At 52.9% G+C, this 57,671-nt stretch carries 50 protein-coding genes and 3 tRNA genes (2 of these 53 cut by a window edge); 10 read left to right on the top strand and 43 right to left on the bottom strand.

Annotated elements, in window-relative coordinates:
- On the bottom strand, positions 1 to 555 hold the 5' portion of the coding sequence (locus AEST_RS04250) for a DEAD/DEAH box helicase (RefSeq protein ID WP_008607309.1). Its footprint begins 720 nt before the window's first position; 555 of the gene's 1,275 nt are visible here — the first part of the coding sequence; the start codon lies at positions 553 to 555; its stop codon lies beyond the left edge, outside the window.
- Positions 556 to 635: 80 nt separating this feature from the next.
- Here AEST_RS04250 and AEST_RS04245 point away from each other — a divergent pair, with 80 nt between their 5' ends.
- Positions 636 to 911 (top strand): GIY-YIG nuclease family protein, encoded by a 276-nt coding sequence (locus tag AEST_RS04245; RefSeq protein ID WP_008607308.1) that lies wholly within the window; start codon positions 636 to 638, stop codon positions 909 to 911.
- A 3-nt stretch (positions 912 to 914) separates the two neighbouring features.
- Positions 915 to 1,817, top strand: a complete 903-nt coding sequence (locus AEST_RS04240; RefSeq protein ID WP_008607307.1) for an AEC family transporter — start codon at positions 915 to 917, stop codon at positions 1,815 to 1,817.
- Positions 1,818 to 1,841: 24 nt separating this feature from the next.
- On the opposite strand, the gene AEST_RS04235 is transcribed toward AEST_RS04240, so the two are convergent.
- The 4 genes from AEST_RS04235 to tyrS form a co-directional block, all read right to left on the bottom strand.
- Positions 1,842 to 2,057, bottom strand: a complete 216-nt coding sequence (locus AEST_RS04235) for a hypothetical protein (RefSeq protein WP_008951333.1) — start codon at positions 2,055 to 2,057, stop codon at positions 1,842 to 1,844.
- Positions 1,996 to 3,711 (bottom strand): potassium/proton antiporter, encoded by a 1,716-nt coding sequence (locus AEST_RS04230; RefSeq protein ID WP_008607306.1) that lies wholly within the window; start codon positions 3,709 to 3,711, stop codon positions 1,996 to 1,998. The genes AEST_RS04235 and AEST_RS04230 overlap by 62 nt, the downstream gene beginning before the upstream one ends.
- 11 nt (positions 3,712 to 3,722) lie before the next feature.
- Positions 3,723 to 5,336, bottom strand: coding sequence for a penicillin binding protein PBP4B (gene pbp4b, locus AEST_RS04225; protein WP_008607305.1), 1,614 nt, complete (start codon positions 5,334 to 5,336; stop codon positions 3,723 to 3,725).
- A gap of 128 nt (positions 5,337 to 5,464) precedes the next feature.
- Complete coding sequence (gene tyrS / locus AEST_RS04220) at positions 5,465 to 6,667, bottom strand: tyrosine--tRNA ligase (protein ID WP_008607304.1); 1,203 nt, start codon at positions 6,665 to 6,667, stop codon at positions 5,465 to 5,467.
- A gap of 149 nt (positions 6,668 to 6,816) precedes the next feature.
- Here tyrS and AEST_RS04215 point away from each other — a divergent pair, with 149 nt between their 5' ends.
- Positions 6,817 to 8,187, top strand: a complete 1,371-nt coding sequence (locus AEST_RS04215; RefSeq protein WP_008607303.1) for a peptidoglycan DD-metalloendopeptidase family protein — start codon at positions 6,817 to 6,819, stop codon at positions 8,185 to 8,187.
- A 171-nt stretch (positions 8,188 to 8,358) separates the two neighbouring features.
- Here AEST_RS04215 and AEST_RS04210 read toward each other — a convergent pair whose 3' ends face one another.
- The 13 genes from AEST_RS04210 to AEST_RS04150 all read right to left on the bottom strand — a co-directional run bounded on the left by AEST_RS04210 (position 8,359) and on the right by AEST_RS04150 (position 20,727).
- Positions 8,359 to 9,489, bottom strand: a complete 1,131-nt coding sequence (locus tag AEST_RS04210; RefSeq protein ID WP_008607302.1) for a sodium ion-translocating decarboxylase subunit beta — start codon at positions 9,487 to 9,489, stop codon at positions 8,359 to 8,361.
- Between the two features lie 24 nt (positions 9,490 to 9,513).
- A complete protein-coding gene (oadA, locus tag AEST_RS04205) occupies positions 9,514 to 11,301 on the bottom strand; it encodes a sodium-extruding oxaloacetate decarboxylase subunit alpha (protein ID WP_008607301.1) in 1,788 nt (595 codons plus the stop codon).
- Positions 11,302 to 11,321: 20 nt separating this feature from the next.
- Positions 11,322 to 11,564 (bottom strand): oxaloacetate decarboxylase subunit gamma, encoded by a 243-nt coding sequence (locus tag AEST_RS04200; protein ID WP_008607300.1) that lies wholly within the window; start codon positions 11,562 to 11,564, stop codon positions 11,322 to 11,324.
- A 234-nt stretch (positions 11,565 to 11,798) separates the two neighbouring features.
- Entirely contained in the window at positions 11,799 to 12,350 is a 552-nt protein-coding gene (locus tag AEST_RS04195) for a PqiC family protein (protein WP_008607299.1), read from the bottom strand.
- A complete protein-coding gene (gene pqiB, locus AEST_RS04190; protein WP_008607298.1) occupies positions 12,347 to 14,017 on the bottom strand; it encodes an intermembrane transport protein PqiB in 1,671 nt (556 codons plus the stop codon). Before pqiB ends, AEST_RS04195 begins: the two co-directional genes overlap by 4 nt.
- Positions 14,014 to 15,306, bottom strand: coding sequence for a PqiA/YebS family transporter subunit (locus AEST_RS04185; protein ID WP_008607297.1), 1,293 nt, complete (start codon positions 15,304 to 15,306; stop codon positions 14,014 to 14,016). The genes pqiB and AEST_RS04185 overlap by 4 nt, the downstream gene beginning before the upstream one ends.
- A gap of 803 nt (positions 15,307 to 16,109) precedes the next feature.
- Positions 16,110 to 16,186, bottom strand: a tRNA-Arg gene (locus tag AEST_RS04180).
- Positions 16,187 to 16,228: 42 nt separating this feature from the next.
- Positions 16,229 to 16,305, bottom strand: a tRNA-Arg gene (locus AEST_RS04175).
- A gap of 11 nt (positions 16,306 to 16,316) precedes the next feature.
- Positions 16,317 to 16,406 (bottom strand) — tRNA-Ser (locus AEST_RS04170).
- A 160-nt stretch (positions 16,407 to 16,566) separates the two neighbouring features.
- Entirely contained in the window at positions 16,567 to 16,767 is a 201-nt protein-coding gene (gene csrA, locus AEST_RS04165) for a carbon storage regulator CsrA (protein ID WP_008607295.1), read from the bottom strand.
- Positions 16,768 to 16,892: 125 nt separating this feature from the next.
- A complete protein-coding gene (alaS, locus tag AEST_RS04160; protein WP_008607293.1) occupies positions 16,893 to 19,514 on the bottom strand; it encodes an alanine--tRNA ligase in 2,622 nt (873 codons plus the stop codon).
- A gap of 20 nt (positions 19,515 to 19,534) precedes the next feature.
- A complete protein-coding gene (locus tag AEST_RS04155) occupies positions 19,535 to 19,981 on the bottom strand; it encodes a regulatory protein RecX (RefSeq protein WP_008607292.1) in 447 nt (148 codons plus the stop codon).
- 2 nt (positions 19,982 to 19,983) lie between these two features.
- Positions 19,984 to 20,727 (bottom strand): hypothetical protein, encoded by a 744-nt coding sequence (locus AEST_RS04150; RefSeq protein ID WP_039925065.1) that lies wholly within the window; start codon positions 20,725 to 20,727, stop codon positions 19,984 to 19,986.
- A 191-nt stretch (positions 20,728 to 20,918) separates the two neighbouring features.
- Here AEST_RS04150 and AEST_RS04145 point away from each other — a divergent pair, with 191 nt between their 5' ends.
- Positions 20,919 to 24,488, top strand: coding sequence for a hybrid sensor histidine kinase/response regulator (locus AEST_RS04145; RefSeq protein WP_008607289.1), 3,570 nt, complete (start codon positions 20,919 to 20,921; stop codon positions 24,486 to 24,488).
- On the opposite strand, the gene metH is transcribed toward AEST_RS04145, so the two are convergent.
- From metH to AEST_RS04120, 5 genes are all read right to left on the bottom strand, one after another.
- On the bottom strand, positions 24,485 to 27,106 hold the full coding sequence (metH, locus tag AEST_RS04140; protein ID WP_008607288.1) for a methionine synthase: 2,622 nt from the start codon (positions 27,104 to 27,106) through the stop codon (positions 24,485 to 24,487). The genes AEST_RS04145 and metH overlap by 4 nt on opposite strands.
- Entirely contained in the window at positions 27,106 to 28,173 is a 1,068-nt protein-coding gene (locus tag AEST_RS17130; protein WP_008607287.1) for a homocysteine S-methyltransferase family protein, read from the bottom strand. The genes metH and AEST_RS17130 overlap by 1 nt, the downstream gene beginning before the upstream one ends.
- Positions 28,173 to 29,096 carry a homoserine O-succinyltransferase gene (locus tag AEST_RS04130; RefSeq protein ID WP_008607286.1) on the bottom strand — a complete coding sequence of 308 codons (924 nt, stop codon included), beginning with the start codon at positions 29,094 to 29,096 and terminating at the stop codon, positions 28,173 to 28,175. Before AEST_RS04130 ends, AEST_RS17130 begins: the two co-directional genes overlap by 1 nt.
- Positions 29,097 to 29,343: 247 nt before the next feature.
- A complete protein-coding gene (gene recA / locus AEST_RS04125; protein ID WP_008607285.1) occupies positions 29,344 to 30,390 on the bottom strand; it encodes a recombinase RecA in 1,047 nt (348 codons plus the stop codon).
- Positions 30,391 to 30,447: 57 nt separating this feature from the next.
- Positions 30,448 to 30,948, bottom strand: coding sequence for a CinA family protein (locus AEST_RS04120; protein ID WP_008607284.1), 501 nt, complete (start codon positions 30,946 to 30,948; stop codon positions 30,448 to 30,450).
- 31 nt (positions 30,949 to 30,979) lie between these two features.
- On the opposite strand from AEST_RS04120, the gene mutS reads away from it, so the two are divergent.
- The 3 genes from mutS to AEST_RS04105 all read left to right on the top strand — a co-directional run bounded on the left by mutS (position 30,980) and on the right by AEST_RS04105 (position 36,040).
- Positions 30,980 to 33,541: a DNA mismatch repair protein MutS gene (gene mutS / locus AEST_RS04115; RefSeq protein ID WP_008607283.1), complete on the top strand. Its 2,562-nt coding sequence runs from the start codon at positions 30,980 to 30,982 to the stop codon at positions 33,539 to 33,541.
- Positions 33,542 to 33,552: 11 nt separating this feature from the next.
- Positions 33,553 to 34,728: a benzoate/H(+) symporter BenE family transporter gene (locus AEST_RS04110; protein ID WP_176714581.1), complete on the top strand. Its 1,176-nt coding sequence runs from the start codon at positions 33,553 to 33,555 to the stop codon at positions 34,726 to 34,728.
- A 76-nt stretch (positions 34,729 to 34,804) separates the two neighbouring features.
- Positions 34,805 to 36,040: a dipeptidase gene (locus tag AEST_RS04105; RefSeq protein ID WP_008607275.1), complete on the top strand. Its 1,236-nt coding sequence runs from the start codon at positions 34,805 to 34,807 to the stop codon at positions 36,038 to 36,040.
- 77 nt (positions 36,041 to 36,117) lie between these two features.
- Here the strand turns inward: AEST_RS04105 and rpoS are convergent, their stop codons facing one another.
- From rpoS to AEST_RS04055, 10 genes are all read right to left on the bottom strand, one after another.
- Positions 36,118 to 37,107 carry an RNA polymerase sigma factor RpoS gene (rpoS, locus tag AEST_RS04100; RefSeq protein ID WP_039925064.1) on the bottom strand — a complete coding sequence of 330 codons (990 nt, stop codon included), beginning with the start codon at positions 37,105 to 37,107 and terminating at the stop codon, positions 36,118 to 36,120.
- Between the two features lie 91 nt (positions 37,108 to 37,198).
- The gene (locus tag AEST_RS04095; RefSeq protein ID WP_008607273.1) at positions 37,199 to 38,020 is read right to left on the bottom strand and encodes a peptidoglycan DD-metalloendopeptidase family protein; all 822 of its coding nucleotides are present in this window, start codon (positions 38,018 to 38,020) and stop codon (positions 37,199 to 37,201) included.
- Between the two features lie 30 nt (positions 38,021 to 38,050).
- Complete coding sequence (locus AEST_RS04090) at positions 38,051 to 38,965, bottom strand: DUF368 domain-containing protein (protein ID WP_008607272.1); 915 nt, start codon at positions 38,963 to 38,965, stop codon at positions 38,051 to 38,053.
- An 18-nt stretch (positions 38,966 to 38,983) separates the two neighbouring features.
- Positions 38,984 to 39,622: a protein-L-isoaspartate(D-aspartate) O-methyltransferase gene (locus tag AEST_RS04085; RefSeq protein ID WP_008607271.1), complete on the bottom strand. Its 639-nt coding sequence runs from the start codon at positions 39,620 to 39,622 to the stop codon at positions 38,984 to 38,986.
- 1 nt (position 39,623) lies between these two features.
- Positions 39,624 to 40,376: a 5'/3'-nucleotidase SurE gene (surE, locus tag AEST_RS04080; RefSeq protein WP_008607270.1), complete on the bottom strand. Its 753-nt coding sequence runs from the start codon at positions 40,374 to 40,376 to the stop codon at positions 39,624 to 39,626.
- Positions 40,377 to 41,435, bottom strand: a complete 1,059-nt coding sequence (truD, locus tag AEST_RS04075; RefSeq protein ID WP_238534556.1) for a tRNA pseudouridine(13) synthase TruD — start codon at positions 41,433 to 41,435, stop codon at positions 40,377 to 40,379.
- Positions 41,423 to 41,902 carry a 2-C-methyl-D-erythritol 2,4-cyclodiphosphate synthase gene (gene ispF, locus AEST_RS04070; RefSeq protein WP_008607268.1) on the bottom strand — a complete coding sequence of 160 codons (480 nt, stop codon included), beginning with the start codon at positions 41,900 to 41,902 and terminating at the stop codon, positions 41,423 to 41,425. Before ispF ends, truD begins: the two co-directional genes overlap by 13 nt.
- Positions 41,902 to 42,594: a 2-C-methyl-D-erythritol 4-phosphate cytidylyltransferase gene (gene ispD, locus AEST_RS04065; RefSeq protein ID WP_008607267.1), complete on the bottom strand. Its 693-nt coding sequence runs from the start codon at positions 42,592 to 42,594 to the stop codon at positions 41,902 to 41,904. Before ispD ends, ispF begins: the two co-directional genes overlap by 1 nt.
- On the bottom strand, positions 42,594 to 42,872 hold the full coding sequence (gene ftsB / locus AEST_RS04060) for a cell division protein FtsB (RefSeq protein WP_008607266.1): 279 nt from the start codon (positions 42,870 to 42,872) through the stop codon (positions 42,594 to 42,596). Before ftsB ends, ispD begins: the two co-directional genes overlap by 1 nt.
- 65 nt (positions 42,873 to 42,937) lie before the next feature.
- Positions 42,938 to 43,591, bottom strand: coding sequence for a hypothetical protein (locus AEST_RS04055; RefSeq protein WP_008607265.1), 654 nt, complete (start codon positions 43,589 to 43,591; stop codon positions 42,938 to 42,940).
- A gap of 327 nt (positions 43,592 to 43,918) precedes the next feature.
- Here AEST_RS04055 and AEST_RS04050 point away from each other — a divergent pair, with 327 nt between their 5' ends.
- Positions 43,919 to 44,431 (top strand): DUF1569 domain-containing protein, encoded by a 513-nt coding sequence (locus AEST_RS04050; RefSeq protein ID WP_008951308.1) that lies wholly within the window; start codon positions 43,919 to 43,921, stop codon positions 44,429 to 44,431.
- A gap of 102 nt (positions 44,432 to 44,533) precedes the next feature.
- Positions 44,534 to 44,848 (top strand): DMT family transporter, encoded by a 315-nt coding sequence (locus tag AEST_RS04045; protein ID WP_008607263.1) that lies wholly within the window; start codon positions 44,534 to 44,536, stop codon positions 44,846 to 44,848.
- A gap of 1 nt (position 44,849) precedes the next feature.
- On the opposite strand, the gene AEST_RS04040 is transcribed toward AEST_RS04045, so the two are convergent.
- The 7 genes from AEST_RS04040 to AEST_RS17355 form a co-directional block, all read right to left on the bottom strand.
- Complete coding sequence (locus AEST_RS04040; RefSeq protein ID WP_008607262.1) at positions 44,850 to 45,425, bottom strand: hypothetical protein; 576 nt, start codon at positions 45,423 to 45,425, stop codon at positions 44,850 to 44,852.
- Between the two features lie 107 nt (positions 45,426 to 45,532).
- Entirely contained in the window at positions 45,533 to 46,825 is a 1,293-nt protein-coding gene (gene eno, locus AEST_RS04035; RefSeq protein WP_008607261.1) for a phosphopyruvate hydratase, read from the bottom strand.
- Positions 46,826 to 46,885: 60 nt separating this feature from the next.
- The gene (locus AEST_RS04030) at positions 46,886 to 48,523 is read right to left on the bottom strand and encodes a CTP synthase (protein WP_008951307.1); all 1,638 of its coding nucleotides are present in this window, start codon (positions 48,521 to 48,523) and stop codon (positions 46,886 to 46,888) included.
- 199 nt (positions 48,524 to 48,722) lie between these two features.
- Positions 48,723 to 49,511 carry a nucleoside triphosphate pyrophosphohydrolase gene (gene mazG / locus AEST_RS04025; protein ID WP_008607259.1) on the bottom strand — a complete coding sequence of 263 codons (789 nt, stop codon included), beginning with the start codon at positions 49,509 to 49,511 and terminating at the stop codon, positions 48,723 to 48,725.
- Positions 49,512 to 49,519: 8 nt separating this feature from the next.
- Positions 49,520 to 51,715, bottom strand: a complete 2,196-nt coding sequence (gene relA, locus AEST_RS04020; RefSeq protein WP_008607258.1) for a GTP diphosphokinase — start codon at positions 51,713 to 51,715, stop codon at positions 49,520 to 49,522.
- 36 nt (positions 51,716 to 51,751) lie between these two features.
- Positions 51,752 to 52,543 carry a 23S rRNA (uracil(1939)-C(5))-methyltransferase RlmD gene (rlmD, locus tag AEST_RS17360; RefSeq protein ID WP_238534557.1) on the bottom strand — a complete coding sequence of 264 codons (792 nt, stop codon included), beginning with the start codon at positions 52,541 to 52,543 and terminating at the stop codon, positions 51,752 to 51,754.
- 35 nt (positions 52,544 to 52,578) lie between these two features.
- Positions 52,579 to 53,109, bottom strand: a complete 531-nt coding sequence (locus tag AEST_RS17355) for a TRAM domain-containing protein (RefSeq protein WP_008607255.1) — start codon at positions 53,107 to 53,109, stop codon at positions 52,579 to 52,581.
- Between the two features lie 82 nt (positions 53,110 to 53,191).
- On the opposite strand from AEST_RS17355, the gene AEST_RS04005 reads away from it, so the two are divergent.
- Positions 53,192 to 55,936, top strand: a complete 2,745-nt coding sequence (locus AEST_RS04005; protein WP_008607253.1) for a response regulator — start codon at positions 53,192 to 53,194, stop codon at positions 55,934 to 55,936.
- Here AEST_RS04005 and acpS read toward each other — a convergent pair.
- The 3 genes in view from acpS to recO are tightly spaced (at most 14 nt apart) and all read right to left on the bottom strand, a layout consistent with a single transcriptional unit that may run on beyond the window.
- Positions 55,903 to 56,280 (bottom strand): holo-ACP synthase, encoded by a 378-nt coding sequence (gene acpS / locus AEST_RS04000; RefSeq protein ID WP_008607248.1) that lies wholly within the window; start codon positions 56,278 to 56,280, stop codon positions 55,903 to 55,905. The two genes, AEST_RS04005 and acpS, sit on opposite strands and share 34 nt — an antisense overlap.
- Complete coding sequence (pdxJ, locus tag AEST_RS03995) at positions 56,280 to 57,008, bottom strand: pyridoxine 5'-phosphate synthase (protein WP_008607247.1); 729 nt, start codon at positions 57,006 to 57,008, stop codon at positions 56,280 to 56,282. Before pdxJ ends, acpS begins: the two co-directional genes overlap by 1 nt.
- A 14-nt stretch (positions 57,009 to 57,022) precedes the next feature.
- Positions 57,023 to 57,671 carry the 3' portion of a DNA repair protein RecO gene (gene recO, locus AEST_RS03990; protein WP_238534555.1) on the bottom strand. 95 nt of this gene lie beyond the right edge of the window, so 649 of the gene's 744 nt are visible here — the last part of the coding sequence; the start codon falls outside the window, past its right edge; its stop codon occupies positions 57,023 to 57,025.

Below are 57,671 nucleotides of genomic sequence, written 5' to 3'. Positions count from 1 at the left end.
AAACAGCAGGGTCTGCCGCTGTGCCGGCAACTTGGCCATAATGCGTTTAATATCAACAATAAACCCCATATCCAGCATGCGGTCTGCTTCATCCAGCACCAGCACTTCCAGCTGACTTAAATCAATGGTCTGTTGATGTAGATGATCAATTAAACGCCCCGGCGTGGCGACCAGAATATCCAGCCCTTGCTCAGCCTCATCATATTGCGGCCGGATTGACACCCCGCCATAAAATACGGCACACCGCACTGACAAATAGCGGCTATAGGTTTGCACACTTTCAAATACCTGTTGCGCCAGCTCGCGGGTGGGCGTTAATACCAATACTCTAACTTGGGCTGGTTGTAAGACTTTCGGCGCATTGAGCAGTTGTTGCAGCAATGGTAAGGTGAATGCCGCCGTTTTGCCGGTACCGGTTTGGGCGCCAGCCAGCACATCTTTGCCACTCAGGATCGGCGGGATAGCTTGCTGCTGCACTGGCGTAGCAGCCTGATAGCCCTGCTCAGCTAAAACACGTAGAATAGGCTCTGCCAGAGCCAGGGTTTGAAATTGCATGCGATGTTCCGAACTAGTTTTTCGTCAAGCTGTGTCAGCCGGCTATTATAGCAGGGCGACGGCGCCGGAGATATGATGCCGTGTCCGACTGGTATCTTTATCTGATCCGTACCGCACAAGGGCAACTCTATACCGGCATTAGTACCGATCCTGTGCGGCGCCTGCGCCAACATCGGGGCGAATTAGCCGGTGGCGCTAAGTCGCTGCGCGGTAAGGGCCCGCTGACCCTGGTTTATCAACAGCCTTACCCCTGTCGCGCCAGCGCCAGTAAAGCTGAGTATCAGGTTAAGCAACTCAGTAAAGCCGCTAAGGAACAGTTAATTTCGCGTTCTGCCCCTTTAACCAACAGCGAGTAGAAGATGGAAAATTTTTACCTGGTATTGGCCTATTTGCTTATTGGCATGCTGTTACGCCGTTTACCCGCCATGCCGGACAACAGTGGTTTAGTGCTGAATATCTATGTGCTCTATGTGGCATTACCGGCGCTGATCCTGAAAAATATCAAGTTGCTGGAGTTCTCCTTTGCCCTGTTGATCCCGGCTGTCACCCCCTGGTTGCTGCTGTTGGTGGTGGTGGCCACAGTATTGCTACTCAGCCGGTTATTTGGCTGGTCCCGCGAAGTCACCGGGGCTTTGCTGGTGATCCTGCCGCTGGGCAATACCTCTTTTCTTGGCTTTCCGATGACCGAAGCGCTGTTTGGTCAAACCGCCATGCCTTATGCCGTGGTGTATGACCAGATTGGTTCCTTTATTGCGCTGGCAACCTATGTCACTATCGTGGCGGCGATCTATAGCCCAACAATGACTAAGCCAACCCCCAAGGCGATTTTGCTGAAGATTATTGGTTTTCCGTCTTTTATTGCGTTGATCGTTGGCTTGCTGATCCGGGATTTTAGTCTGCCGCCACTGGCAGTATCACTGGTGGATAATCTGGCCGCGACCCTGGTGCCGGTGGTGATGATTGCGGTTGGCTTTCAGCTCAGTTTCCGCTTTAGTAAAGCTGAAGTGTCACCTTTGATTAGCGCACTCTGCATCAAACTGGCTTTGATGCCAATCAGTGCCTGGCTAATTTGGCGCGCGCTGGGACAGGAAGGTCTGGCGGTACAAATCAGTATCTTTCAGGCGGCGATGCCGCCGATGATTTCGGCCGGCGCTATCGCCATTATGGCAGGTCTGGCGCCACGCTTAGTCAGCGGCGTGATCGGTTTTGGTATTCTGGCTGGCTTAGTGACCCTGCCGGTGGTGTATTGGTTGCTTAGTTAGCGTACGGCCGCTAACGGCTGCTTATCAGGCGTCCAGCGGCTTTTGCTGTTCCAGCTTTTTGATATGTTCGGTCAGGCCAAGCGCCTTTTCTACATCCAGCATAATGGCAATGCCAGTATCCAGCTTTTCGTCCAGGCCGCCGACGCGTACCAGTTCGCCGCTATGCGTTATCGGGCGTTTAATCGCTTTCCAGCCGGGTATCCAGTCGTATTGTGGTAATGCGGTTACCGACAATTTCATCCACAGTTAATTTTATCGCGCCGATAATTACCTCAGCTCCAGCCACAACCTCAGTGCTCAGTTTTTCCCGGCAATACTCATCCAATGTTAGCTCAGCATCCTGCCCCGTAAAATCCAGGTTATAACACCAAGCCAGATCACTAAACCGACTCGCCCCTTTTAACCTTAGCGTAGTGGGTAATTCAGGGTTAATAAAACCTGGCTCAGAAAAAATTTGCTCCAGCATCGGTTTATAATCTTTTTTCAGCACCACAAACAGATGATCACCAGCCTCTAGCACCGTTGAACCTCGCGGCGGAATAATTTGCTCCTGCCGGGTAATCATGGCAACCACCACCCCCTCAGGTAAGGCCATCCGGGACAAGCGGCGATTGATCGCTCTCGATCCTGCTGCCAGGGTGTACTCGACAATTTCGGCGTCAACATCCCCTAAGGCGGTAATTTCCAGTGTTGCCGCTGGCTTGGCTGTTACCGGTTCAATCAAATCCAACTTTTTAGCAACCCAAGCCAGAGTGGAGCCTTGTAAGGTTGCGGAAATTAACACCACGAAAAACACCGCGTTGAAAATAAGTTCCGCACCCGGCAAGCCATACATTAGTGGAAAAATCGCCAGGATAATCGGTACTGAGCCACGCAGCCCAACCCAGGACACCAGAGTCATCTGCCGTAGTGAAAAGCCAAACCATTTCAGCACCGGCAATACCGCCAATGGTCGGGCGACAAAAATTAGCACTGCGGCGATCAGTAACCCTTGCCACCAAACATCCAGCAGTGAGCTGGGGTTAATCAGTAACCCTAACATCACGAACATCATAATCTGGCTTAGCCAGGCCAAACCATCATGGAACAGAAAGGTCGTTTTCTGAAACGCAAATTTGTTATTACCAATCATCACACCACAGATAAAGATGGCCAGGAAGCCACTACCACCGAGATTAGCCGCCAGACCAAAGGATAGTAAACCGGCAGCCGCTACTAACACCGGATATAAGCCGGTTGCCTGCAGTTGGATCCGGTCCAGCAGTTGCAGCGTTAGATAACCAATCAATAAGCCGACCAGGGCGCCACCACCCATCTGTAAAAAGAATAGCTGCAATACGCCAACACCGGGTTTTAAGCCATTTACCAGCACTTCCAGTAGTGTGACAGTCAGGAAAATTGCCATCGGATCGTTCGAGGCACTCTCAATTTCCAGAGTCGACTTCAATCGCTCGTTCAGATTAATGCCGGCATTACGTAATAGTGAGAATACCGCTGCTGCATCAGTTGAACCGACGATAGCGCCGATCAGCAAACCTTCCATTAAGCTGATTGGCAGAATATAACTGGCCGCGACACCGGTGATCAGCGCCGTTACCATAACCCCCAAGGTTGCCAGAATTGATGCTGGCTTCCAGACTTTTTTCACAGCACTTAGCGGCGTCTGCAAGCCCCCATCAAACAAGATAAAGGCTAACGCAATGGTGCCGACCGCGTGCGCGAACTGCGGATTGTTAAAGGCTAAACGGCCAAACCCTTCCTCTCCGGCTAACATCCCGACTAATAAAAACAGCACCAGCATCGGTAAACCCAACCGGGCCGACAGCTTACTGGACAGAATACCCAGTAGAATCAGCACAGAGGCAACGAGAATAAGCTGGTCAATCAAAAACATAGTCGGTCCTTTTACGGCAAAGCCTGATAAATAAGGGTTAATATGGAGCCATAACGTCCGGTTTCAAAGCTATCTCCGCTAAAACGGTAGCTGTCACCCTCGGCAACGATTGGGCTGTGCTTTTTATTGGTAAGTAGTACCACCAATAATCGCTGTTCCGGATCGATTACTGTCGCAGTGCCGGTCCAACCGGTATGACCATAGGCACTGTCGCTGGCATAGGCACCAAAGTGCCAGTCTAAGTCGCCCTGCACCGCGGTGCGCCAGCCCAGTCCAAAGCGATGGTCATAGGGTGACGGCGCCACAAACTGCGCCAGGGTTGCCGGTGTAAAAAACTGCTGCCAGCCATAACCACCACCTTGTATACTTAACGCCATCAACACGGCCAGTTCTTCAGCGGTGCTAAACAAACCGGCATGGCCTGCCACGCCCTGAAATGAATAGAAGGCTTTTTCATCATGCACTTCGCCAACGATAACGCCCTGACGATTTGCCGGAAAACTCACCCGACCGCCGCGGCTGTTACCATCGAGCTCTGTTGCGGCAATCTGCTCGCGGCTAAAGCCATGTTGCAGCGGATTAAACAGGGTGTGGGATAACCCCAGCGGTAAATAAAACTGCTGACGCAGATACTGATCCAGTGACAGGCCACTGAGTCGCTCAATTAGCATCCCCAGCAGCATATAGTCGACATCACTGTAGACTGCGGCCGTGCCACGCTCAGTCGCAAACGGGACCTGAGTCAGAATAAGCTGCTCCGTATCGGCTTTATTTAACGAATAGAACTGCGGGCCATGCCGGTTATCCGGGCGAAAAAAATGCACCTCGGGCGCATAGCCGGCTGTGTGGTACAGCAGGTCACTGACCGTGCGCTGCTCGCGGCCATCGCCCTGATACTCAGGCAGATAATACTGTACCGGCTTAGTCACATCCAGCTTACCCTCACTGACTAAGCGCATCAGCGCATAGTTAGTGGCATACATTTTACTGTTAGAGGCGATATCAAACAGCGTATCGGTTTGCATCAGCCGCGGCTGGCTCAGCAGTGTTCCGTCCGCCTGGTAGCGCTCGGCATAGCCATAGGCACTGTGTTTAATAATGACGCCATCTTTTACCACCACTAGCACGGCACCGGGAAAGCCTTGCCTGATCTCCTGCTCTATTAACTGGTCAACGGCACTAAAGGCGGTGGCATAAGAGGTCAGATCGCTGCGTAATGTCGGATAAGGGATGCTAATTTGTACCTGTGCATTGGCCGGCTTGATACTGACCAACTCCAGCCGGTTCTCGCCATTACGGGTTAGCTTCGAAATATCAATCCGTTGCTGTTGCGCTGTGGCTGTAAGCGTCAGCAGCTGTTGATTCAGCCTGAGTTGTAACTCCTGTGCCTGTTGCAGATCGATCAATAACTCGCCCTGACCGGCATAAGCCAGAAAACGCCGTTTATTATTTACCGCAACACGCTCACTGCGCTGCTCCGGCCAATGCAACACCAACTGGCCACGCTGCTCGGCCAGTACCAGTTGTTCGGCTGCGCTAACCATGCGACTGGGAGCTTGCGGCGACAAACTACACGCCACCAGACTAAGCAACAGGCAACCGCTAAATACTAAACGTCCTAACATACCGTTCCACCGCTTCTTTTTTCAGATTTCGCCAATGCTGCCGCCAAAAATGACACAGCCGGCGTTAAACAACCGGCTGTGTTGAAAAGACTACATTTGGCAGCAGGCATTCGCTGCCAGGCCGGTCATTACTGCAAGGTGACTTTGGCAAATTTACGTTTACCGACCTGATAAATTTGGCTGCTGCCTTTCGCGACATCCAGCTTGCTATCTTCAATCTTTTGCTCACCGTTTAATTTCACCGCGCCTTGCTTAATCATCCGGATCGCCTCTGACGTGCTGTCGACCAGGCCGGCTTCTTTTAACAGATTGGCGATCGGCATACTGGCAGTGTCAGTGCTGACCACCACCTCTGGAATATCATCCGGTAACGCATTTTTACTAAAGCGCTGGATAAAATCCTGATGCGCCGCTTCGGCTGCCGCCTCATCATGGAAACGGGCAATAATCTCTTTCGCCAGCAAAATCTTCACATCGCGCGGGTTGGCACCGGCTAACACGTCCTGCTTTAACTGCTGGATTTCCGCTAACGGCCGGAAGCTTAACAAATCATAGTAGCGCCACATCAGATCGTCAGAAATCGACATAATTTTGCCAAACATCTCGGTCGGGGCATCGGTAATGCCGACATAGTTGCCCAGCGACTTGGACATCTTCTGCACACCGTCCAGACCTTCCAGTAATGGCACCATCATTACGGTTTGCGGCCGCATACCTTCTTCTTTTTGTAGCTCACGACCCATTAGCAGGTTAAAGCGCTGATCGGTGCCGCCCATCTCGACATCGGCTTCTAATGCTACGGAGTCCCAGCCCTGTACCAGCGGATAGAGGAACTCGTGGATCGAGATTGATTGGTTGTTGGCAAAACGCTTTTTAAAATCGTCGCGCTCCAGCATCCGCGCTACCGTCTGGCGTGACGCCAGCTTAATCATACCGGCTGCACCCAACTCACCCATCCACTGCGAGTTAAAGGCAACCCGGGTTTTCGCCGGATCCAGAATTTTAAACACTTGTTCTTTGTAAGTTTCGGCGTTTGCCAGCACATCCTCGCGGCTTAGCGGCTTGCGGGTCACGTTTTTACCGCTTGGATCACCAATCATGCCGGTAAAGTCACCGATCAGGAAAATCACCTCATGGCCCAGCTGCTGGAAAGTCCGCAATTTATTAATCAGTACCGTATGGCCTAAATGCAAATCAGGAGCGGTGGGATCAAAGCCGGCCTTGATCTTTAGCGGCTTGCCTTCTTTTAATTTGGCAATTAGCTCTTCTTCCAGCAGAATTTCTTCGCAACCGCGTTTCAGCTCTGCTAATGCCTGTGCCCAATCGGCCATTTTATACTCCTGCAATCTTGCTTTTTCGCTCATAGAACAGCCATTCTAGCTGATGTTCCGCCATGACGAAACGTAGAAAAGTCTGGTATCACCGAAAAAAAGGGTTTATGCTCGGTTTTTGTGCATTTTCAGCAAGCGGGGGTTTTCCGATGCAACAACTGGTCTCACAACTTCCGTCCCGCCATCGTCTGTTGATCCTAGTGGTTTCTGTCTTACTGGCCCTGATCTTGTTGATCCCGTCAGAGCAGGCATCGGCATCACGCAATAGTGATACGCCGGATGCGGTGATTAAATTACAGTGGGATAGTGTGCAGCGCGCCCAGGCACCAACCGCGGCTAATACGACTACAGCCAGTAATGCAACAGCTATCTCTGAGCCCAACGAGCCCGAAAACACTGCACCAGCGTTAAACTGGCAAACCGTAACAGTACAATCCGGTGATATTTTATCGGCCTTGTTCCGTAAAGCCGGTGCCAGCCAGCAAAGCATGCAACAAATTCTCGATCTGGGCCGGCAAACCCGTACCCTGACCCGCTTATTTCCGGGCGAGCAACTGGAATTCGGCCTGGATCAGGCCGGTGAGTTACAGCAACTACGCTATGCCATCAACCGGCTGCAAAGCCTGGAGATCAGTCGCCAACCCGATGGCAGCTTTGTTGCCAACGAAGTCAGTAAACCGGTCGAACGGCAGCAACAGTTTCTGGCCGGTGAAATTCGTCACAGTTTCTGGCAGGCCGGATTAGCGGCGGGTTTATCAGAAGGCCAGATTATGCAACTGGCCGGGATCTTTGGCTGGGACATTGACTTTGCGCTGGATCTGCGCGCCGGCGATCATTTTGCCGTGTTGTTAAAAGCAGAATTCCTCGACGGCGAACCGCTGGGGAGCGGCACCATCCTGGCCGCGGAATTTACCAATCAGGGACAGCATTATCAGGCCGTACTGCATACCGATGGTAACTACTACAAACCGGATGGCCAGAGTATGCGCCAGGCGTTTTTACGCGCACCGGTCAGTTTCCAGTATGTCAGCTCCAACTTTAATCCACGCCGTTTACATCCGGTATTAGGTACAGTGCGGGCCCATAATGGTACTGACTATGTGGCGCCTGTCGGCACGCCCATTATGGCGGCCGGCGATGGCCGGGTTACGCACTCGGCCTATAATGAGCTTAACGGCCACTATGTGTTTATTCAGCACTCGAATAATATCGTGACCAAGTATCTGCATTTGTCACGCCGTGACGTGAAAAGCGGACAACGGGTGCGCCAGGGCCAAACCATTGGCCGTTTAGGTGCCACCGGCCGGGTTACCGGTGCCCACCTGCATTATGAGTTTATTGTTGATGGGGTGCACCGCAACCCGCGTACCGTAAAGTTACCTCAGGCCACACCGTTAACCGGCCAGGCGAAGCAGCAATTTAGCCAGAATGCGACCCGACTGCTAAGCCAGTTAGCCGAGCAGCAGCAACAATATCTGGCAGCCCGCCAGACAGCGGACAGCATACAAACAGCACCCTGATTATCACCTGACAGCAGTATACATTTGATAATGTCAGGCTGTCAGGACATCGCAGCCAGGTAAGGCTTGGCGCAATAGAAAACCTAAAATGCTCACCAGGTAAAAAACCAACAGCCCCGGAACGGGGCTGTTGGTTTGATGCGAGATGACTCAGCAATGAGACTGGGCGGATTAACCTACCAGCGCCAGCAAAATACCGGCGGCGACCGCAGAGCCTATGACGCCGGCCACATTGGGTCCCATGGCGTGCATTAACAGGAAGTTATGCGGGTCGGCTTCCAGCCCCAGTTTATTCGATACCCTGGCCGCCATCGGCACAGCTGACACGCCGGCAGAACCAATCAGCGGATTAATCGGCTGTTTGGAAACCTTATTCATCAGCTTGGCCATCAATACGCCAGCGGCAGTACCGATAGCAAAGGCCACCATGCCCAGCACCAGGATCCCCAGAGTTTGCGTGGTCAGGAACTTGTCCGCACTTAAGCGTGAGCCAACTGCCAGACCAAGGAAGATGGTGACAATATTAATCAGCTCGTTTTGCGCCGTTTTGCTGAGCCGGTCGACCACACCACATTCTTTCATCAGGTTGCCCAAACAGAACATCCCGACTAACGGTGCTGCGGTGGGTAACAATAAAATGGTCAGGATCAGCAGTAACAGCGGGAACACAATTTTCTCGCGCTTACTGACAACCCGCAGCTGGGTCATCTGGATCTTCCGCTCCTCTACTGTAGTCAGGGCCCGCATAATAGGCGGCTGGATCAGCGGCACCAGTGCCATATAGGAATAGGCAGCTACAGCAATAGCCCCCAATAGATCCGGCGCCAGCCGCGAGGCCAGAAAGATCGCCGTTGGCCCGTCAGCACCGCCGATAATGGCGATAGCTGAGGCCTCTTTCAGGGTAAAGCTTAAACCCGGCACCCAATTCAGTGCGATGGCGCCAAACAGGGTGGCAAAGATGCCAAACTGGGCGGCGGCGCCGAGAAACATGGTTCGCGGATTGGCAATCAGGGCGCCAAAGTCGGTCATAGCGCCTACGCCCAGAAAGATCAGCAGTGGAAACAAGCCAGAGGCAATCCCCATTTCATAAAACAGATAGAGGATGCCACCAGGCTCACCCATGCCGGCTAGCGGAATATTGGTCAGGATAGCGCCAAAACCAATAGGCACTAATAACAGCGGTTCAAAGCCTTTGGCGATCGCCAGATACAGCAAAATCAAACCCACCAGCATCATCACCACCTGGCCGGCGCTAAAATTCACCAGGCCGGTTGAGGCAACCAGCGTTTGCAAAGCTTCCATTTCCGATCCTTACTTAACGCTGTCCTAGTCAAAACTGATCAGCACATCGCCGTTTGACACGGCATCTCCGGCAGCAACATGAATTTTCGCTACCACACCATCGGCTACTGCCCGCACTTCCGTCTCCATCTTCATCGCTTCCATAATGATCACCACGTCGCCACGTTTTACCGCGGCACCGGCTTTGGTAACGACTTTCCAGATATTGCCGGCCAGTGGTGAATTTAACGTGGTGCTACCGGTAACCGAAGCACTGCCCGGGATATTCTCTGATACCACTGGCTTGATACTGCTCAGCTCGCCACTGGGTGCCACTTCCACTTCATACACCTTGCCATCAACCCGCACGCTATAGCTGGCAGGGCCCTGAACGGCAGCAGGCGCAGCTTTTACCGCCGGCGTAGCGGCAGCCTTGCTGCTGGCAGCTTGTGGAGCAGGTTCAAAGGCGGCAGGATTATTACGATTTTTCAGGAATTTCAGGCCAACTTGCGGGAACAGCGCATAGGTCAACACATCATCAATTTGCGCCGCAGCTAAATCAATTTGCTCGCTCTTGGCCAGTTCAGTCAGTTCGGCGGTAAGTTTATCCAACTCTGGCGTTAACACATCGGCCGGCCGGCAGGTAATGGCCTTGCCACCCGCCAGCACTTTTTGCTGCAGCTCCGTATTTACCGGTGCTGGCGTCGCACCATATTCGCCTTTTAGTACACCAGCGGTTTCTTTGGTAATGCTCTTATAGCGCTCGCCGGTCAGCACATTCAATACGGCCTGAGTACCAACGATTTGTGAGGTGGGTGTCACCAGCGGGATATACCCCAGATCTTCGCGTACCCGCGGGATCTCCTTTAATACCGCATCCAGCTTTTCCAGTGCGCCCTGCTCTTTGAGCTGACTTTCCATATTGGTCAGCATGCCACCTGGCACCTGCGCCAACAAAATACGAGCATCGACGCCTTTGAGCGAGCCCTCAAACTGCGCATATTTGGTTCTGACATCGCGGAAGTAGGCAGCGATTTCCGCCAATAATTCCATATTCAGACCGGTATCGCGCTCAGTGCCTTCGGTAATGGCAACCAGGGTTTCAGTGGCGCTGTGGCCATAGGTCATACTCATGGACGAGATTGCGGTGTCGAGCATATCAATACCGGCGTCCACCGCCTTTTGATAGGTCGCCGTACTTAAGCCAGTGGTGGCGTGGCATTGCATCGCCAGGGGGATCTTGACCGATTCTTTGATCCGGGTAACCAGCTCTTCACAGTCATAGGGTTTTAACAGGCCAGCCATATCTTTAATACAGATCGAATCACAGCCCATATCTTCCAGCTGCCGCGCCATATCAACCCACATATCAACAGTATGAACCGGGCTAACGGTGTAGGAGATGGTACCCTGGGCGTGAGCGCCGACTTTCAGTGCGGCCTGCACCGCAGTTTGCAAATTGCGGATATCATTCATCGCATCAAAGATCCGGAACACATCCACACCGTTCTCATGCGCACGCTCCACAAAGCGGGTCACCACATCATCGGCGTAATGCCGGTACCCCAACAGATTTTGTCCACGCAGTAGCATCTGCTGGCGGGTATTTGGCATCGCCTTCTTTAATTCACGGATACGATGCCAGGGATCTTCACCCAGATAACGGATACAGGCATCAAAGGTGGCGCCGCCCCAGGATTCAACAGACCAGTAGCCGACTTGATCCAGTTTGCTGGCGATCGGCAGCATATCTTCCAACCGCATGCGGGTGGCCAGTAAAGATTGATGTGCATCACGCAGCACCAGTTCTGTTAATAGTAAAGGCTTCGTCATGCCATTATCCTCTTGGTCCGTTATTGTTGTTGACGATATTGATGCACAGCAGCGCTAATGGCTGCTACCACCGCAGGTGAGACGCCATCACTGGCCGACTGTTCAACCCGGGTGACCTTGTCAGCCACTTTCACCGGGAAGAAGCGCTGGATGCTGTAACTCATCAGCTTCAGCAGCAGTACCAGTAAACATAAGAAGGTAAAAACCGCGATCATGCCAATCAGCATCAGGCCTGCCGCTTCCGCGAGTAAATCTGCAACCATAGGTAAATCCTGCACTATTTTCCCATTCTGCTTTCAGTATGACGCAGAACCGCCATCACCGATAATAAATTAGCCTTATAACTACTATTGATATTTCTATACGATTGCCGCTTAATAATCAAGATAAAGCCGTTTATATTTCCAGACATCTATACGTTTTATTGTGAAAAGGCAAATTTTCTGCCGGAACAATAACCACAGCACAAAACACAACAACACTAAAAATAAAGCCGGTTAAACACCGGCTTTAAGTTTTGACGCTAAATCCTGTAATAACTGCTGCCAGGCCTCACTAAGTGCGGCCACCATCGCCGGATAACCATCGGCATTCAGCGCGACCTGATATTCAAACGGCTGATAATGTTCACGCTCTGCGCTGCTTAAACGATAACGACCACTGAGTACTGCCTGGCCAGCCGCATCAGCGTTAAAGCGATCGATTTCCAGCCATAACTGCCGCGGCGCCGGAGTTGACCCTGTGGCAAGTGGTTGCTGTGGCAAGGCTAACAACAGATATTGGGTAAGTTGCCGCTGCATTTGCTGTTGCAACGCATCCGCCCACAGATGCTGCCGGGCGATCTGATACTCGACCGCCGACTGCTGCAACACCAAACCACTGCCATTCAAATAAGACGCCACCCTAAGCGGCTGGATCTGCAATGCCGGCAGGGGCTGCACTGTTGCCGTTACTGCTGGTAAGGGCGCCAGCTGATAATAGGCAATCTGCACCGGCTGGCTGCTACAGGCGGCCAGCAGCAAACTGAAACTAACTAGCAGGGTTCTCATGGCTTGGCTTTCCTCGGTTGCGGATCGGCTTGCTCACTGGCATTAATCAGTAAGGCGTTACTTTGTTGATTCAGCATTTTCAATACCGGCTGCAACTCGCGTAAGGTTTGCTCCAGCATCTGTAAGTTACTGTCCGCCCGCTCATAGGCGGCAGACCCCGGGCTGACCCCGCTCAGGGCTTGTTGTAACTGCTGTAAACTCTGCTCCAGATTGGCTGGCAGTTGTTGTAGCTCAGGTTGGGTGATAAAGCTCTGCACGCTCTGTAACAGTTGTTCGCTGCTGCTAAGCAGTTGCTCGGTCGCCGCCAGGGTTTGCTGACCCTGAGTTAAGAATTGTTCCAGCTCAAGATTGTTAATTTTATCCAGCGCCAACAGGACTTTCTGCTCGATATTGCTCAGACCGCTGCGCGCAGCCGGCAAGCTGGGATAACCGGCTTGTTTACTCAGGGCCACCTGCTCCTGATAAAGCTGCTGCTGTTTGCTATCAGCCAGTAATTCATTGTTAATATCTAAATCAACGTAGAGGGCACCGGTCAGCAGATTGCCGGTTTTCAGCATCGCATGCAGGCCACGATCGACCGCCTGTTGCAACTCAACGCCCAGTTGCTGCAACGTCAGGTTCTCGTACAGGCGACCGGCTTCAATCCGGATCAGTACCGGCACCCCCTGATTTAAAGACACCTCAAACGGCTTTTCCATGGCAAAGAAAAACGGCACACTGGCTACAGTACCAACCCGCACGCCACGGTATTCCACCGGCGCCCCGGCTTTCAGGCCCCGCACTGATTCGTCAAAAAAGACGATGTATTCAACAAACTGGTTATACATCCCTTCCTGAATACTTTGCCGATCCGGGAACAACTGAAATTCACTGCCATTGGCGGCAGCGGCTCCGGCTGGCCAGCCATCCATCAGGTCAAAGCTGACTCCGCCACTTAAAATAGTGGCCGCAGAGCCGACATCGACCGACAGGCCTTCTGCGGACAAATCAATCGCAATACCGCTACTTAACCAAAAGCGCACGTTTTCAGTGACCAGCGCATCATAGGGCTGGCGGATATACAGCTGATAGCGGGTGCTGCGCTCTGCCAGATCAAACAGGCTACTCTCAACAGTACCGACCTCGTAGCCACGGTATAACACCGGATCGCCAACCGCCAGCCCACGGGTATCGGCGGTTTTCAGCTGTACCCGGATCCCGGGCGCATCTGCCGGTGCCACCGGCGGCGTATTCAATAACGGATGGGTTAATACTACCCGCGGTGAGTCGCCGGGTTGTAATTCGATATAGGCACCCGACAATAGCGTATTCAGGCCGGTGATGCCGCCACGGCCAATTTGTGGCTTCACCACCCAGAACTGTGAGCCCTCATTCAATAGTGGCGTTACATTAGGTTTCATCCGGGCTTTGATCATGACCTGAGTCAGATCCTTACTTAGCTCAACCGATACCACCTGCCCGACATCGACACTGCGGTTTTTGATCTGGGTTTTCCCGGCAACGATGCCCTCAGCGTCTTCAGCTATCAGTAACAACATATCGCCCTGTTGCTGCTGATGGTTATAAAGCATCCACAGTCCGATCAACACCGCGGCGATGGGCACCACCCAGATCGGCGACCACTGCCGGATCGGTTTTACTTTTGCCGTATTTTGCGTTTCTGTCACACCTGCTCTCCTGTTCGCGCTGGCTGATCCCACAGCAAGCGCGGATCAAAACTGATCGCTGCCAGCATAGTAATTATCACCACTGCAGCAAAAACCAAGGCCCCGACACCTGGGTAAACACTCATTAACAAGCCAAAACGCACCAGAGCCGCCAGTATGGCGACCACTAACACGTCGACCATTGACCAACGCCCGACCCAATCCACCAGTAAATAAATGCGGGTAGTCAGTTTACTGCGCACCGCCACCGGTGCCAGCACCAGGTAACAGAGCCAGAACATGATCAGGATCTTGGCGATCGGCACCACCACACTGGCCAGCAGGATCACCAGCGCCACCGGATACTCGCCATCCTGCCACATTAATAAAAAGCCACTGATAATAGTGGAGTCGGTGACATTACCAAAGGACACCGTACGCATAATGGGCAGCAAATTGGCAGGGATATACAAAACGGCGGCCGTCACCAGCAGCGCCAGGGTTTTCTGTAAACTGGCCTGTACCCGCGGATAAACCCGGGTATGGCAGCGCGGACAATGCTGTTGTGCCAGCGGCACTATAGCCGTGCAACAGGGGCAAAGCTTAAGCTGTTGTGATAAGCCGGTTTTGCCTGCCTCCGCCGTCACTGGCACCTTAGGTGCCAGGGCCAGGCGGGACCACATTTCATGGCGGTCGATCACCTGAAAGGTCCGCAAGTGCAGTAAACAAAAAATACAGAATGCCCAAAAACTTAAACCAAGCGAAATATCTGCGTTGGCGACCAGTTTGACAAAGCTAATCAGCAGACCCATTAAAAAGATATCAACCATACTCCAGGGCTTGAGCATAAAGAGCACCCGCGCCACCCAGATCCGCGCCGGTAGCCGGTACAGCATGCCCAGCTTCAGATAGATCACCGCCGCCATGCAGAAAGCCGGCACGGCCTGAATAAATAACCACACCAGAATGGCCAGACTTTGATGGTATTCGGTAAAAAGCACGGCTGAGGTGTCGAAGAAATGCATTTCACTGCGATTACCGGCCACGCCCATACTGATAAAGGGAAACAGGTTGGCCAGCAATAACATAAACAGCGCGGACGCCGCATACAGCACCGGTCTTAATATCGGTTGCACCTGCCGCACATCCAGCTGATGATCACAGCGCTGGCAATGGGCTTGTTCGCCTTCCTGTAGTGGAGGTAGCCACTGTAACAGGTCGCAATGCCGGCAAAGCACCAACTCGCCCTGTTGCTCCGGGGCAGCGGCGTCAATATCATCGTTGATGGTCAGGCTCTGGCTGAAGGACACGGGGTTTCCGGGCTAGAAAGTCGCGCTAAGTATGCCATTTATAGCATATTTCAGCAGGGGGGAGGAATAGGTGGTGGTGTTGAAGTCTCTTCTGACAGAGCATCTTAGATAATCCACCGCATGTTCATATCCCGACTCTGTAGCGTCTTGGTCAGCGCATCCGGCGGTAATCATTCCGTACAACTTTGACGGGACACGCTGTGAATACATCCCCGTGCGGTTACAAACTTCATCCTGAAGTTTGCCCTACGGGCCAGCTAAAGCTGTTCAAATTTGCTCCCGGCAAATTTGTGTCATTTTTCATCCCTGAAAAATACATTCCCTTACAAAGTGCACGGAATGCTTACCACCTCGTTTTATATCTGCTGTGTTCTAAGATGTTTTTCGTGACGCCTAACAGATGCTATTTAAGCCCTTAGTTGCGGTAGAATTTTCGTAACAGCAGCAGGGATGCTGCGGAGGCTGAAAGGGCACAGGGATGTGATCCTTGAAGCCGGTGGAGAAAATTACTACCCAGCTAAGGGCGTTGCGCTGGTCTTGACGCTGCAAATGCTTATCATCTGGTTGGAAATAAAAAACCCGCTTAGGTTTTCACCTTAGCGGGTCTTTACGAATATGGCGGACGCGGGGATTGCAGGCGGCTATCCTGCCGCCTGCCCTGCGGGCCAGCTGAAGCTGTCCCAATTTGCTCCCGGCAAATTGGTCGAACCTAACGGAGGTTCTCACCTCCCGCGTCTATTTAGCATTGAGCTGAAAATAAAAAACCCACTTTGGCGTTAACCTTAGTGGGTTTCTTACGAATATGGCGGACGCGGGAGGATTCGAACCTCCGACCGCTCGGTTCGTAGCCGAGTACTCTATCCAGCTGAGCTACGCGTCCATAAACTTTGCATCTTACAATAACAGCGCTTCTTCTCTCGGATGGCGGACGCGGGAGGATTCGAACCTCCGACCGCTCGGTTCGTAGCCGAGTACTCTATCCAGCTGAGCTACGCGTCCATTCCGAGAAATGGCGGAGATGGAGGGATTCGAACCCTCGATAGAGTTTCCCCTATACACCCTTAGCAGGGGTGCGCCTTCAGCCACTCGGCCACATCTCCGCGCTGTGTTGCGGCGTGTATATTAATGTCTCAGGAAAATAAGTCAAACTATTTTTAGAAACGTACAGTGTGTTTGCCGAGCTTTTAAGCAATTCGCTGTTTAATTGACTTAAAAGCGGCAAAATGACGATTTTAACACTAATGAAATACAGGACGAGGCTTATTCACCTTCGCTGAAATTACCGCCATTGGTATCTTTTTCAGCTTGGATCCGCATATAAATTTCTTCACGGTGAACTGAAATATCTTTCGGCGCATTCACGCCAATCCGTACCTGATTACCTTTTACACCCAGTACAGTAACGGTTACTTCGTCACCGATCATCAGGGTTTCACCCACTCGACGCGTCAGAATTAGCATGCGATTGCTCCTTTGCCTGTCACCACAGAGCTCTGTCTCTGTGCTGTTATAAGATTAGCGCTGAATCATAGCTCAGCGCCAGTGTATTTAAAACTTTTCTTATATCCGATTATACCGTTAACTGCTTACAGCCGCTCACTAATATAGTCGAATGCCGCCTTTAATACGGCCGGCAGTGCTGCAGTATCGGTGCCACCAGCCTGTGCCATATCTGGCCGGCCACCGCCTTTACCGCCGAGCTGACCAGCTGCCCAGCCAACTAATTGACCGGCATGTACCCTGGCAGTTAAATCACTGCTCACGCCAGCAATTAAACTGACTTTGTCATCATTCACAGTGGCCAGTAACACCACTGAAGAGCCAAGTTTGTTCTTCAGCTCATCCAGCAGAGTACGCAGTGCTTTAGGATCGGTTTGTTCCAGCTGTTGCACCAGCACCTTAACCTCTCCCACTTGCTGCACATTCGCCGTTAATGAAGCCCCGGCATAACTGGCCAACTTGGCCTTTAACTGCTCGATTTCTTTTTCCAGCTGCTTGCTGCGTTCCAGCGTTTGCTGCACCCGCTCAGCCAGACTAAAGGCATCACCCTTTAACAGGCTGGCAGCCTGACTGATTTGCAGATCTAACTGCTGCAAGTACTGAATGGCGGCCGGGCCACTAACGGCTTCAATTCGCCGCACACCTGAGGCGATACCGCCTTCACTGACAATTTTAAAGAAACCTATGTCACCTGTCCGTTCGACGTGTGTACCACCACAGAGTTCAATCGAGAACTCGCCCATGCTCAGTACCCGCACTTCGTCGTCATACTTCTCGCCAAACAGCGCCATGGCGCCAGCAGCTTTCGCCGCTTCAATAGGCATTACGCGCGTCAGCAGTGGCAGGTTCAGTTGGATTTGCTCGTTAACCATTTGCTCCAATTGCTGTAGCTCAGCGGGTTTTACCGCTTCAAAATGCGAGAAGTCAAAGCGCAGCCGCTCCGGGCCAACCAGCGAGCCTTTTTGGGTCACATGCTCGCCCAGTACTTTACGCAAGGCAGCATGTAATAAGTGGGTTGCCGAGTGGTTTTTACGAATGGCATTACGCCGCGCCAGATCAATAGTCGCTTCAACCTGATCACCGACCTTTAGCTCGCTACTCGCTTCGACCTTATGGGCAAAGGCTTTGGCAATCTTTTGCGTATCCAGCACCGCCAACACAGCACCGTTCTGCAGCTTAAAGCTACCGGTGTCGCCAATCTGACCACCTGATTCGGCATAGAACGGCGTGCTATCCAGGATCACCAGGCCGGTTTCACCTGCAGCTAAGCTTTTAACCTGCTGACCTTCTTTGATAATTTCCTGTACTCTGGCATTACCAAAGTGCTCGGTATAACCGGTAAAGCCGGTTTGTACCGCTGATGTCAGTTGCTGATTATAGTCCAGACCAAAGTTACTGGCTTGCTGTGCCCGCTTGCGCTGCTCTGCCATGGCGGCATCAAAACCCGCCTGGTCAATGCTCAAGCCGCGCTCACGTGCCACGTCATTGGTCAGGTCTACCGGGAAGCCGTAGGTATCGTACAGTTTAAATACCAGCGTGCCGGGAATTTCTGTGCCGGCAAGGCCCGACAGCTCTTCATCCAGGATCTGTAAGCCCCGCTCCAGTGTTTTGCCAAACTGTTCCTCTTCCTGTTGCAGCGCTTTTTCCACAATGGCCTGTTTGCTGCGCAGCTCCGGGTAAGCGTCACCCATTTGCGCCACCAGAGCCGCCACCAGCTTATAGAAGAAGGCGCCCTTGGCACCCAGCTTGTTACCATGACGCACTGCGCGGCGGATAATCCGGCGCAAGACATAGCCGCGGCCTTCGTTCGAAGGCATAACGCCGTCAACAATCAGGAAAGTACAGCTACGGATATGATCAGCCACCACGCGTAGTGACTTGTCCGTCAGATCGGTGGCGCCGGTTGCTGCAGCCGCGGCTTTAATCAGGGCAACAAAGGTATCAATCTCGTAGTTGCTGTGTACGTGCTGCAAAATGGCGGCGATCCGCTCCAGCCCCATACCGGTGTCGACACTGGGTTTTGGCAAGGGTTGCATTTCACCGCTGGCCAGGCGGTTAAACTGCATAAAGACGATATTCCAGATCTCGATAAAACGATCGCCATCTTCTTCCGCAGAGCCCGGCGGGCCACCCCAGATATGGTCGCCGTGGTCATAGAAAATTTCAGTACAAGGACCACAAGGGCCGGTATCTCCCATCGCCCAGAAGTTATCTGAGGCATAGGGTGCACCCTTGTTATCACCAATGCGGATAATCCGGTCAGCGGGTACGCCAATCTCATTTAACCAGATATTGTAGGCTTCATCGTCCGTGGCATAGACAGTGACCAGTAACCGCTGTTTCGGCAGCTTTACCACCTCGGTTAAAAACTCCCAGGCGTAACGAATCGCATCCTGTTTAAAGTAATCGCCGAAACTAAAGTTACCCAGCATTTCGAAAAAGGTATGGTGACGGGCGGTATAACCGACGTTTTCCAGGTCGTTATGTTTACCGCCGGCGCGTACACAACGCTGTGCCGATACCGCACGGCTGTAGCTACGTTGATCCTGGCCCAGAAATACATCTTTAAACTGCACCATGCCGGCATTGGTAAATAGCAGGGTGGCATCGTTGCCGGGGATCAGCGAACTGCTTGGCACTACGCTGTGCGCTTTACTGGCAAAGAAGTCTAAAAAGGCTTGCCGGATTGCGGCGGATGTCATACTCATGAAAAATCCTGTTTAATTAATCAGCTATTATTACCTAACACAGCACGGATCTGCTCGCTGCTAAAACCGCGACGCTGCAGATACGCCATACGCTTCATTTTATCCTGATAATCAGCAATCGCTTTATCAGCAAATTTTTTCTGATAGGCGGCTTCGGCCAGGGCCCACCAATCTATTTCCAATTGCTCCGCCAGCGCGCTCAGCTCAGCTGCGGTGATTTGATGCTGCCGAGCTTCCTGCAGAATGTACTGATAGCCATAGCCCTGGCGACAGCGACTGCGCAGTAGCATTTCCAGAAAACGCTGTTCATTCTGATAGCCTTGCTGCTGACACCAGTCCAGTACTGTCTCAGCTTCTGCGCCTGAAGCGCCTTTTTGCAGGAGCTTTTGTTTCAGCTCGGCCCGGCTATGCTCCCGGCGGCTTAACCAACCGATCGCGGTTTTTCGCCAGGTTGCCAGGGTGTCCATACTCAGACCTCCAGCACTGCGTCCTTGCCCGCCGCCAGTTTTAACGCAAACAATTCGTTAAACGACAGAAAGAACGCAATGTTCAATAGTGGCACCACGACGACTAACCCCAGTAACATGGTGGGTACCGTTAACAATAACAAACCCAGGCTGAGTAAGCCAAATAACAACAGCGCCGGTATATTGCGCCAACATGCCAGAAAACTGGCCTGTAAAATTAATAACACCCGTTGTTCTTTCAAAAAGTAAGCAATAGCAACGGCATAGGCAAACAGCATGGTCGTAATTAACAAGCCGGCGACTAACAAAATCATCTGCAGCAGTAACAAGGGTTCTTGCTCACCGCTTTGTTGGGCATTCACCATCGCAGTGTACAGATGTTCCCGGAAGTGCATTAACGGCACACTGAGCAGAAAATTCAACGCCGCGATCATAATCAGAACTTGCCGGCAAAACGCCTGCTGAAACGGCCTAAACAGCCACATAATGTCAATTTTTTGCTGTTGCTGAACGCCAACAATGGCGCCATAGAGCCCGGCTGTCAGAAAGGGGCTGGCAAAAACAGCAATGATAAAAGTCAGCGTAAATTGTGCCGCCAGAAATGTGAAGACGAAGGTCAGCAACAGCATTTGAATAAACACCAGTGGGTATTGTTTAAAGATTTCCCAGGCCTGCTTAATCCAGCCGATAGCCGCATTGGCCGGTAAGCGTCTGATAATCAATTTTATCTGAAACGGCTTTTCCACTCTTGCTCCACAGTTTAGTTCAGCGTCGCGCCGAAAAATAGCGCTATCATACTGCAAACGCTGCACAATTAAGAGCCTGTTCTGTGGAAAAAGCCGGCTAAAGACCGAAATCCGGCCCGCGGGCTGACAGCAACGGCGATAAGCGTTAAGATGCCGTTGTTGATTTGTTGCTCACAGAAACGGAGTTCATCTTGTTGCGCACTTTGCTGATCTGCCTGCTGCTCTTTATTGGCGCTGTGTCCAGTGGCTATGCCGCCCCACTACATAGCCAGGGCATCCCGCTGCTCCAGAACTTCAAGCCCAAAGATTACGCAGCGGGAACCCAGAATTGGGCATTACTGCAGGATAGCTCTGGCTTAATTTATGTTGCCAATAACGTCGGCATCCTCGAATACGATGGCGTAAACTGGCGCACCATTCAAACCGCGAATAAATCGGTTGCCCGCTCCCTGGCCATGGCACCAGATGAACGGATCTATGTTGGCGCCAAAGGGGAAGTCGGTTATCTGACGGCACCGCAGAGCGGTGGCCGGCATTATGTCTCGCTGACAGCTGAGCTACCCGAGAGCTACCGCGATTTTCAGGACGTGCGGCAAACCTTTGTTACCCCGGATGGGGTCTTTTTTATCAGTCGCCAATATGTGCTGCAATGGCAGCAGCAACAGTTTCGTATCTGGACTACCGACAGCGCCTTTCTGAAAGCCTTTTGGGTTCAACAACGTTTGCTGATCCGCGATCAGCAGCAGGGGTTACTGCAATGGCAGGATCAGGGGTTTGTGCCACTGCCAAACGGTGACTTTTTCCGCGACAAGGCCGTGTTCTTTCTCGAAGCCTTTGACGAACAAACACTATTAATTGGTACCCGCGACCACGGTTTCTTTCTCTGGCGAGACGGTCAGATCAGTCCATGGGCAACCGCCGTTGACCAACAACTGCAACAGGCTGAAATTTACAGTGGCTTAACTCTGCAAAATGGCCATTTTGCTATCGGTACCGTGCACGGCGGCCTGTTTATTCTGGATCGTCAGGGAAGGCTGGTAGATCGGATCACCAAGGCCTCCGGCTTACATGATCAAAATGTGCGGGCCATGGCGCAGGATCATCAGGCCGGGCTTTGGCTGGCACTGGATCATGGTTTAGCGCGCATTGCCTTGGGTTCAGCTCTATCGGTTTTTAACAGTGCCAGAGGCTTAGAGGGTAATGTCTTTGCAATTCACCGTCACCAACAACATCTTTATGCCGCTACCAGCCTGGGCCTGTTCCGGCTGGAGCAAGCCGATAATCTGGACGCCTACTTCAGACGGGTTGAACCGATCCGGCAACAAAGCTGGGATTTTTTGAGTTTTGAGCAGCAATTGCTGGCCGCCACCAATAGTGGTGTCTACCGGCTGCAACCAACTGGCCCGGAGCTGATCCGACGCTCAGAACTGGCATCAAAAGTGCTGGTTCGTTCACAGCTGGTGCCAGAACGGGTGTATATTGGCTTGCAAGATGGCTTAGCCACTATGCGTCTGGAGGACGGCGAATGGCGGGATGAAGGTAAGGTACCCGGCGTGCACGGTAACTTAAATTCTATCGTCGAAATGCCGGATGGCCAACTCTGGCTTGGCACCCTGGCACACGGCCTTTATCGTTTGCAGTTACCAGCCGAGTGGCAGGGAGGCAGTTCAGTGCCATTATCACTGAGCCATTATGATAAAAGCCATGGTCTGCCCAGTCTGAATCGGAATAGTGTGCATCTGTTACATGATCAGTTGTATTTTGCCACCGTCAGGGGCTTATTTCGGTTCCACGCTAATGAGAGCCAATTTCGTTTAGATCCAACCTTTGGCGCTTTATTCAGTGGCGAACAGCCATGGATCCGCGATCCCCTGATGGATGCCGCCGGACGGCTTTGGATGTTAATCTGGGATAATACCGCCGGCACCCGCCATGCCGGTGTTGCCCTGCCCAAAGCAGATGGCAGCTATCAATGGACAACCAGCAGCTTACAGCCGCTGGCGGATATTCCGCTGGATACCATCCTGCTTGATCAACAATTAGTGTGGTTTGGTGGCGCCGAAGGTATTTTCCGCTTTGTCGCCGATCAGTTTCAGGCCCCGCAACCAAAGCCCCCGTTACTGCGGCAGCTGACCAGCAGTGATGGCCAGCGACTCTATGATGGTGGACCGGTTCCCGCCGGACTCAGCTTGCAACCAGAGCAAAATAACCTGCGTTTTAGTTACAGCAGCCCGAACTTTGATCACCTGCAGGCAGAGCAGTTGCAAGTCAGGCTGTTCGGGCATGACGACAGCTGGTCGGCCTGGAGCTTAGAGCCCTATCGCGACTACACCAATCTGCCACCCGGCGAGTATCGCTTTGAGATCCGGGCTCGCAATGCTGCCGGCCAGATCAGTAGTGCCGATGCCCTGCATTTCCGTATTCTCGCGCCCTGGTATCAAAGTCGCTGGCTATATGCTGCACTCGCGCTGCTGTTTGTGCTGTCAATGATGCTGTTAATGAAGTGGCGCACTCATAGCCTGCTGCGTGAGCAGCAGCGTCTGGCAGCCCTAGTTTCCCAGCGTACCGAACATTTACAGCAAACCTTATCGGAGTTGGAGGCAGCACGACGGCGGGCAGAGGCAGCTACCCAGGCCAAAAGTCAGTTTCTGGCCAATATCAGCCATGAATTACGCACGCCGCTTAATGCCGTACTGGGTTTTGCTGAACTGGCACAGCAGAGCAAAGCCATTAGCGATAAGCAACTGTATCTGGGGCGGATCCGTAATGCCGGAAAAATACTGTCCAGCATTATTAATGACCTACTGGATTTCTCTAAAGCCGAAGCCGGAAAAATTCAGTTGGAGCAACTGCCGTTTAAATTACAGGACTGTATTGAGCAGGTCGTGACCTTGTTTAGTGCGCAGTTAGCCGACAAAAAACTGCCACTGCAACTGAATCTGGCGCCGGATCTGCCAGCACAGCTGGTTGGTGATCCACTGCGTTTGAGTCAGGTGTTGATTAATCTGCTGAGCAATGCGGTTAAATTTACTGAACGTGGCGCTATCCGGTTGACAATCAGCCCGCTGACCACCTCTGACGAGCGGCTATGTCTGCTGTTCAGCCTGGCCGATACTGGTATCGGCATTAGTGAGACACAACAACAGCAGCTGTTCCAGGCTTTTAATCAGGGGGATCAGAGTATTAGCCGTCAGTATGGGGGCACTGGTCTTGGACTGGCAATCAGTAAGCGTTTAGTTGAGCTGATGCACGGCCAGATCCAATTGCAAAGCCAACCCGGTGTCGGCACGACGGTGAGCTTTACGGCTTACTTTAGCAAGGCAAAACTGCCTGCGGCCAATCCTCACAGTAGCGAAGCCCCTGCGGAGCCATCGCTGATTAGCGCTGAACCCTATGACGGCAACCCACTGCTGGTCGTCGATGACAACTATTACAATCAGCAATTACTGAAACTGATGCTGGATAAACTGGGGTATCCCTGCCTGGTTGCCAGCAGCGGCGAAGAGGCGCTGCTGCTGCTAGCGCAACAGCAGGTATCTTTAGTGCTGCTGGATATTGAGATGCCGGCGATGAATGGCTATCAAACCTTGCAGGCGATCCGTCAGTTGCCAGGGCGGCAGCAGCTGCCGGTGATCGCTGTCACCGGCCATACAGCAGTGCAACTGGGAGAACGGCAAGGTCAGCTGCAGTTTGATGATATGCTGACCAAGCCTTTCAGTCTTGCCAGTCTGCAGCAACAGCTGGCCAAGTTTCTGCGCTAGCGCAGATTCGGCGCCAGCCAGCTTTCGGCCTGTTGCTCGCTCCAGCCTTTGCGCTCTGCGTAGTCCGCTAACTGATCACGGTCGATTTTACTGACGGCAAAATATTTGCTGTCGGGATGGGCAAAGTACCAGCCACTGACCGCGGCACCCGGCCACATGGCATAGCTTTCGGTGAGCTGCATCTGAATTTGCGCCGGCACGTCCAATAACTGAAATAAGGTGCCTTTCTCAGTATGTTCCGGACAGGCCGGATAGCCGGGCGCGGGTCGGATCCCCTGATACAGCTCGCGGATCAGTTGTTCATTGTCCAGCTGTTCATTGGCGGCATAGCCCCAATATTCGCGCCGTACTTTTAAATGCAGATACTCCGCCAGCGCTTCGGCCAGACGATCGGCCAGCGCCTTGACCATAATACTATTGTAATCATCATGTGCTGCCGCGTACTGCGCAGCCAGCTCATCAGCACCAAAGCCGGTAGTCACCGCAAAGGCACCCACATAGTCCGCAATGCCGGAGCCAACAGGAGCAATAAAATCTGCCAGACTGCAATTCGGTGCATTATTCCGTAGCGCCAGTTGCTGTCGCAGATTATACAGGCGGCAGCGCTCAATCGTGCGGCTGTCATCCTGGTAGATGATAATATCATCGCCATCACTATTGGCCGGGAAAAACCCAAAGGCTGCTTTACCACTAATCAGGTTATCTTTGATCATCTGATCCAGTAGCGCATTGGCATCCTGATACACCTTCCGCGCTTCCAGCCCAACTTCAGCGTGCTGCAAAATCGCCGGAAACTTGCCGGACAGCTGCCAGGTCAGGAAAAACGGTGTCCAGTCGATGTAGTCGCGCAGTACCTGTAAATCAACCTGCTGCCAGTAATGCACACCAGGCTGTTTCGGCGCTGGCGCTACTTTCGTTAAATCCAGCGGGAATTTATTCTGCCGTGCCTCGGCCAGACTCAGCATCCGCTCACCGGGCCGGCTGCGCTGATGCTGCTCCACCGCAATACGGTATTCTTCTGCCACCCGTGCCAGATAGGCCGGTTTTTGTTCGGCACTGATCAGCGCCTGCACCACGGACACGCTACGTGACGCATTGGGCACATAGACCACGCCATGCGCATAATGCGGCGCGATCTTGACTGCGGTGTGCGCCTTAGATGTGGTCGCGCCGCCGATTAACAACGGAATGGTAAAACCGAGCCGGGTCATTTCTTTGGCAACATGCACCATTTCATCCAGCGACGGCGTAATGAGGCCAGATAAACCAATCACATCAACCTGTTGCTCTTTGGCTACGCGCAGGATCTCTGCGCGGGACACCATCACACCCAGATCGATAACCTCAAAGTTATTACACTGCAGCACCACCCCGACGATATTTTTGCCGATATCGTGCACATCGCCTTTTACCGTTGCCAGCAGGATTTTACCCTGCGCCCGGCCACCGGCTTTCTCTTGCTCAATGTAGGGTTGCAGGTAAGCAACAGCTTTTTTCATCACCCGTGCTGACTTGACCACCTGCGGCAGAAACATCTTGCCTTCACCAAACAGATCGCCGACCACGTTCATGCCATCCATCAGCGGGCCTTCAATTACATGCAGTGGTCGCTCTGCCTGCTGCCGGGCATCTTCAGTGTCCTGCTCGATAAAATCGGTAATGCCTTTTACCAGCGCATGCTCCAGCCGCTTATTTACCGGCAGGCTGCGCCAGGCATCATCCACTTTCTCGGCGACACTGCCATCGCCTTTAAATTGCGCGGCAATCTCTAACAAGCGTTCGGTGGCATCCGGACGGCGATTTAGAATCACATCCTCTACCCGCTCCCTGAGCAAGGGCTGGATATCGTCATACACCGCCAGCTGACCCGCATTAACGATGCCCATATCCATACCGGCCGCAATAGCATGATATAGAAATACTGAGTGGATGGCTTCGCGCACCGGATCGTTACCACGAAACGAAAACGACACATTGGAGACGCCGCCGGAGATCTTGGCATAAGGGCAAAGGCGCTTGATTTCTCGGGTCGCCTCAATAAAGTCCACCGCGTAGTTGTTGTGCTCTTCAATACCGGTAGCCACCGCGAAAATATTGGGGTCAAAAATGATATCTTCAGGCGGAAAGCCAATTTGCTCAGTCAGGATCTGATAAGCGCGCTGACAGATTTCAACTTTTCGGGCCTTGGTATCAGCTTGCCCCACCTCGTCAAACGCCATCACCACCACGGCCGCACCATAGCGGCGCAACAACTTTGCCTGCTGCAAAAAGCTCGCTTCGCCTTCTTTCAGCGAAATCGAGTTCACTACCGCCTTACCCTGAATACACTTTAGCGCTGCTTCAATCACCTCCCACTTCGAGGAGTCGACCATAATCGGCACCCTGGCGATATCCGGCTCTGCTGCCAGCAGCGTTAAATAGCGCACCATGGCGGCCTTGCTGTCCAGCATCCCCTCATCCATATTGATGTCGATGATCTGGGCGCCGTTTTCAACCTGTTGCCGCGCCACATCCAGCGCCGCCTCATAATCGCCTTTTAAAATCAGCTTTTTAAATTTCGCCGAGCCGGTAACGTTGGTCCGCTCGCCGATATTGATAAATCGTGCCTGCTGTTGCATCACCACTCCACCGCAAAGGCTTCTAGGCCGGCCAAATGAAAACTATGATCGGCCGCTTTTGGTTGCCGCGGCGGCGCATCTTTTACCGCTTCGGCAATGGCTTTAATATGCTCTGGCGTGGTACCACAGCAGCCACCGACGATATTTAAAAAGCCCTGTTTGGCCCAATCAGCAATTTCTGCTGCCATCGCCTCAGCGCCCAAATCATATTCGCCAAACTCATTCGGCAAACCGGCATTCGGGTGCACCGAAACATAAGCTTCGGAAATGGTGGCCAGGGTTTCGACATAAGGACGCAGCAAATCCGGCCCCAGCGCACAGTTCAGGCCAAAGGTCACCGGCTTGACATGCGCCAGCGAATAATAAAACGCTTCGGTCGTTTGGCCGGACAGTGTGCGGCCTGAGGCATCGGTGATGGTGCCGGAGATCATCACCGGTAACTCCAACTGCAGCTCTTCAAACACCTCCAACACGGCAAAGGCTGCCGCCTTGGCATTCAGCGTATCGAAAATGGTTTCCAGCATAATAATATCGGCGCCACCTGCAATCAGCGCCCGGGTCGATTCCTTGTAAGCAAGCACTAACTCATCAAAGCTGACATTGCGAAATCCGGGATCGTTAACGTCTGGTGAAATCGAGGCAGTACGGTTAGTAGGTCCTAACACACCGGCGACAAAACGAGGTTTGTCAGGTTGCAGGGCTGTGACTTCGTCACAAACCCGCCGCGCCAGTGCCGCCGCCTCACGATTGATGCGCTCTGACAGGTGCGCCATCTGATAATCATGCATCGCAATGGTGGTGGCGTTAAAGGTATTGGTTTCAATAATGTCCGCCCCGGCCAGCAAGTATTGCCGGTGAATATCGGCAATGAGTTCCGGCTGAGTAAGGACTAACAAATCGTTGTTACCTTTGAGATCGCACGGCCAATCCGCAAACTCAGCGCCGCGATAACCGGCTTCATCCAGACGGTGTTGTTGGATCATGGTGCCCATAGCGCCATCCAGCACCAAAATACGTGAGGCCAGCAGCTGGCGTAGTTGCTGTGGCGTTAAACGAAGCTCTGTCATTAACTGTTGCCTATCTGATTCAGGTCAAAGGGCGTAGCCTGGTAAACGTAATAGTTTAACCAGTTACTGAATAATAAAAAGGCGTGCGCCTGCCATAATTTTAACGGCCCCTGGGCCGGATCATTATTCCGGTAGTAGTTCTCCGGTAAACGCGGCGCTAAACCGGCCGCCAGGTCACGTTGATACTCATCATCCAGCGTGGTCAGATCATACTCCGGGTGCCCGGTAACAAAGATCCGGCTGCCACTGCTGTTTTGCAACAAGTAGGCCCCGGTGACATCGGCTTCAGCCAGGATATGCAAATCATCATGCTGTTGGTATTTTTGTTTTGGCACCTGCGCATAACGTGAATGTGGTACCAAAAATTGCTGGTCAAAGCCGCGTAGCAACGGGCTAAACGGCTGTACTACGTCCTGCCAGTAAACTCCGGATAATTTTTCGCCGCGAATTTCCCGCTGTAAGCCGTAGTAATGATACAGCGCCGCATGGGCGGCCCAACATAAAAACAGCGTCGAGGTAACGTGGGTATCCGCCCAGCGCAGGATCTCACCAAACTGCTGCCAGTAGGTGACATCTTCGTAATCGACCAGCCCCAGCGGCGCCCCGGTAATAATCAGACCATCATATTTCTGCCCCTGCACATCAGAAAAGTAACGATAGAAGCAGTTTAAATGGCTCTCCGGTGTATGTTTACTGACATGATCATCGATGCGGATCAGCTCAATATCCAGCTGCAGCGGGCTATTCGCTAATAAACGTAGTAACTGAATTTCAGTCACAATTTTATTGGGCATTAAATTCAGAATCGCGATCCGTAATGGCCGGATATCCTGGGCTGCCGCCCGGCTCTCGGTCATTACAAAGACATTCTCTGCTGATAAGGCTTCTACTGCAGGTAACTGGTCAATCACTTTAATAGGCATAGCTGGCTCCGCCTGTGGCTAGCACCATACTGAACCTGAGTCTGGTTAGTCAGCTGGCACCTCTGATAACTTCTATACGTTTAGACGTCTAAATAAGGCGTATTATGCCGTACTATGCCAGAAAAGCAACAGCCGTCTGTCGACGGCTGTAAAGTGGTGGCTAAGGTCTGAGTTAATCCCGCTAAAAACAAAACTCCGGTGCATTTCGCTACCGGAGTCCTGAAAACTGAGACGCTGTGGTAAAGACTTATAGCTCTTCCGGCTCTGGCATCTCCATCACATCGTCAGTAGCGACGGCTTCGCCCGGCTTTAATAACAGCCGCGCCCGCAGCTCTTTTTCAATTTCATCTGCCACCGCAGGGTTATCCTGCAAGAACTTCATGGCATTGGCTTTACCCTGACCAATCTTATTGCCCTGATAAGCGTACCAGGCGCCAGACTTATCAACTAAGCCTTGCTGTACGCCCAGGTCAATCAGCTCACCCAGTTTGTTGATACCGGCGCCATACTGAATAATAAATTCAGCTTGTTTGAATGGCGGAGCTACTTTGTTTTTTACTACCTTAACCCGGGTTTCGTTACCGGTAATTTCATCGCCTTCTTTTACCGAGCCAATACGACGGATATCTAAACGTACTGAGGCATAGAATTTCAGCGCATTACCGCCGGTGGTGGTTTCCGGGTTACCAAACATTACACCGATCTTCATCCGGATCTGGTTGATAAAGATACACAGGGTATTGGAGCGTTTGATATTGGCAGTCAGTTTACGCAGTGCCTGTGACATTAAGCGGGCCTGTAAACCCATATGGCTGTCACCCATGTCACCTTCAATTTCTGCTTTCGGCGTTAAGGCGGCGACCGAGTCCACGATCACCACGTCTACGGCGGCAGAACGCACCAGCATGTCGCAGATTTCCAGTGCCTGCTCACCGGTATCTGGCTGAGAAACTAACAGCTTATCGACATCCACGCCTAATTTCTTCGCATACACCGGATCCAACGCATGTTCGGCATCGATAAAAGCACAGGTTTTACCGCTACGCTGTGCTTCGGCAATCACCTGCAGCGTTAAGGTGGTTTTACCGGAGGACTCAGGACCATAAATTTCCACAATCCGGCCATAAGGTAAACCGCCAATGCCCAGTGCAATATCCAGCCCCAGTGAGCCGGTGGATACCGCTTCAATATCCAGGGCAGTGCTGTCGCCCAGCCGCATAATAGAACCTTTACCGAACTGGCGTTCAATCTGGCTTAGTGCCGCACTTAATGCCTTTTGTTTGTTGTCGTCCATTGGTCGCTCCGGAGAAATTAGGTTAAGCCTTTAACAACTGTATGAGCATACAGTAGTCTAGTTTGTTGGGGCTGTCAATAACAAGATGCATTGTCTGAGCGCATGTTCAATCGCCTGCTGGCGGATCTGCTGCCGGTCGCCAGCAAAATGCAATTGCTGAGTGCTGACAGTCCCGTCGATACTAAAACCGAAACAGACGGTACCGACCGGCTTCTTTGCCGTGCCACCGGTAGGGCCGGCAATGCCGGAGATGGCAAGCGCAATGCTGGCGCCCGCCGCCTGGGCTGCGCCACTGGCCATCTCGGCTACCGTTTGCTCACTGACAGCGCCATATTGTAATAGCGTTGCGCTGCGCACCCCTAACAATTGCTGCTTGGCTTTATTGCTGTAGGTAACAAAGCTGCGGTCAACATAGGCTGAGCTGCCGGCTACTGCGGTCAGCCAGTAGGCAACCCCACCACCGGTGCAGGATTCTGCAGTGGTGATACTGGCTTTTTTCCGTAATAATAGCTGCCCTAGTTCAGTGGCAAGCGCTAAGCTTGTTGTTTCCGCTGTCATATTTGATCCAACAGGAAGTGTTAGCACCATTATGCCGTCAGACCAGAAACCGGAGCAAGCGTTAAGCAATCATACCCCGATGATGCAGCAATATCTGGCACTGAAAAGCCAGCATCCGCAGATCTTATTGTTTTACCGGATGGGTGATTTTTACGAACTTTTTTATGAAGATGCGAAAAAGGCTGCCGCCCTGTTAGATATTTCGCTGACCAAACGCGGTCAAAGCGCCGGTGAACCAATCCCGATGGCCGGTGTGCCCTATCATGCCGTTGAAGGTTATCTGGCGCGTCTGGTGCAATTGGGTGAGTCGGTCGCCATTTGCGAACAGATCGGCGATCCGGCGACCAGCAAGGGGCCGGTAGAGCGCAAGGTGGTGCGGATTGTTACCCCGGGCACCGTGACCGACGAGGCGTTGCTGAATGAGCGGCAGGATAATTTACTCTGTGCCATCAGTGAGAGTCGCAGCCACTTTGGTCTGGCGCAACTGGATCTGACCAGCGGCCGTTTTTTGCTGAATCAGGTCAGTCATGCCGATGATTTGGCCGCCTTGCTGCAACGGCTGAATCCGGCCGAATTGCTCTATCCGGAAAACTTTAGTCTACCGCACCTGACCGAACGCAAAGGCGCCCGCCGCCGTCCGGTATGGGAGTTTGAACTGGCCAGTGCCGAGCGCTTACTGTGCCAGCAATTTGGCACCCGCGATTTACAGAGCTTTGGCGTGTTGGAAGCGCCGGTTGCGCTGATGGCCGCCGGCTGTTTGATGCAATATGTCAAAGATACCCAGCGCGCTCAGTTACCGCATTTACGCAGTATCGCACTGGAGCGGCCGGATGATTTTATCGTGCTGGATGCCGCCACCCGCCGCAATCTGGAATTAACCCATACCTTAAGTGGGCAAACTGAGCATACGCTGGCGGCTGTACTGGATAAAACCCAGACTGCCATGGGCTCCCGCTTACTAAAGCGCTGGATCCATGCGCCGCTGCGTAACCACACTCAGCTTAATCAGCGGCTGGATGCGGTACAGGAACTGACAGAGGATTTTCAGGCGCTGCAGCCCTCACTAAAGCAAATCGGCGATATCGAGCGGATCCTGGCCCGGCTGGCCCTGCGCAGCGCCCGGCCCCGCGATTTTGCCCGGCTGCGCCAGGCGCTAACCGAGCTGCCAGAGCTACAGCAGCAGTTACTGCATGCCAACAGTCAGTTGCTACAGCAGCATCAGCAGGCCACCCTGCCGGTGCCGGAGCTGGCTGAATTATTACAACGCGCTATCGTCGAGTCACCACCAGTGCTGATCCGTGATGGCGGCGTCATTGCTCCGGGCTATCATGCCGAACTGGATGAATGGCGGGCGCTGGCTGAAGGTGCCACCGACTACTTACAGCAACTGGAGCTGCGCGAGCGTGAGCGTACCGGTATTAGTTCGTTAAAAGTCGGCTTTAACAAGATCCATGGTTTTTATATCGAAACCGGTCGCAGTGCTGATACCAGGGTGCCGCCGGAATATGTGCGCCGGCAAACGCTGAAAAATAATGAACGCTATATTATTCCGGAGCTAAAAGAATACGAAGATAAGGTACTGGGTAGCCAGAGTAAGGCGCTGACGCTGGAAAAACAGCTTTATGACGCGCTGTTTGACGCCGTGAGCCCCTATCTGGCGCAGCTGCAACAGCTGGCTCAAGCCTTATCTGAGCTGGATGTGCTCTGCAGCTTTGCCGAGTGTGCGGTGCTGTATCAGTATTGCCGGCCGCTGTTAACTGAGCAGATCGGTATTCAACTGACCCAGGCACGGCATCCGGTGGTGGAGCGGGTGCTAAAGGCGCCCTTTATTGCCAATCCGTTGCAATTAGACGCCTCACGGCGGATGCTGATGATCACCGGCCCCAATATGGGCGGTAAATCAACCTATATGCGGCAAACCGCCCTGATTGCTCTAATGGCCGCCATCGGCAGCTTTGTGCCGGCAAAGCAGGCAGTAATTGGCCCTATTGATCGGATTTTCACCCGGATTGGTGCCTCTGATGATCTGGCGTCCGGCCGCTCGACCTTTATGGTGGAGATGACGGAAACCGCGACCATTCTGCATCATGCTACGGCACAAAGTCTGGTATTGATGGATGAAATTGGCCGTGGCACCAGTACCTATGATGGCCTGAGTCTGGCCTGGGCCTGTGCCGACTATCTGGCCAATCAACTGCAGGCGTTAACCCTGTTTGCTACCCATTATTTTGAACTGACCAGTCTGGCGCAGCAATTACCTGCCGTCGCTAATGTCCATCTGGATGCGGTTGAGCACGGTGATGGCATTGTATTTATGCATCATGTGCAGGAAGGCGCCGCCAGCAAGAGTTTTGGCCTGCAGGTCGCCCAGCTGGCCGGGGTGCCAAGACCGGTGATTCAACTGGCACGACAGAAACTGCGGCAGTTAGAACAAAACGGGCCAGCGACGACGCCTGAACCTGTGACCCAACTGGAATTACTGGCGCCGGAGCATCCGCTGCTGGCTCAGCTACGTCAGCTAAATCCGGATGAACTGAGTGCCCGCCAGGCGTTGGATTATCTGTATCAACTGAAACAACAGCTGGACATTTGATGGGCAGCAGAATGCGTCTTAATGATTGGAGCCTGTCGGCCGTGGTGGCCGGTTTTGTTGCGGTGCTGGTTGGCTTTGCCAGTTCAGTGGCGATTGTGTTTCAGGCAGCAGCAGCGGCCGGTGCCGACAACGCCGTAATGGCGTCCTGGCTGTTGGCATTGGGTATAGGGATGGCGCTGACCTGTATTGGTCTGTCCTGGTATTACAAGGCCCCGGTGATTACCGCCTGGTCAACGCCAGGCGCCGCGCTGCTGGCCACCAGCCTGCAAGGTCTGACGCTGGCGGAAGCGACCGGGGTCTTTATCTTTACTGCATTACTTGGGCTACTCATTGGCTTAAGCGGCATGTTTGAACGCCTGACCCGGCTGATCCCACTGCCACTGGCCAGCGCCATGCTGGCCGGCATACTGCTGCAATTTGGCTTTGCCATCTTTAGCAGTCTGCAACAGCAACTGTTGTTGGTCGGCGCCATGTGTTTAACCTACCTGCTTGCCAAAGCCCTGCTGCCACGGTACGCCATCCTGGCAGTATTAGGCTGTGGTTTACTGCTGGTTTGGCTCGGCGGTGAGCTCGACCTCTCCGCCGTCAAGCTGACACTGGCAACACCGGTATGGGTTACGCCGGCGTTTTCGCTATCGGCGTTGCTGGGGATGGGTTTACCGCTGCTGCTGGTAACCATGGCGTCACAAAATATTCCCGGTGTCGCAGTGTTACGTGCCAGTGGTTATCAGACACCGGTATCGCCACTGATTAGCAGCACGGCGCTAAGCACGCTGCTGCTGGCGCCGCTGGGCGCGTTTTCGATTAACCTGGCGGCCATAACTGCAGCGATCTGTAGTGGTAATGAAGCGCATCCAGACAGCAGCAAACGCTATATTGCCGGCATCGCTGCCGGGCTATTTTATCTGCTGTTTGGCCTGGCCGGCGCCACTGTGGTCGCGCTGTTTGCAGCCTTCCCTACTGAGATGGTAGCCGCGCTGGCCGGGCTGGCGCTGCTGGGTACCATAGCCGCTAACCTGCAAAGCTGTACTGCCGATGCTGAGTATCGGGAAGCCGCCGTAATTACCCTGCTGGTCACCGCATCTGGCGCCAGTTTGTTTGGCATTGCCTCGGCGTTCTGGGGCTTAGTGGCCGGGGCCGTCACGGTCTTAATCCAACGCCTGACACGGCGAACTGACGGCGGCTAAGGCTTGCTGTCAGAGCGGATTCCGCGCTAAGCTCCTGCCTCTCTGATCTTATCAATAACAACAAAAAGGATGCAGCATGCGCTTAGCGAAACTGGCCTCTCTGGTCTCCGCCCTCTTGCTCAGTGGTACTCTCAGTGGTACTGCCCTGGCACAAAGCAAAGTCGTGACCGAAGCGGAAGCCCGGGCTTTACATCAGCAAATTCTGACTATTGATACCCATGTCGATATCGGCCGTGGCTATGCGACGCACCTGCTCGATCCGGGTGGCTTTACCAAAGCCCAGGTCGATCTGCCCAAGATGCGTGCCGGCGGCCTGGATGCGGTGTTTCTGATCGTTTATGTGGGTCAGGGAGCCCTGACCCCGGAGGCTTATCAGCAAGCTGCCGCCACTGCCGAGAATAGCTATCAGGCCATAATGCGGATGATCCGTGCCTATCCACAGCAGGTTGGGCTGGCGAAAACGGCAGCCGAAGTTGAAGCACTGCATGCAGCAGGCAAACGCATTGTGCTGCTGGGGATGGAAAACGCCTATCCGCTCGGCGACAGTGTCAAAGAAGTCGCGAAATGGGCTGAGCGTGGCATTCGTTATGTTAGCTTTACCCATATCGGTCATAACCAATTTTCCGGCAGCTCTAACCCACGCGCAGATCTGAATGATGCAGCTGAAGATCCGGGCTTATCCGTCTTGGGCCGGCAATTAGTCGCCGAACTGAACCGCCACGGCATTCTGATTGATGTGTCGCATATGGGTAAAAAGTCGATGCTCGAAGCCATTAAGTTGTCAAAGGCACCGGTTATCGCCTCGCATTCCGGCGCCATGACGGTGCATGCCAATCTGCGTAATCTGGATGACGAACAACTTGATGCGATTAAAGCCAATGGCGGTGTCGCGCAGATGGTTGCCTTTCGCAGCTATGTAGCCGAGCTCGATCCGGGGCTCAATGCTGAAATTGGCAAGCTGCGCGTGAAATACCTGCCAAACGGTTGGGCTAATGCCAACGAACAGGACCGCAATAGCTACGATACCGAACTGGCTCGCCTGCGTAAGCAGTTCCCGGATGTCACTGTCGCGCAATTTGTCGATCATATTGACTATAGTGTGCAACGCCTCGGCATCGAGCATGTCGGCATTGCCTCGGATTTTGATGGCGGTGGCGGTGTACAGGGCTGGGAAGATGCCAGCGAAACGCTGAATGTGACCTGGGAGCTGATGCGCCGTGGCTATACCAAAGCACAAATCGAAGCGCTCTGGGGTGGTAATGTGTTGCGGATCTTACGTCAGGCCGAGCAGGTTGCCGCAAAACGTCAATAGTAGCGCGGTCCTGCGGGATGTGTTAATAAACGGAAACGCTCCTACCAGGGGCGTTTTGTTATTCGTGGAATAAGCGCTTATTCCTGAAACAGCGTCTCGATATTTAACCCCTGGTGGGTGACGATTTCCCGCAACCGACGCAGCGCCTCAACCTGAATTTGCCGCACCCGCTCCCGGGTCAGGCCGATTTCATGCCCCACATCTTCCAAAGTCGAGGGTTCATAGCCCAGCAAGCCAAAGCGTCGTGCCAGTACTTCGCGCTGTTTTGGGTTTAACTCCTGCAACCAGATCACCAGATGCTGGCGGATATCCTGATCCTGTAATTCCAGCTCGGGTCCGAGTTCCTTTTCATCGGCTAGTACATCCAATAACTGCTTTTCAGAGGCACCAGCCACCGGCGAATCGACCGAAGTGATTTTTTCATTTAACTTCAGCATCTTCCGCACTTCTTCTACCGGCTTATCCAGCGCAGCAGCGATTTCTTCCGGCGTCGGTTCGTGATCCAGCTTTTGTGATAATTCGCGGGCCGCGCGCAGATAAATATTGAGCTCTTTAACCACATGTATAGGTAAGCGGATGGTACGCGTTTGGTTCATTATCGCGCGTTCGATGGTCTGGCGGATCCACCAGGTGGCGTAAGTCGAAAACCGAAAACCGCGCTCGGGGTCGAATTTTTCTACCGCGCGGATTAAGCCAAGGTTGCCCTCTTCAATCAGATCCAACAAGGCTAAACCACGGTTAATATAGCGACGGGCAATTTTCACCACCAGCCGCAGGTTACTCTCAATCATCCGCTTTCTGGCGGCCTGATCGCCCTTTAAGGCCAAGCGGGCAAAGTAGACTTCTTCTTCGGCACTTAACAGTGGCGAGAAGCCGATTTCACCGAGGTAAATTTGCGTGGCATCCAGCGTTTTCTGGCTGTCATCCCGCACGAAGATTTCATCACTTACCGTCTCATCGGCCGAGAGCTCCAGCAATTCCGGGTCCAGATCCTCATCAACCAGCAGCGCATCGTCTGCTAACTCGTCTTCTTTGAAGTCTGTCAGATCATTGTCTTTTGTCGTCATATCCATTCTCCCCGTACCTAAGGCGCTCTAACCGAGCATGGGCGCATCCCAGCCTGCTGTTACCATTATTATTATTTTAATTTTTTGTGTATTATTTAGGCAAATAACGTAACGGGTCAACTGATTTTCCACGAAAACGAATTTCAAAATGCAAACGGGTAGATGCTGCGTCGGTTTCTCCCATCTCCGCAATTTGTTGACCCGCTTTCACTTCCTGCCGCTCCTTCACCAGGATCCGCTTGTTGTGCGCATAGGCGCTCAGGTAATCGTCGTTATGTTTGATGATAATTAAGTTACCATAGCCACGTAACGCATTACCGGCGTATACCACTTGCCCATCCGCGGCAGCATTGATCCGGCTGCCATCACGACCACCGATTTGGATCCCTTTAATCCCACTCTCAGCGGTCGAGAAGCGCGCTAAAATTGGCCCGCGGATCGGCCACTGCCAGCTAACCCGACCAACCGCCGGCGGCGGCGTGCGAAGAGGCGTACTTGCTTGACCATAACCCGTTTGCTGATTAGCTGCAACTGATTTAGCACTGGTCGTAGTGGCTGGGCGGCTGGCTGGGGTATTTGTTCCGCTAGCGGCAACAGCTTGGCCGCCAGTACCTTGTAAACGGAGTATTTGCCCGGGATAAATGGTGTAAGGTGCAGCTATACCATTGCGGCTGGCCAGGGTCCGGTAATCCTGGCCGGCGCGAAAGGCGATGGAAAATAACGTATCACCACGCTGCACCACATACTGGTTACCGCTAAGCTGGGTACGTTGCTGTTGTGCCGCCGATTGCTGACGGATCTCCAGCGTAGTCACAGGCGCCGGTGCGGACTTGCCGGCGCAGCCGGTGAGTAAAATGCAGAGTAAAAGCAGCAACACCCGGCAAATAGCACTATCTGCCAGATGAGAGGGCATTACGATTCCCAGGCTGCTGACAACGATAAGTTACTCCTTGCTGCGCTCAACAGCGTTGCCCGTGCTGACCGTTTTAGCACCCGTCAGCAATTTTTCCAGGTTAAGCAGTAACAGCATAACGAGAATAGCTACCAGAAAACAAGCCGTTGCCAATAGCAAGTCATGCTGGCCGAAGGTCGCGGCATAACCGCCAGGCGTATACATGCTAGTCGCACTTTGCCAGGGCCACAACCGGTACATGGCCCCGACTACCACACCGGTTAACAGTGCCAGGGTGGCGTCATGATAATGTTTCAGTAACCAGTTTAAAAAGCGGGAGAAGCCAAGTAAGCCACTGATACAACCCAGCAAAAACAGCAACAGTACTGCCAGTTGCAACTCCCGCACCGCCAGTAGCACCGGGGCATACATGCCGGAAATCAGCAGAATAAAGCTACCCGAAATACCCGGCAGGATCATGGCACAAATGGCGACCGCGCCAGCGACAAAAAACATCCAGGTTGCCGGAGTAAAACTCACGGGTGCCAACATCCCAACCAGCAGTGCCAGCACAATGCCAACGCCAAATAACAGTGCGCGTAACGCAGACCAGCGCACTGCCCGCAGCAGTAAGGGCAAAGCGGCAAGAATCAAGCCATTAAAAAAGGCCCATAAGGGGACAGGACGGTGCTCGAGCAACCAGCTAATCACGGTCGCTAATGAAAAAATACTGACCAGCACCCCACCGAATAAGCAAAGTAAAAAAGTGCCATCTATGTGTCGCCAGCATGCCCGCCACTGACCACGCAGTAACAATTGTAATGCTGTCAGGTTTACCGAACTGATCGCCCCCAGTAAACGTTCATAGATACCGAGGATAAATGCCAGAGTGCCGCCGGAAACGCCGGGCACCACATCCGCAGCCCCCATCGCCATCCCTTTAATAATCCATTGTAAATACTGCATGTTAGCCCTAACCTCGTTTTATGCTAATTCGCCTGGTACTAAAGGTACAAAGCGCACTGTTTCAATATCCTGGCTTTGAAACTCATCACCATGCCGCTGGTAGACTCGCAACACTTGCTGCTCACTACCGACCGGAATCACCAAACGGCCGCCGTCGGTCAACTGTTGTAGCAAAGCCTGCGGTACTTCCACCGGTGCCGCGGTAACGATAATACTGTCAAACGGCCCCTTGCTTGGCCAACCTTGCCAGCCATCGCCATGTTTCATCGACACATTATGCAAATCAAGTTGTTGTAAACGCCGCTTAGCCTGAAACTGCAGCGCTTTAATACGCTCTACCGAGCAGACATGAGTGAATAATCTGGCCAGAATGGCAGTTTGATAACCAGAGCCGGTACCAATTTCCAGCACCTTGCCAGAACTGCCGCCTTGCAACAACAACTCCGTCATCCGGGCAACAATATAAGGCTGCGAAATCGTTTGCCCCTGGCCGATAGGCAAAGCGGTATTCTCATAGGCTTTATGCGCCAGCACCGGCTCAACGAATAAATGCCGCGGCGTTTGCGCCAGAGCAGCCAGTACACTGGCATCGCTGATGCCTTCCAGTTGCAGCTTTTGCGCCAGTACCTGAGCGCTACGCATCGTTACCACCGCCATCTTACAGTCTGATCCCATTAAGCCAATTGGCCAGAGTTTCCATACTCTTATACGCCGACATATCAACATGCAGCGGCGTAATCGAGGCATAACCATTGGCAATGGCATAAAAATCCGTACCCTCACCGGCATCCAGCTCCGGGCCCAGGGACCCGTACCAGTAAATCTTCCGTCCCCAGGGATCAGTAGTGCTGGTCATGGTTTCAGCTTTATGACGTCGTCCCAGCCGGGTCACCTGAATACCTTTCAGTTCACTTAACGGAATAGCCGGCACATTAATATTTAAGATCTGATCTGCAGGTAGTGGATGCGACTTTAGTTTTTGAATCACCTGCACAGTAACATGAGCGGCGGTAGCGAAATGCTGTTCATCGCGTCCGGCCAGTGACACCGCAATCGCTGGTAAGCCCAGGTGCCGCCCTTCGGTCGCTGCAGCCACCGTACCGGAGTAGAGCACGTCATCGCCGAGATTAGCACCATGGTTAATACCCGCCACCACTAAATCCGGCGTAAAATCCAGCAGCTGACTGATAGCCAGATGCACGCAATCCGTTGGCGTGCCATTGACGGCGATAAAACCGTTTTCCAACAGCTGGGTTCGCAGTGGATTAAGTAAGGTCAGGGAGTTGGAAGCGCCGCTACAATTGCGATCCGGACCAACAGTTGTGACCTCTGCGATTTGCATTAATGCCTGTTGCAGCACCTGGATCCCTTTGGCATAAACGCCGTCATCGTTACTTAGTAAAATTCGCATTTAAGACTCCATTTGTGCGATATCGCGTGCCGCATCCCGGTACTCCACCAACTCTCTGAGTACACTGGTAGCAAAGCAACCGGCGGGCAGCGCAAATTGCAGCACCACTGCATCCTGTTCCACGCTAGCCTGCAACTGCTCGGGGATAACTCGCATACTGCGCCGGCCAGCCTGAACCCTGAGCAGTTCCAGCGCCTGCTGCCAGGCCTGCCAGGGCGCTAACAGCTGTTGCTCTAATAGTGCGGCCTCTGCCGTCACCATGGCTTTACCCAGGCCGACTAAAGGCGCGGTCAGATGAATATCCTGTGCGCTCAGCCGCTGCTCCAGCTCTGGCGTAACCTGATCCACCACAAAGATTGAACCCGAACCCGCCAGCTGGACCACATCACCCGGTAGTAAGCGGGCAAAGTGACCGCGCCGGATCCGCCCGGCAATCACCTGGTTAAACAAAAAAGACCGGCTGGCTGACAAGGCCAGACCTCGCAGTTGCCGATCCGGAATACTCTCGCCGCCAAATAAACGCTCGGCTAAGGCCAGGTTACCGCCGTTAATACCAAAGCGCTGCTCACCATAATAGTTCGGCACGCCCTCTGCCAGTAGTGGCAATCGTGCCAGCAGGCCAGCGCTATCGCTCACCTGCCGTAATCTAAGGCTAAAATGGTTCCGCTTTAACGCACCTAGCCGCAATTTCCGGTAGTGGCGCACGACCTGCAGGATCCGCGAGCCTTCCAGCTGCCAGTTTTGCCAGGCCAACTCTTGTTTGATCGGCCACTTAAAACAGAACCACTGCGTGGTCACCGCATGGCGATCTTTTAAACCGGCATAGCTGATATCCCGCACCCGCAAACCGGTTAGCCGTGCCAGCTCACGGGCAATAAACTGGGTATTCTGGCCGGTTTTCTCAATTTGCAGCAACAGATGCTCGCCGCTGCCACTGGGCTCGAAATTCAGCTCTTCTACCACCTGAAAGTCAGCCGGCTCAGTGCGGATCACCGCCTGCACTGCTGGTTTGGCATACAGATAAGGCTGCTCGTTGCTGGTATGCATTATTGACGACACAACAACACCACCGCTTCCGCCGCGATCCCCTCTTTGCGGCCAACAAAGCCTAACTTTTCGGTAGTCGTCGCCTTTACATTGACCTGACTGATATCACACTGCAGATCGGCGGCAATACAAGCACGCATGCTGTGCACATGCGGTGCCAGCTTGGGTGCCTGCGCCATCACGGTCAGATCGAGATTGCCGATCTGATAGCCCCGTTGTTGCACCTCGGCAAACACTCGCCGCAACAAGATCCGGCTATCGATGCCTTTGAAAGCCGCGTCAGTATCAGGAAAATGATGACCAATATCGCCAAGCGCCAGTGCCCCCAGCAGCGCATCGGACAAGGCATGTAACACAACATCGCCGTCTGAGTGCGCAATCAGGCCTTGCGGATAGTCAATTTGTACGCCCCCGAGGGTGACCGGGCCTTCCCCACCAAAAGCATGTACATCAAAGCCGTGACCAATGCGGATTGTCATTATCGAGGTTGCTCCAGATAAAAGGCCGCCAGTTGCAGATCTGCCGGCCGGGTAATTTTCAGATTATCACTATGGCCTTCCACCAGTAATACCGGTTGCTGTGCCCACTCCATCGCCGAGGCTTCATCGGTCACCGCTACCCCGGCTGCCAGCGCGCCAGCAATAGCTTGTCTCAGCGCGGCGGTTGGGAAAAATTGCGGTGTCAGGGCATGCCAGAGATCGGTCCGATCTACCGTGCAGTTAACTTGCTGCCGGCCACGCTTCATGGTATCACGCACCGGGGTCGCCAGAATGCCGCCATGTCCGGCTGCCAGACAACGCTCAATTAACAGTTGAATATCACTGACTCTGACCAAAGGCCTGGCAGCGTCATGCACCAGCACCCAGGGGTAACGTGCAGCATCAATCTGTTGCAGCGCATTGAACACCGAATGCACCCGCTCACTGCCGCCATTGACCCGCACGATGCGCGGATCAGTTAAACCGGTGGCGGCAAAATAGGGGTCTTGCTCACTCAGTGCCAGATAACAGGCAGTTACTGCCTCCAGCGCCAGCAAAGGCCTGACACTATGTTCTAACACCGTTTTGCCATGCAGACGCAGATATTGTTTCGGTTTGTCGGCCTGCATGCGCTGCCCGACGCCAGCGGCCGGGATCACTGCGGCAATCGCCGGAAAAGCCTGTACTGCCATTAAGGATCCTGTGGGATTATCCGGAAGAAGACTTCGTCAGCAGCGATCAGTCCCAATTCGTTGCGGGCCCGCTCTTCAATCGCCTCCAGCCCCTGCCGCAAGTCGTTTACATCTGCCAGCAACATCCGGTTGCGTTTGATCAGCTCCTGGTTACTGGCTTGTTGGGTAGCGATTTCCTCTTGCTGGCGTAAATAGTCAGTAATACTCAGCTGGCCGAACCAGAGCCGGTATTGTAAGGCGGCAAGCACCAGCAATAAAAAACCTATTAAAATTCGCATGCGTTTGTTCTTCGCTTAATCCTTCACTATTATGCCGACTGCCGGCTTGCGTGCAAAGCGATATCTCAGTTGCTCTGTGCCGTGTGTGGCCGGGCAAAGTTGCGCCAGTTTAAACGGCTGGCAAGTAACAGCTCACGCAAACTGAGCAGTCGTGGTTCCGTTTTCCGCCGGTTTAACCACTGATGGCCACAGCAGGCTGCCGCCATCATCGTTTTGTCAGGCTTCAGTAAAAAGCGGTCACTGTTGCTCACTTCCAGTGGCATGCCACTAAAACTGAACCAGCCGTGTTGATTACAATGCAAGCGCTGCTGCTGCACATCTACCTCATCGACACTGTCCAGCATAATATGTTCCAGCGTTTTCTCTTCAACATAGACTGGCACTATTAAACCTGGCTTGGCCGCTTTCTGATAAAAACGGGCAATCGGCTCCGCCTGTTGTTTATTAGCCGGACATTGACTCAGCTGACGGCCATACCAGGACGCATTCTGACTATCCAGCTGCAGTTCATGCTGGTAGCGTACTATGGCACTGGCCGCGCGACGAATGTAAAAAGGCAGGCTGGCTAACCTTTTCGGTAAGCTGGGCAGTTCTGCGGCCGGAATTTGTGACAGGCGAAGTAATTCACGCTCATATAAAGCGTTACAAAGTTCAGTGTAAGTCTGGTTATCCGGACTTACCTGCCAAAAATGCGGCTGGGCATCGGGTGTCATGGTCATAGCTGCGATGTTAGCCAATCGCTCAATTTTTGTAAAAGCCTAAATCGGTAAAATATCGCCGCTAAGTACGGGTTTTTGCTGAGCGCCTTGCATTAACCGAAACGGCTGCTGACCATTATCCAATAGCGCGCTGGTCAGCTGCGCTTGTCCGGGCAGATAAAATGGCCGGCTAAGGTGCCAATAGCAGCGCCTTGTTGCGGACGCCCGCAGGCCGCAACAAGGCCCGGCGATAACTTTGCCATAATGAAAGATTCTCAGACACGATACTGGACGACTCCGACAGAAAAGGCTAGTTTAACGGCCTGAACCCTTTTTGCCAAAAGCTGCATGAATCGACGTCAATTTCTTACCGCGGCTGCCTGGACCCCGATCGTGGTGGTACTTGGCGCCAAACTTACCGCGACCATCCGGCCCTATCCGTTACAGCAGCTACTGACACAATTACGGGCGCTGAAGCCTGACGCCTTGCAAAGTTCGGGCAATTGGACTGTCAGCGAGATTTTGCAACACTGCGCGCAAAGTATCCGCTATTCGCTCAGCGGTTACCCGCAAGCCTATTCCGCGTTATTCCAAAATACTGCCGGCAAACTGGCACTGAATTTATTTGCTGCGTCCGGCAGTATGCATCACCCACTGGATCAACCCATCCCCGGCGCGCCGGCGTTAATCCCGGAACTACCGAATGATGTGGCACTGCGTGAGCTGACTTTTGAGCTGCAACAATTTATCAACTGGCAAGGCCCGCTAGCACCGCATTTTGCCTATGGTAGCCTGACTAAGGCACAGTATTACAGTGTGCATTATCTGCACTTACAGAGCCATCTGGCGGAAATCAGCTAGGCTTGCACCCGGATCTGGGGGTTGCTAAACTTTGTGCTGGCTGGGGACGACCCCAGTGCATTCTTTCATTCGGGGACGGCCCCATAACAAGAGGTTACTGTTATGGCATGGCTTATCTTATTTCTCGCCGGCTTATTGGAAATCGTCTGGGCTATTGGCCTGAAATATACGGCTGGTTTTACCAAACCCTGGCCCAGTGTTATAACGCTTGCCGCGATGATTGCCAGTTTTGTGCTACTGGGACAAGCACTGCGCACCTTGCCACTCGGCATAGCTTACTCAGTCTGGGTCGGTATTGGGGTCGTGGGTACGGTAATTTTTGGCGCCTGGTTGTATGGCGAAAGCTTAAGTGTGTTAAAAGTTGCGAGTATTCTGCTGATTTTACTGGGAATTGTCGGCCTCAAGTTGACGAGTTAAATCACCGACTGTTGTCGCGTAGCTCAAATTCAGCTTCAGCAGTCCCCTTAGCTAAAGGATCACATTTGATCAGCGCCCGAAAACCATACATATTATTCTCAGCCGGATCCGGATGTCCGGCTTTGTTTAGCATTAAACTGACACTATGCTGTCGATAACGGCGCTGCGGATTATCCGGGCTATACTGCTGCAGCAAGGTCTCAATTTGTTGTTCGGCCTGGCGTAAGCATTCCTCTGGTGAACCACCGCCTTTATAGCGTCGTTGTATAATAAGCCAGTTTAATTCACCCTGGGCGTTAAACTGCGCGTGTAGCAATTCCTGCAACTCTGCACCTACCGCTGTTGCCATACATTGCTGTTTATCACATTGCACACCAGCGCGCAGAATTTCTGTACTCCCTTCCGCATTGTAGCGCTGTTGCAATATACTTCGGACCAGTTCCTGCGCCATCCCCAATTGCACCCCTTCGACTGTAATCAGCGTTAAATCAACTTCGGCAATCAACGGCTGTCGCGAGTGACCGATATTGGGTAGCATCAGCAGCAGACTAAACGTAAAACTAAGCACGAGTTTCATAGTGCGACCTTAGATGACCCGTAGAAGTTAAAATTATAACAACACCGAACGGGCGCCTTACTGCACTGGATCAAAAAGGGCCACTATTGTGGCCCGATGACAGTCAATTATTGACCTTTAATCTCGCTGCGGCCTTTATAAGGCGCTTTCGCACCCAGTTCCTGCTCAATCCGCAGTAACTGGTTGTACTTAGCAACCCGATCCGAGCGACACAGTGAACCGGTTTTAATTTGACCGGCGGCGGTACCCACTGCTAAATCAGCAATAAAGGCATCCTCGGTTTCACCGCTACGGTGTGAAATCACTGCGGTAAAGCCGGCATCTTTTGCCATCTTGATGGCTGCCAGCGTCTCGGTTAGTGAGCCGATTTGGTTAAACTTGATCAGAATGGAGTTACCAATACCCTGCTCAATACCGCGGGTCAGGATCTTGGTGTTGGTGACAAACAAGTCATCGCCGACCAGCTGTACCTTGCTACCAATTTTGTTAGTCAGATCTTTCCAGCCATCCCAGTCTGACTCATCCAGACCATCTTCAATTGAGACGATCGGGAAACGCTGTGTCAGACCAGCCAGGAAGTCGTTAAAGCCATAGGAATCAAAACTCTTCCCTTCGCCACCCAGCACATACTTACCGTCTTTGTAGAATTCAGAGGCCGCACAGTCCAGCGCCAGCGTGACATCTTTATCCATTTCGTAACCCGCGGCTTTAACCGCTTCCACGATCACGGTCAGGGCTTCTTCGTTTGATTTCAGATCCGGGGCAAAACCACCTTCATCACCCACTGCGGTGTTCAGGCCACGTTTTTGCAGTTCTTTTTTCAGGCTGTGGAAGATTTCCGCGCCCATCCGCAAGGCTTCAGCGAACGTTTTGGCACCAACCGGCTGCACCATAAACTCCTGAATATCAACGTTGTTATCGGCGTGCTCGCCACCATTGATAATATTCATCATCGGCACTGGCATGCTGTAGACACCAGAGGTACCGTTCAGATCGGCAATGTGCTGATACAACGGGATCTTTTTATCTGCAGCTGCAGCACGGGCAACCGCCAGCGATACTGCCAGAATAGCGTTGGCACCCAGCTTAGATTTGCTCTCGGTACCGTCCAGGTCGATCATCAGCTGATCAATAGCCGCTTGCTGATAAGCATCTTTGCCGATAAGCGCGCTCTGGATTGGACCATTGATATTGGCTACTGCCTTGGTAACACCCTTGCCTAAATAACGGCTTTTATCGCCATCACGCAGCTCCAGCGCTTCACGTGAGCCGGTCGAGGCACCTGAAGGTGCGCAGCCGCGCCCCATAGCACCACTGGCCAGATACACATCGGCCTCAACGGTTGGATTGCCGCGTGAATCCATAATCTCGCGGGCGATAATTTTGACAATTGCTGACATAGTCTTAAATCCCCTGTTAAAAACTAAAAAGCCGTGCCTTAGCGCACGGCTTCAGATCCGTTATACGCGTTGCTGTTTCTGATACTGATGCGCCGCAGCGACAAAGCTCTGAAACAGCGGGTGGCCGTCCCGTGGTGTCGAGTTAAATTCCGGGTGGAATTGCCCGGCGACAAACCAGGGGTGAGTAGGAATTTCGATCATCTCAACCAGCTGGTTATCCGCTGATAAGCCCGAAACCACTAGCCCGGCTTCTTCTAATTTGGGTCGTAAATGGTTATTCACCTCGTAGCGGTGGCGGTGCCGCTCCTGGATCACAGCTTTACCGTAGATCTCACGCGCCTTGGTGTTGTCTTTCAGATTACAGTTTTGACTGCCCAGGCGCATAGTCCCACCCAGATCAGATTCATCGTTGCGCACTTCCACTGAACCATCGGCATCACGCCACTCCGTGATCAAACCGACCACCGGATAAGGCGTAGCTTTGTTAAATTCGGTAGAGTGTGCCCCCGGCATACCGGCAACATTGCGCGCATATTCAATCAGCGCGACCTGCATGCCCAGACAAATCCCCAGGTAAGGTACCTTTTGTTCGCGGGCATACTTCGCTGCTAAAATCTTACCTTCCACACCGCGCTCACCAAAGCCGCCGGGTACCAGAATACCGTCTAAGCCCGCCAGCACTGCGGTGCCTTTGCTTTCGACATCCTGCGAGTCGATATATTTAATATTCACCGTTAAACGGTTTTTCAGACCAGCGTGGCCCAGCGCTTCATTTACTGACTTATAAGCATCCGGCAACTCGACGTATTTACCGACCATACCAATGGTCACTTCGCCGGTTGGATTCGACTCCTGATACAGCACCTGCTCCCACTCGGCTAAATCGGCCTGTGGGGCGTCGATATGGAAGCGACGGCAGACCAGATCGTCCAGGCTCTGTGACTTTAATAACGCCGGGATCTGATAAATGCTGGAAACGTCTTTTAATGAAATAACGGCTTTTTCTTCAACATTGGTAAAGAGCGCAATTTTGGCCTTTTCATTGTTGGGAATAGCACGGTCAGAGCGGCAGACCAGAATATCGGGCTGGATCCCAATTGAACGCAGCTCTTTTACCGAGTGTTGGGTTGGCTTGGTTTTGATCTCACCGGCCGTGCCCAGATAAGGCACCAGCGTCAGATGCATATAGAGTGTGCGCTCACGTCCGACTTCGGTGCCAAGTTGCCGGATGGCTTCCAGGAAAGGTAAGGATTCAATATCGCCGACAGTGCCACCAATTTCGACAATGGCAATATCAAAGCCTTCCGCTCCCTGTACCACACGGTGTTTAATTTCGTTGGTGATATGCGGAATGACCTGAATGGTGGCACCCAGATAGTCACCGCGACGCTCACGGCGCAGCACATCGGCGTAGATCCGGCCTTGAGTAAAGTTGTTCAGTTTACTCATTTTGGTACGGATAAAGCGCTCGTAGTGGCCTAAATCCAGATCGGTTTCGGCGCCATCTTCAGTCACGAACACTTCGCCGTGTTGAATAGGACTCATGGTGCCCGGGTCAACGTTGATATAAGGGTCCAGCTTCAGGATGGTTACCTTCAGGCCGCGTGCCTCTAAGATTGCCGCCAGCGACGCTGCTGCTATGCCTTTACCCAAAGATGAGACTACCCCACCCGTCACGAAGATATATCTTGTCGCCATAAGACCCCAGACACACAGTAAGAAAAATTAGACCAAATCACCATGCCAAAAGCGGTAATGCCAATACTGGCAACAGTACAGCTAAGGTAAAGAGAGTTTGGTATCAGGACGGGAGGAAAGTATAGCAAAGGGCAAGGCAGCGCTCAATCAAAAGCGCTGTAGTTTGCGGTTTATTCTAAGCCGGCCGCCAAGAACCGTATTAGCGGGGACCTTGTTTGACCTGTTGCCACAGCGCGTCCATCTCCGCCAGATCACTGTCGGCAGGCGTTTTCCCCGCGGCTGCCAGCGCCTGTTCTACCGCGCGAAAGCGCCGTTCAAACTTGCTATTGGCCGCACGCAATACCGCTTCCGGATCCAGCTTGTGTTTACGCACCACATTGACCAGCGCAAACAGGAGATCACCCAACTCTTCTGCCAGTTCGGGGCTGTCGCTGGCAGTTTGCTCCACTTCGAGGATCTCTTCTTTAACTTTATCCCAGCAGCCCTGCACATCCGGCCAATCAAAACCAACATTGGCGCAGCGTTTTTGTAGCTTATTGGCCCGGCTTAGTGCCGGCAAACTCTGCGGAATATTATCCAGCACACTGTGTTGGCCCTGCTGCTGGCGCTCGGCACTTTTCAGCGCTTCCCAGTTCTGCAATACCTGCTCGGCGCTATTGGCATTCACAGTGCCTGCAGCATCAGCAAATACATGCGGATGCCGCCGCTCCAGCTTAGTGCTGATACTGTCAACCACATCATTAAACTGAAAATGGCCATCTTCTTTGGCCAGCTGGGCATAAAACACCACCTGAAACAGCAAATCACCCAATTCATCTTTTAGCTCAGTAAAGCTTTGCCGGTTAATGGCATCGGCCACTTCGTAGGCCTCTTCCAGGGTGTAGGGCACAATGCTGGCGTAGTTTTGCTTTAGATCCCACGGACAGCCCCGCTCAGGGTCGCGCAGGGTGGTCATAATATCCAGTAAGCGTTGTATCGGTGCTGCCACAGAAATTCCTAATGATGAAAGCGTTTGGCTTCAATAACATCGTCAATCTGACTGATTTTACTCAGCAGTTTATTCAGCGAGTCCAGATTATACAGCTCCATCGTCATATTGATGACGGCCGTTTGCTCTTTGATATCCGAGCTGCTGCTCATCTTGGTGACGTTAGCTTTTTCATTCGCCAGGATGCTGGTGATGTCTCGCAACAAGCCGTTACGGTCATGCGCGACGATCCGGATATCCACCTCATAGCCGGAGGCATATTTATCGCCCCAGGTGGCTTCAACCACCCGCTCAGGCTGGGCGTCCTGCAGCAGTTTAAACTGTTCACAGTCATCGCGGTGAATGGCGATACCGCGGCCCTGAGTGATATAGCCGATAATGGCATCGCCCGGCAGCGGATGACAGCAACCGGCCATATGGCTCAGCAAGTTACCGACGCCCTGCACTATCACATCACTCTTGGCTTTGTTTTGTGACAGCGGCTTGGTTTTTAAGCGCGGATCAATTTCCGGCAACTCATGCTTGGGCTGCTGACTCTGAATAAAGTGCACCACCTGGGTGACCTTGATCTCTCCGCCACCAATGCCCACCAGTAATTCGTCCATGCTATTGACATTAAAGCGATTAAGCACCTTAGTCGGATGATCCAATACCAGGTTAAGCCGTGATAACTCGGCGTCCAGCAGTTCGCGGCCGGCCGCCAGATTTTTATCGCGATCCTGTAACCGGAACCAGTATTGCACCTTCGAGCGGGCACGACTGGATTTCAGATAGCCCAAATTCGGATTTAACCAGTCACGGCTTGGATTCGGTTCGCGGCCAGTTAGAATTTCGACCTGATCGCCGGTTTTCAGCTGATAGGTAAAGGGCACGATACGGCCGGAGATTTTGGCGCCAATACAACGATGCCCGACATTGGAATGGATATAATAGGCAAAATCCAGCGGCGTTGACCCCATCGGCAAATCAACAATGTCACCCTTGGGGGTAAACACATAGACCCGATCTTCAATTACCTGATTACGCAACTCTTCAATCAGATCGGTGCCTTCAGCCAAATCTTCCTGCCATTGCAACAGCTTACGTAACCAGCCAATTTTCTCATCATTAGCAGCGGTTTTACTGGCCGGGCCGCCCTCTTTATAACGCCAGTGTGCCGCGACGCCCAGCTCAGCATCTTCGTGCATCTGCCGGGTGCGGATCTGAATTTCAATCGGCCGGCCCTGAGGCCCTAATACCACCGTATGGATCGACTGATAGCCATTTTGTTTCGGCGTGGCAATATAGTCGTCAAATTCCTTTGGCAGATGACGCCAGCTGGTATGCACTAAACCCAGTGCAGCATAACAATCCTGTACCCGCTCGGTGACAATCCGCACTGCCCGGATATCGTACAGCTGATCAAAGGACAGCTGCTTCTTCTGCATCTTTTTCCAGATACTGAAAATATGTTTTGGCCGGCCATAGACCTCGGCCTGCAGGTTTGCCTCCAGCATTTTTTGCCGAACGCTGCTCACAAAGTCCTGCATATACTGTTCACGGTCCAGGCGCCGCTCTTCCAGCAGGCTGGCGATTTGTTTATAGGTTTGCGGATGCAGATAACGGAACGCCAGATCTTCCAGCTCCCACTTTAACTGGCCAATCCCCAGCCGGTTGGCCAGCGGCGCGAAGATGGCATTGGTTTCTTTTGCCGCCAGTACCCGGGTTTCTTCATCGGCGTTTTTGACCTCACGCAGAGTACAGATCTGGGCCGCCAGTTTAATCACTACGGCCCGCACATCCTCCACCATCGCCAATAACATCCGGCGCAGCGTATCCGCTTGCTGACCATCGTTATTCTGACGCACGCTAACCGGAATAGTGCGGATCGCCGCCATTTGCTGTACTGAAGTCAGTAAACCGGACACAGCGGGGCTGACATGATCTTCAATGGTTGGTAGGGCCAGCAGGTTGGCTTCAAATACCGGAAACAGCAGCGCCGCGACCAGCGAGTCCTGATCCATTCGCAGTTCAGCCAGAATTTCCACCATATCCCAGCCGGTACGGACTTGTGGATTATCGTCATCCAGCTGCAACTGTTTTAGCCAGGTTGCGGTTTCTAACAAGGATTCAATCTTTTTCTCAGTCAACCCCAGTGAACACAACCATTCAAAGGTTTCGCCACCGTGATAACCATGACTGTGTGACTGACGTACCCTGACCATTTTTTTTCCTCTGCTAGTGCCCCGGCGAGTCTCAGGCTATTGACGACTGAACAACGCCATAAGTTCCAAATGCGCGGTATGCGGAAACATATCGACCCCGGCCAGTTTTTGCAACTGATAGCCTGCTGCCAGCATCGCTTTCGCATCGCGGGCGAAGGTGGCCGGGTTACAGGAGACGTACAATATCTGTGCCGGCTTGAGTGCCAACAGTTGTTTTACCGCCCCCTCAGCACCGGCGCGGGCCGGATCTAACAGCACTTTTTGATAGATCGGCTGATTCCAGGCGGTTTTGCCCCAGGGTAAATGTAAATCCGCCTGCCAGAACTTCACGTTATCCAGCTTGTTCAACGCAGCATTGTCTGCTGCCTGCTGCACCATTTTGGACAGACCTTCTACCCCATGCACCAGTTTAGCCTGCCGGGCCAGCGCCAGACTGAAATTCCCCATCCCGGCATACAGATCCAAAATCGTATCTGCCGCAGTCGGTGCCAACCAGCTTACTGCCTGACTGACCATCAGTTGATTCACTTTGGCATTAACCTGAATAAAATCATCGGCGGCAAACTGTAATGTTATCTGCTGCGGTTCCAGCTGATAGCTTAGCGGCGCGCTATTGCCATCCCAACTGATAAAGACGCCGGCCTCTGGCTCGCCGAACCAGCGGGCTTGTGGCCAGGCCGCAACAAAACTTTGTTGCTCGGCCGCTGACAGCGCTGCAATATGGCGCAGCACCACCACCGGCTGCTCACCGGCCAGAATTACTTCAGCATGGGTTACGCTTTCCGGCCGGCTTAAGGGGGGTATCTGCTGTTGTAACACCGCAAACACCGGCTGCAAGGGTGCAGCCAGCACATCACACTGACTTACCGCAGCCAGCTGCTTGCTGCCGGCTTGGCGAAAGCCGGCAGCAAGCAGCTGGCTTGGCGAAAGCCGACTGTCAGTTGGCGCTGCTTTTTATCAAACCAAACCCCAATCCGTGCTTTACGGCGATACTGCCGGTCAGCGGCACTGAGTAGTGGTTGCCACGGCAAAGATGCCAGCCCCAGCTGATGCCGCAACAACGCATCGACGCCCTGTTGTTTATACTGACCTTGCTGCTGCGCGTCCAAATACTGCAACTGACAGCCGCCACAGTGGCCGAAACTGGGGCAAAAGGGCATGACCCGCTCGGCACTGGGGCTTAGCACCTGCAGAGTCCGGGCTTTTAAATAATCGGCTTTATCTTCTGTCACCGCCGCCAGTACCTGTTCACCCGGCAAGGCACCACTGACAAAGGCGATTTTTTGCTGATAACGGCTGATGCCGTTCACTTCGTAGTCCAGACTATCAATCTGTAATTTCAGTTGCTGGCCAAGGCGGCTTGGTTTGGCTTTGGCTTTATACAGGCTTACCATCTTGTGGGGTCTTATAGGTTTTTCGCGTTCGATATGTCATTATGACACGGCTGAGCCAAATTGTGATAAATGCGGACCCCCGATGCCGAAAATAGGTTTACGCCTCTGGTTAATCTTATCTGCTGTGTTACCCACCCTGCTGGTGGGTATTCTGCTGGGGGGCTATTTTAACTATCAGCAGCAACAGGATCTGCAGCGCAATTTACACGAGCAGGCAGCCAATATTGCCCTGCCCCTGGCTATCAGTAGTCAGCAATTGCTATTACAACAAAGCAAAGGCGTGCAGGCATTACTGGAGCATGCGCACCGGCTTAACTCACCCTTAGTCATCAGTATCTCGTTGTTTGATGCTGATGGTCAGCTGCTGTTTACCAGCAACAGTCAGCGCGATCTGAGCAACCAGGAAATCCACCAGCAAAAGCCCGCCCGGCTTAGCTATCAACCGCAGGATGATATGCTGTTGGTTTACCAACCTCTGCTCAAGACCAATCCACTGACCGATGAACGCCCTGGCTATTTATTACTGGCGATGCAACAGCAACCGCTGGCGCTGCAGCAGCAAGTCCATCTGCTCAATACTGCATTACTGGTCAGTGCCGTTGTGCTGCTGGCATTACTGTTCGGACTATTATTGGTACAAAAGCAGCTAACTGCACAACGCCGCCTAAAGCGGCAGTTACAACAGCTATTAGATGGCCAGTATCGCTTAAAGCCCTACGCGCTTGGCATCAACGAACTGGAGCAGCTGCAACAGGGTTTACTGCAGCTGGCCGGTCAGCTCAACACCCTTGAGCAGGAAATGCAGCAAAATATTGAACAGGTGACCGGCGATCTGCAGCAAAGTATGGAACAGCTGGAAATCCAGAACATTCAGCTGGAGTTCTCGCGTCGCAAAGCGGTGGAAGAAAACCGGCAGAAATCTGACTTTCTGGCGAAAATGAGCCATGAGTTACGCACGCCCCTGAATGCGGTAATTGGTTTTACCCGGCAATTGCTGAAAACACCACTGAATCCTCATCAAAGTGATTATCTGCATACCATTCAAAAATCGGCCAACAGCCTGCTGCATCTGGTTAATGATGTGCTGGACTTTTCCCGGCTGGAGGAAGGGCGGATGGCGATTAACCCAGAGCCGGTATCGCTGCGCGATCTGCTGAACGATGCGGTTGAATTGCTGGCTGCCAATGCTTTTGACAAGCAGCTGGAGCTGGTGCTGCTATTTGAAACTGGCTGTCCGGATGATGTGGTCGCCGATCCGGCTCGCTTAACCCAGATCCTGATGAATATTGCCGGTAATGCGATTAAATTTACCGAACATGGCAGTGTGGTGATCCGGGTCAGTGCCACCGCGCTGTCTGAAGAACAATTGAATTTACATATCTCGGTTAAGGATACCGGTCGTGGTATCAGCGATGAAAAGCAAAGCCGGTTATTTGATGGTACCAGCATCTCAGAGCAACAGGATCAGCAAACGGGCTCCGGCTTGGGATTATTAATTTGTAAGCGGCTGGTGCTGGCGATGCAGGGCAATATCGGCTTTGATAGTAAACTCGGTGAAGGTTCAACCTTCTGGTTTACCATCAAGTGTCAGAAGCATCAGTTAACCGTTGCCGAGCCGCTGCCGCTGACGCAGCTGGAAAACAAGCGGGTACTGTATTTCGAGCCACAACAATATTCGCGCGAGGCCACCCTGCAGCTGTTAAATAGCTGGGGAATGCAGGTCACGACCTGCGCCACCAAAGGGCAATTACAGCAAGCACTCAGCTCGCGGCAACATTATGATATTGGCCTGGTAGGCCGTGCCGTTGCCATCAATCAGGTGAATGATATTATTGCGCTGGTGCAGCAACTGCGCCTCAGTTGTCACTTTGTTTATCTGCTGGTCAATACACTGTCGCCGAATTTACGTGAAGTGCTACTGGGCTCTGGCGCTACCGCCTGCTTACCCAAGCCGGCTCACTCACGTAAACTGGCGTTAGCCCTGGCACAACCCTACTCGCAACCCGCATTACCGGCACCGGACGAAGAGAAACAACAGCGGGCAGCATTGCGGGTGCTGACCGTAGATGACAATGAAGCCAATCTGAAACTGATCAACACCCTGCTCAGCGACCGGGTACAGGAGCTGGAGTCAGCCCATGACGGCGCGGCTGCCTGGCAGAAAACCACCCAGCATGTGTACGATATTATTTTTATGGATATTAACATGCCGGTGATGGATGGCATCACCGCCTGCCAACGAATCCGGCAAAGCTCGCTGAACGAACATACACCGATTATTGCCGTCACCGCTCACGCGTTGGAAGGCGAACGCGAAAGATTATTAGCACTGGGGTTTAATGAGTTTCTGACTAAGCCGCTGGACGAACAAATGCTGCATTGCACCCTACAGGAGTTCTGTGCGCTGCAAAAAACGCAACCCAGTGCCTCACCCGTGACCTTACAGGCTGTACCGCTGATTGACTGGACTCAGGCCTTACAACGGGCCGCTGGTAAAGCGGAATTGGCGCAGGAGATGCTGCAGCTGCTGATCCAATCTTTACCGCAGGCCAGCCGGCAAATTCAGCAAGCCATCACTGATAACGAACAGCAACTGCTACTGCATGCGTTACACAAGCTGCATGGAGCCTGTTGCTACAGCGGTGTGCCACGCCTGAAGAATCTGTTGGAAGGACTGGAAACCCAGCTGAAAAAAGGCGCCAGTATCAAATCGCTGGAGCCGGAGCTGTCGGAGCTGGAGGATGTGTTAGCGCTGTTACTGCAGGCTGACACCCGGCTGCCACCCGAACTGAGTCAGCCTTCCAGCACTACAGTAGCACAGGCATAAGCCTGTTCATCACTGATACTGAGCCATACCGCTGTTACTCCAAGCTGGTTCGCCCTCTCAGCGGCATGACCGCTTAACTGTAACTCCGGCTTACCCAAAGCATCATTACGAATTTCAAAATGCTGAAAGGAAATGCCACGGCCAATACCGGTGCCAAGCGCCTTGGCAGCGGCTTCCTTGGCCGCAAAACGCTTGGCAAAATAGCGCTCGCGCTGGCTATGCGCAGCGAAGCACTCTTGCTCATACGGGGTCAACACCCGGCTGACCAAACGCGGACTTTTTTGTAAGCTGGCGGCGATACGGTCGATCGCCACAATATCGGTACCCAGGCCGCGGATCGCCATTAGCCTCTGGCCTCAACCATTAAGCGTTTCATTTCTGCCACGGCCGGCCCCAGGCCACTGAACAAGGCGCGGGCGATAATGGCATGGCCAATATTCAGCTCGTACATTTGCGGAATAGCGGCAATCGGCTGTACATTATGATAATGCAGACCATGACCGGCATTTACCGTAATGCCCAGTGACGCAGCATAAGCAGCCGCGTCGGCAATCCGTGCTAACTCAGCTTGCTGCACAGCACCACTGGTTTCTGCATAATGGCCGGTATGGATCTCGATAAAGGGAGCGCCCACTTCGGCTGCGGCGTCAATTTGCTTTTTATCGGCATCAATAAACAACGACACCAGAATATTATCAGCCTGCAGCTGCTGTACTGCTGCACGAATTTTACTAAGCTGGCCGGCAACCTCTAAGCCCCCCTCAGTGGTTAACTCTTCGCGCTTTTCAGGAACCAGACAGCTAAAATGCGGCTTCAGTTTACCGGCAATGGCCAACATCTCTTCGGTCACCGCCATCTCAAAATTAAGCCGGGTGCCAATGGTTTCGCGCAAAATAAAGACATCGCGATCAATAATATGGCGGCGGTCTTCCCGCAGATGCACAGTGATCCCATCCGCACCATATTGCTCGGCCAGCAAAGCGGCATGCACCGGCTCCGGATAGGCTGTGCCACGGGCATTACGCACCGTTGCAATATGATCGATATTCACGCCTAAATAAATTGCAGACATAACAAACTCCGTAATTAGGCCGGCCCGCTGCTCCGTTGCTGAAACAGAGCACGGCTGGTTAAAGGTTTATCGCCGAGCAACGGCGCGAGCAGCTGCCGGCTTAATTGTTTAGCAACCCGCAGGGCGTCCGGCTGTTGCCAGTCGCCAGCAGCGATCGCCAATAAAGCGGCACCGCGCCAGCCCTGAGGACTGAGCACAAGCCCTTGCTCGGCAGCGAATTGATAGTATTGCTCAGCCTGAACTGGCTGTGCTGCTGCATCCAGCTCCAACGCCGGTAATTGCCCGAGCTCAGCGAGCAAGGCAAATTCAAACTGCCGCAACGCTTGCTCCAGCATGCCATCGCTGCTGCTTTGTGCCAGCGCCACTAAACTTTGCTGGTAATCGGCAAACAGAGTATCCGAACCAAGATCAGCAGGCCAGAGCCGGCACAGCAGCTCATTTAAATACAGGGCACTGTATAACACCCGGCCGCGATAAGGATAGGCCGCCGCCTGCTCTTCCAGCTGCAATACGGTTTTTAGCGCGCTACGGCCGCCGAGACTCAATAAATAGGGTTGGAAGGGTTGCAGTGCCCGGTGTTGTTTACCGCTACGCCGTCTTACGACAGCGCTGATCCGGCCTTGCTCCGGCAACAGCAGTTGCAGCAAGAGTTTGTTTTCCTGA

The sequence above is a fragment of the Alishewanella aestuarii B11 genome (genome assembly GCF_000280055.1).
In the GTDB taxonomy this organism is placed as follows: Bacteria; Pseudomonadota; Gammaproteobacteria; order Enterobacterales; family Alteromonadaceae; genus Alishewanella; species Alishewanella aestuarii.
Note: the sequence above shows the minus strand (reverse complement) of the source record. Positions and strands in the feature narration are given on the sequence as shown.

Excerpts from the sequence above, each read along its gene's own strand:
- AEST_RS04240 (WP_008607307.1), top strand. The coding sequence starts at position 915 with ATGGAAAATTTTTACCTGGTATTGGCCTATTTGCTTATTGGCATGCTG.
- AEST_RS04235 (WP_008951333.1), bottom strand. The coding sequence starts at position 2,057 with ATGAAATTGTCGGTAACCGCATTACCACAATACGACTGGATACCCGGC.
- AEST_RS04230 (WP_008607306.1), bottom strand. The coding sequence starts at position 3,711 with ATGTTTTTGATTGACCAGCTTATTCTCGTTGCCTCTGTGCTGATTCTA.
- pbp4b (WP_008607305.1), bottom strand. The coding sequence starts at position 5,336 with ATGTTAGGACGTTTAGTATTTAGCGGTTGCCTGTTGCTTAGTCTGGTG.
- tyrS (WP_008607304.1), bottom strand. The coding sequence starts at position 6,667 with ATGGCCGATTGGGCACAGGCATTAGCAGAGCTGAAACGCGGTTGCGAA.
- AEST_RS04215 (WP_008607303.1), top strand. The coding sequence starts at position 6,817 with ATGCAACAACTGGTCTCACAACTTCCGTCCCGCCATCGTCTGTTGATC.
- AEST_RS04210 (WP_008607302.1), bottom strand. The coding sequence starts at position 9,489 with ATGGAAGCTTTGCAAACGCTGGTTGCCTCAACCGGCCTGGTGAATTTT.
- oadA (WP_008607301.1), bottom strand. The coding sequence starts at position 11,301 with ATGACGAAGCCTTTACTATTAACAGAACTGGTGCTGCGTGATGCACAT.
- AEST_RS04200 (WP_008607300.1), bottom strand. The coding sequence starts at position 11,564 with ATGGTTGCAGATTTACTCGCGGAAGCGGCAGGCCTGATGCTGATTGGC.
- AEST_RS04195 (WP_008607299.1), bottom strand. The coding sequence starts at position 12,350 with ATGAGAACCCTGCTAGTTAGTTTCAGTTTGCTGCTGGCCGCCTGTAGC.
- csrA (WP_008607295.1), bottom strand. The coding sequence starts at position 16,767 with ATGCTAATTCTGACGCGTCGAGTGGGTGAAACCCTGATGATCGGTGAC.
- alaS (WP_008607293.1), bottom strand. The coding sequence starts at position 19,514 with ATGAGTATGACATCCGCCGCAATCCGGCAAGCCTTTTTAGACTTCTTT.
- AEST_RS04155 (WP_008607292.1), bottom strand. The coding sequence starts at position 19,981 with ATGGACACCCTGGCAACCTGGCGAAAAACCGCGATCGGTTGGTTAAGC.
- metH (WP_008607288.1), bottom strand. The coding sequence starts at position 27,106 with ATGCAACAGCAGGCACGATTTATCAATATCGGCGAGCGGACCAACGTT.
- AEST_RS17130 (WP_008607287.1), bottom strand. The coding sequence starts at position 28,173 with ATGACAGAGCTTCGTTTAACGCCACAGCAACTACGCCAGCTGCTGGCC.
- AEST_RS04130 (WP_008607286.1), bottom strand. The coding sequence starts at position 29,096 with ATGCCTATTAAAGTGATTGACCAGTTACCTGCAGTAGAAGCCTTATCA.
- recA (WP_008607285.1), bottom strand. The coding sequence starts at position 30,390 with ATGGACGACAACAAACAAAAGGCATTAAGTGCGGCACTAAGCCAGATT.
- AEST_RS04120 (WP_008607284.1), bottom strand. The coding sequence starts at position 30,948 with ATGACAGCGGAAACAACAAGCTTAGCGCTTGCCACTGAACTAGGGCAG.
- mutS (WP_008607283.1), top strand. The coding sequence starts at position 30,980 with ATGCCGTCAGACCAGAAACCGGAGCAAGCGTTAAGCAATCATACCCCG.
- AEST_RS04110 (WP_176714581.1), top strand. The coding sequence starts at position 33,553 with ATGCGTCTTAATGATTGGAGCCTGTCGGCCGTGGTGGCCGGTTTTGTT.
- AEST_RS04105 (WP_008607275.1), top strand. The coding sequence starts at position 34,805 with ATGCGCTTAGCGAAACTGGCCTCTCTGGTCTCCGCCCTCTTGCTCAGT.
- rpoS (WP_039925064.1), bottom strand. The coding sequence starts at position 37,107 with ATGACGACAAAAGACAATGATCTGACAGACTTCAAAGAAGACGAGTTA.
- AEST_RS04095 (WP_008607273.1), bottom strand. The coding sequence starts at position 38,020 with ATGCCCTCTCATCTGGCAGATAGTGCTATTTGCCGGGTGTTGCTGCTT.
- AEST_RS04090 (WP_008607272.1), bottom strand. The coding sequence starts at position 38,965 with ATGCAGTATTTACAATGGATTATTAAAGGGATGGCGATGGGGGCTGCG.
- AEST_RS04085 (WP_008607271.1), bottom strand. The coding sequence starts at position 39,622 with ATGGCGGTGGTAACGATGCGTAGCGCTCAGGTACTGGCGCAAAAGCTG.
- surE (WP_008607270.1), bottom strand. The coding sequence starts at position 40,376 with ATGCGAATTTTACTAAGTAACGATGACGGCGTTTATGCCAAAGGGATC.
- ispF (WP_008607268.1), bottom strand. The coding sequence starts at position 41,902 with ATGACAATCCGCATTGGTCACGGCTTTGATGTACATGCTTTTGGTGGG.
- ispD (WP_008607267.1), bottom strand. The coding sequence starts at position 42,594 with ATGGCAGTACAGGCTTTTCCGGCGATTGCCGCAGTGATCCCGGCCGCT.
- ftsB (WP_008607266.1), bottom strand. The coding sequence starts at position 42,872 with ATGCGAATTTTAATAGGTTTTTTATTGCTGGTGCTTGCCGCCTTACAA.
- AEST_RS04055 (WP_008607265.1), bottom strand. The coding sequence starts at position 43,591 with ATGACCATGACACCCGATGCCCAGCCGCATTTTTGGCAGGTAAGTCCG.
- AEST_RS04050 (WP_008951308.1), top strand. The coding sequence starts at position 43,919 with ATGAATCGACGTCAATTTCTTACCGCGGCTGCCTGGACCCCGATCGTG.
- AEST_RS04045 (WP_008607263.1), top strand. The coding sequence starts at position 44,534 with ATGGCATGGCTTATCTTATTTCTCGCCGGCTTATTGGAAATCGTCTGG.
- AEST_RS04040 (WP_008607262.1), bottom strand. The coding sequence starts at position 45,425 with ATGAAACTCGTGCTTAGTTTTACGTTTAGTCTGCTGCTGATGCTACCC.
- eno (WP_008607261.1), bottom strand. The coding sequence starts at position 46,825 with ATGTCAGCAATTGTCAAAATTATCGCCCGCGAGATTATGGATTCACGC.
- AEST_RS04030 (WP_008951307.1), bottom strand. The coding sequence starts at position 48,523 with ATGGCGACAAGATATATCTTCGTGACGGGTGGGGTAGTCTCATCTTTG.
- relA (WP_008607258.1), bottom strand. The coding sequence starts at position 51,715 with ATGGTCAGGGTACGTCAGTCACACAGTCATGGTTATCACGGTGGCGAA.
- AEST_RS17355 (WP_008607255.1), bottom strand. The coding sequence starts at position 53,109 with ATGGTAAGCCTGTATAAAGCCAAAGCCAAACCAAGCCGCCTTGGCCAG.
- AEST_RS04005 (WP_008607253.1), top strand. The coding sequence starts at position 53,192 with ATGCCGAAAATAGGTTTACGCCTCTGGTTAATCTTATCTGCTGTGTTA.
- acpS (WP_008607248.1), bottom strand. The coding sequence starts at position 56,280 with ATGGCGATCCGCGGCCTGGGTACCGATATTGTGGCGATCGACCGTATC.
- pdxJ (WP_008607247.1), bottom strand. The coding sequence starts at position 57,008 with ATGTCTGCAATTTATTTAGGCGTGAATATCGATCATATTGCAACGGTG.